Origin of the sequence: Thermalbibacter longus, from assembly GCF_023806485.1 — a bacterium.
In the GTDB taxonomy this organism is placed as follows: domain Bacteria; phylum Chloroflexota; class Chloroflexia; order Thermomicrobiales; family Thermomicrobiaceae; genus Thermalbibacter; species Thermalbibacter longus.
Map to the genome: position 1 here is coordinate 574,474 of NZ_JAMSLR010000001.1, position 57,671 is coordinate 632,144.

Consider the following 57,671-nt stretch of genomic DNA (forward strand, 5'->3'; position numbering starts at 1 on the left):
AGAGGGAAGGAGGGAACGAATGCTCTTAGTGAGGAGGCGCGGTGAGCAAGAGTGGCGCGCGCCAGGGCTGGGATCGTATTCGGATGAACCAGAGCTCCACCGGGTAATCAAGCAGTCACCTGAACTGCTCCCCTGGCCGGAGAGCGGGCCTGTGGCTCTCGTTTACGAGTTTACTACCCCGTTCGATTCCTCCGCCGATTTTGTCAGAGTCGATATGTACGGCAATATCATGATCGTGGAGTGCAAGCTCGCAAACGACCCGGATGCTCGCGCAAAGGTGGTGGGGCAGATCCTGGGCTACGCCGCGTGGCTCCAAGGGATGTCGTACGAGCGATTCGATAGCCGGTTCAGAAGAGGTATCGGTCGTACGCTCGTCGAGCACTTCGCCACGTCCGCTCCGCAAGGCTGGGATGCGGAGACCTTCCGCCAACAGGTGACCGAGAACCTGGCGGCTGGGCGGTTCCGGCTCGTCATCGCCCTCGACGCGTTTCCGAAGCAGCTCGCTCAGACCTTGAGCTTCCTATTACGATACACGACGAACGATTTCGACCTTCACGTCCTCGAGCTGCCTTATTACTCGAACGACGAGATCGAGGTCATCGTCCCCGAAACGTACGCGCAGCAAGACAGCGAGGTCAAGGCACACACCGCCGACCCCGCGCTCGATCTCTTGGAGGTGTTGCAGTCTTCTTGCTCCCCGGTGGGCTACGACGCTGCCAGGCGCTTGATCGAGTGGCTGAAGGAACGATACCAAGGTGTGGTAGAACGGGGTACAGGGAAGGACTTCACCGCTAAAGTCAAGATTCCCTTTGGAAACACCAAATTGAGCGTCCTTCACTTTTACCGGTGGCCTGAAATGACTGGCCCCTGGCACGTCGCAATCACGTTCGAGTATTTGCGGCCCCGCGCGGCAGAGGAGAAGCTGAAGCGCCTTGCAGACAGGCTTCGGGCGATCCCGGCGTTCGCAGAGCATCGCGACGTCGAATTTCTTGAACAGTTTCACTTCAAGAAGCGCCCAGGGGTCAAGATCGAAGAGTTCTTGGTTCCTGAGACCTATTACCAGGTCGTGATCGGCGCGCTCGATGAGCTGCTTGCCGATCTGACCGGGCAATCGGCAGCCGAGGCGGCGCGCTCGTACGGGGATCAGTCCGATCAGACGTAAGGCGCTACCGCCAGCGCCGGTGGCGGTGGTGGTCGCGCCCGTCCGAGGATGGCTCCTGCCCAAGGCACTGTTGGAAGTTGAGCAAGAAGGACTCACGTGGAGACGAGCAAGGTCGGCAAGCGGGGAACGGTAGTGATCCCGGCCGCCCTGCGCTGGCGCATCGGGATCGAGGAGGGCTCGCTGGTGGTGGCTGAGACCACCGACGAGGGCATCCTGATCCGCCCGGCAGTGGTGGTGCCGCTGGAGGTCTACACGCCGGAGCGCAAGGCGCGCTGCCTCCTCGAGAACGCGACCGACGCCGAGGACTACGCGCGGGCCGCCAGGGTGGTGCGGGACGAGCTCGGGCTCGATCCCGACGCCCTGCGCGTCGAGCCGCCCGCGCGCCGCTGACGTGGATCGGCTGTTCCTGGACGCGACCGTGCGCATCTCCGATCGGCGCGCGGATCCCGCCGAGTACCCCGAGGTCGCGGCGTCAGGGCTGCCGGAGGAGGACATGCTGATCCTGCGCGTTGCGGTCGCGGCTGGTTGTACTCACCTGACTACTGGCGACCGCCAGCACTTCGGTCACCGCTTCGGGACGACCGTCGTCGGCGTCATCGCGCTCCGCCCCGCGGGGCATCTCGCGCGGAGAGCGCGCGGGCAGGCCGGATGACGCCGAGACCCCCGGCGCGACGCTGGCCGGGGCCTGAATAGGCCGCCCGAGCATACGGGCGGGGGAAAAGCGCTCAGCACGCGACTGTGGTGGCCCGCGCGCTGCCGGCGTGGGCGCCGGCCGTCGCGACCCGCGGCACCGGTAGGCGGCGACGGCCCCTCTGCGCCGGTCGTCGAGCACAGTCTTGACGAGTGGAGCGACGCCGGTAGTAATAAGGAGAAGACACAGTCTCCGGGCCGAGCGGAACCCGCGCAGCGAAGGCGCCGACCTGGCCAGGAGAGGGACGCTCACGCTAGGCGCGGCCAGGGCGGTCAGCGCCAGCTCTCCCGCGCCTGGGTGGACGACGAGGGGACGGTCGTCCAGCGGCGGCCCCGGCGGGCCGCCAGGCGCCAGGAGGAAACGACGTCTCGTGCCCGCCAGGCGCTGTCGTTTTCCGGCGGGCCCGCTCGCGCGGAGACGGGTGCGGGAGCGAGGCGGCTGAGCGCGTCCTCGCTGGCGATCCCTCTCCCCGAGCGGGAGACGGGCGGGGAGTGAGGGCAGGAGGGAGAGGGAGAGATGGGTGACGGTACTGGCGGGGTGACGGCGGCCGCGGCGCAGGCGCTCCCCCGCCTGATCGAGGAGTGGCTGCCAGTACAGGAGCTGGGCATCGAGGCTCGGCGGGAGAACAGTACGGGCCAGCATCCGCCACCGAACCGGCTGCACGTCTGGTGGGCGCGGCGGCCGCTCGTCGTCAGCCGGGCGGCGGTGCTGGCCAGCCTGCTGCCGGCCTGGCGGCCGGATCTGCCCGCGCCGCTGCGCGAGCGCTTCCCCACCCGCGAGGCCTACCACGCCTGGTTCCGCTGGCTCCTCGGGATCCACGGCGACCCCGTCGCTGCCCGAGCGAGGATTGCTGAAGCCGACGCTCGGGGCCAACGGTTGGGGCGAGAAGCATACGGCTACGGCCGAGCCTTCACATTTTCCCCTGACCAGGACGCGCTGATGCTGCTTGGTCAAATCTTTCGCCACGCGTTCGGTACCGGAGAACTCACCGTGCTCGACCCCACCGCGGGCGGTGGCTCGATCCCGCTCGAGGCCATCCGGCTCGGCCTGACCGTGCACGCCAACGAGTTGAACCCCGTCGCCGCGGTCGTCCTGGCCGCGACGCTCGACTACCCGGCCCGGTTCGGCGAGGCCCTCGCCGACGACATCCGGCAGTGGGGCGATCGCCTGCTAGCGCTCGTGCGTAGCCAACTGCGCCCGTTCTTCCCCGATCCGGAGGGCGGAGTGCTCGACGGCTACCTCTGGGCGCGGACGGTGGCCTGCCCGCAGACCGGCAAGCCGATCCCGCTCTCCCCCAACTGGTGGCTCCAGCGCGACGACCGCGGCCGCGCCGCCGCCCGCCTCCTCGCGCACCCCGACTGGCCCGCCTGCCGCTTCGAGATCGTCTACGGCACCGCGGCCGACCGCGCCGCCGAGCAGGGGACGATCCGTCGCGGCGTCGCCGTCTCCCCCTGGACGGGCGAGGTGGTCGACGACGAGTACGTCAAGCGCGAGGCCCAGGGCGGCCGCATGGGCCAGCAGCTCTACGCCGTCGTCGTCAAGACGCCCCAGGGGGTCGACTTCCGCTTGCCCACCGAGGCAGACCTCGCCGCCGCGGCCGCCGCCGAGGCCGAGCTGGCCCGCCGGCTCCCCGCGTGGCTGGCGCGCGATATCGTCCCCGACGAGGAGATCCCGGAGGTGAGCAACGACCCCCGGCCGCGCCTCTACGGCATGACCCGCTGGCGCGACCTCTTCGCCCCCCGCCAGCTCCTGGCGCTGGGCGCGACGGTCGAGGCCCTGCGCGCCCTGGAGCCGGAGCTGCGCGACGCGCTCCCGCCCGACCGCGCCCGGGCCGTGCTCACCTACCTGGCGCTCGCGGTCGACAAGCTGGCCGACTACAACTCGCGGATGGCGCGTTGGCACTCGCGACGTGGAGTAATCACGAACACCTTCGACCGCCACGACTTCAGCATGAAGTGGAGCTTCGCCGAGATGGCGGTGGTGGCGGCCGGCAAGGGGCTCGACTGGGCGGTCGACCAGGTCGTCGACGCCTACCGCGGCATCGCCCGGCTGGCCCAGCCGGCCCGGCTCCCGCTCTGGCAGCGGGCGGGCGCCTCGCCCGTCGAGCGCCTCCGCGTCACCCAGGGGGACGCCCGGCGGCTGGCCCACCTCGCCGACGGCAGCGTCCACCTAGTCTGCATCGACCCGCCCTACTACGACAACGTCCAGTACGGCGAGCTCTCCGACTTCTTCTACGTCTGGCTCAAGCGCACCGCTGGCCGCTGCTACCCGGAGTGGTTCGCCGCGCCGCTGGCCGACAAGGACAACGAGGCGGTAGCCAACCCGGCCCGCTTCGCCGGGCTCGGCCGCCGGTCGCGTGACCTGGCGCGCCAGGACTACGAGCGCAAGCTGGAGGCGATCTTCCAGGAATGCCACCGGGTGCTGCGGGCGGACGGCGTCCTCACCGTGATGTTTACCCACAAGCAGGTTGACGCCTGGGACGCCCTGGCCATGGCGCTCGTGCGCGCCGGCTTCCAGATCACCGCCTCCTGGCCGGTGCACACGGAGAGCGAGCACAGCCTGCACCAGGCGAAGAAGAACGCGGCCCAGAGCACCATCCTGCTCGCCTGCCGCAAGCGGCCAGCGGGCGACGGCCCCGTCTGGTGGGACGACCTGCGCGGGGAGCTGGCCCGGCGGGTGCGCGAGCGGGCGACCGAGCTGGCGGCGCTCGGCATCGGCGGGGTCGACCTGTTCCTGGCCGCCTACGGCCCGGCGCTCGCGGTCATCTCGGCCCGCTGGCCAGTGCTCCTGAGCGAGACCGACCCCCAGACCGGCCAGCCCCGGGAGCTCCGGCCGGAGACCGCGCTCGACCTGGCCCGGCGCGAGGTGCTGTCGCTGCGCCGCGAGCGCCTGCTCCACGGCCAGCGCGCCCGCTTCGACCACGAGACCGACTGGTACCTGCTGGCCTGGGACACCTTCAAGGCGGTCGAGTTCCCGGCCGACGAGGCACGCAAGCTGGCGCTGGCGGTGGGGCTCGACCTGGACGAGGACGTGATCCGCCGGGCCCGGCTGGTGCAGCGCAAGGGCAGCACGGTGGCGCTGCTCACCCCGGCCGAGCGCCGGCGCCGCGGGGTCGTCGACCCGGCGGCCAGCGCCTTCCCGCGCCTGGTCGACGCCGTCCACACGGCCATGCTGGTGTACGAGGAGGACGGGCCGGGGGCCTGCGGCGCCTTCCTGCGCCGGGCCGGGCTGCTCCAGCACGCGGACTTCCGCCAGTGCCTGCAGGCCCTGCTGGAGGCGGTACCCCGGGCCCGCCGGCCCGACGGCCGCTTCCTCCGCCCCGAGGCAGAGGGGCTGGAGCGGCTGCGCCAGGCGTTCTTCCCGGAGATCGAGCCGCCGGCCGAGCCGGAGCCGGTGGTCGCCCCGCGGCAGCTCGCCTTCCCGGGCGCGGAGGACGAGGCGGACGAGGACGAGACGGGCGAAGAGCAGGAGTAGTGAGCGGGTGGCCGGGCTGCGCGACTACCCCTTCCAGATCTCCTACGGCCCCGGTGACGACCGGCTGCACGCGTTCTACCTGCCGGCGCTGGAGCGGAGCGTCCGCTACGACCGCTCGGCGGGCTTCTTCTCCAGCTCGGCGCTGGCGGTGGCGGCGGCCGGCATCGCCCGGCTGATCCGCAACGGCGGGCGGATGCGGTTGCTGGTCGGCGCGCAGCTCGCGCCGGAGGACGTGCAGGCGGTGGTGGCGGGCCAGGAGCTGGCGGCGGTCGTGCGCCGCCGGCTGCTCGAGGGGCTGGCCACGCCCGAGGACGAGCTGATGCGTGACCGGCTGGCGGCGCTGGCCTGGATGGTCGCCGAGGGGACGCTCGAGATCCGGGTGGTGCTGCCGTGCGACCGCGCGGGCCACCCGCTGCCGGCCGACGAGGCGGCCGAGTACTTCCACGCCAAGGAGGGGGTCTTCACCGACGCCGCCGGCGACCGGGTGGCCTTCAGCGGCAGCGTCAACGAGTCGGCCCGCGGCTGGCAGCACAACTACGAGCAGTTCGCGGTCTACTTCTCGTGGGACAGCACCCGGCCGTACCTGGAGCAGGTCGTCCGGCGGTTCGAGCGGCTGTGGTACGGCGAGGAGCCGGGCTGGGTGGCGCTGCTGCTGCCCGAGGCGGTGCGCCAGCGGCTGGTGAGCTTGCGGCCGGAGCGGCCGCCGGAGCGCGACCCGCTGGAGCGCGCGGTGGCCGTGGCCGAAGGCCGGGGCGTCTACGTCGCCGAGCGGGCCGCGTCGCGCGCGGCGGCGGTGGCGCAGTACCTGCGCGACGCGCCCTACCTGGTAGGTTCCGAGGGGCTGGGATTGGCGACGGCGGCCGTGGTGCCCTGGCCCCACCAGGCGCGCGTGGCCCGGACGCTGGTCGAGCGGTTCCCCGAGCGGTTCCTCCTAGCCGACGAGGTGGGGCTGGGCAAGACGGTCGAGGCCGGGCTGGCGCTGCGGCAACTGGTGCTGAGCGGGCGGGCGCGGCGCGCGCTGCTGCTGGTGCCGCACAGCGTGCTGCGGCAGTGGCAGGAAGAGCTGTCCGAGAAGTTCTGCCTCGACGTGCCGCGCTACGAGGACGGCCGGCTCTGGTCGGCGCGCGGCGAGGCGCGGGAGCCTCGGGGGCCGAACCCGTTCGCCAGCGAGCCGCTGCTGCTCGTCTCCAGCCAGCTCGCCAAGCGGCGCGACCGGGCCAGCCAGGTGCTGGAGGCGGGCCCCTGGGATCTGGTGGTCGTCGACGAGGCGCACCACGCGCGCCGCCACGGGCCGGAGGGCGGGCCCGCGCGCCCCAACCGGCTGCTGGCGCTCCTGCGCGAGGTGAGCCGGCGCACCCGCGGGCTCTGGCTGCTCAGCGCCACTCCGATGCAGCTCCACCCGGTGGAGCTGTGGGATCTGCTGGCGCTGCTGGGGCTGGGCGGGAACTGGGGCGCCGGGCCGGAGCCGTTCCTGCGCTTCTTCGCTGAGCTGCGGCGCGGCCCGGCCGAGCTGGACTGGTCGGCGGTGCTGCCGCTCGTGCGGGAAGAGGTGGCGCGGAGCGGCCTCGACCCCTCGTTCTGCCGGCAGGCGGAGCGGGAGCTCGGGGCCGTCGGCTGGGAGCAGGTGCGGGCCGCGCTGGCCGGCCGCTCGTCGCTCTCACCCCAGCACCTGGCCGAGCGGCAGCGCGCCTGGCTGGTCGCGGGGCTGCGACGGCACACGCCGCTGGCCCGGCTGATGTTCCGCCATACCCGGCCGCTCCTGCGGCGCTACGCCGAGCGCGGGCTGCTGGACGCCCGGGTGCCGGAGCGCGAGCCCCGGCCGGTCTGGATCGAGATGACGCCGGCCGAGCGCGCGCTCTACGAGCGGATCGAGGAGTACATCGCCGAGTTCTACGCCCGCTACGAGGCGGAGCGCCGTGGCCTGGGCTTCGTGATGGCGGTGTACCGCCGGCGGCTGACCTCGAGCTTCCACGCCGTGCGCTGCAGCCTGGAACGCCGCCTGGAGTACCTGCGGCGCGCCCGCCCCGACCTGGGACTGACCGACGAAGACCTAGAACAGGTCGAGCTGGAGCAGGACGTCAGCGAGGAGCTGCCCGAGGCGCTGCGGCAGGCGTACGTCGAGGAGGCGCGCTATCTCGAGGACTTCGTCTGGGAGCTGGGGCTGCTCGGCGAGGACTCGAAGCTGGCGGCGCTGCTGCGCTGCCTGGACGAGCTGTTCCGCCGCCACGAGACGGTGGCGGTCTTCACCCAGTACACCGACACGCTGGACGCGCTGCGCGAGCGGCTGCGCCAAGTCTACGGCGGCCAGGTGGCCTGCTACTCCGGGCGGGGCGGTGAGGCCTGGCTCGACGGTGCCTGGCGGCCGGTGACCAAGGAGGCGGTCAAGAACGCCTTCCGCGCCGGGCAGGTGAAGATCCTGGTCTGCACCGACGCGGCCAGCGAGGGGCTGAACCTGCAGACCTGCGGCGCGCTGGTCAACTACGACCTGCCCTGGAACCCGATGCGCGTCGAGCAGCGGATCGGCCGCTTCGACCGGATCGGCCAGCGCTACCCGGTCGTGCAGGTGCTCAACCTGTTCTACGCCGGGACGATCGAGGCCGAGGTCTACCGCCGCCTGAGCGACCGCATCGACTGGTTCCGCGCGGTGGTCGGGGAGCTGCAGCCGATCCTCAGCCAGGTGGCGCAGGCGATCGAGCGGGTGGCGCTCCAGCCGCGGCGACAGCGCGAGCGGGAGCTGGAAGCGCAGGTGGCGGAGATCCAGCAGCGGCTGGCCAAGCAAGAGCAAGCGCTGCTCGAGCTCGACGCCGAGCTGTACGACGCCGAGTTCCAGCAGCACCTGGCCTCGCCGGTGAGCCTGGCCGACCTGGAGCGGGTCGTGCCCTCGCTGCCCGGCCTGGCCGAGCGCTTCCGCCCGCACCCGGAGATCCCCGGCGCCTGGCTCGTGCGCTGGCGCGGCGGCCTGCACGCTGTCACCTTCGACCGAGAGGTCTTCGACGCCCACAGCGAGACGGTGCGGCTGCTGACCTACGGCGAGCCGCTGCTGGCCGAGCTCTTGGACGCGGTCGAGCCGCTGGCGGGCGACGGCCCGGGGGCGGTAGTCCGGCTCGCGCGCGAGGGCGAGCCGCCGCTGCGCGGCTACTACCGGCTGGCGGGCGACCGCGCGGAGTGGCTGGGCTCGGTGGCCGCGCTCGAGCAGGCGCTGGAGGCCGAGGGGCCGGGGTGGAGCCTCGAGGCGGCCGAGGCAGCCCGGCGCGACTTCGAGCGGCGGTGCGCCGCGCTGCTGGAAGGCTGGCAGGCCTACGAGGAGCGCTCCCGCGAGCTCCACGGCTCGCAGCTCGCGGCGCGTGGCCGGCGGGTGCTGGTCGAGACGGCGCTGGTGGAGATCGCGCTGGGCCGGCGCCCCGAGCTGTTCCGCGACGAGTACCCGTTCAGCTTCGGGGCTGGAGCGGTAGCGGGCCTGCGGCGGCACGGCTTTCCCTTCACGGCGCTGATCCGGCTGGTCGGGCTGGATGGGGTGGAGGCGCGCGAGGACGACCCGCGGTGGGAGGAGCTGTCGCGCCTCTCGGTCGAGCAGCTCAAGGCGCGCTGGCGCCGGCTGCGCGAGGAGGCTCGCGAGCTCGTCCACGAGCTGGCTCCGGCGCCCCCCGCTCCTCCCGCACCTCCTGCCGACGAGCCCGGCGCTCGGTAGCGGGACGGTTGAGCGCGCCCGTGCCGGTGAGACGACGGTCAGAGGGCGAGGGACACCAGGACACGCTCGCAGGCGTCGCCGCGCCCTGGTAGCAGCGCCGGGACGCCGGCGACGCGATGTCGCCGGCGGCTCAGCGGAAGTCGCGCGAGGGTACGGCCGTGGCGGGGACGTCGACCGTGCTCGGCCGGCCCAGCGTCCGCACCTCTTCCGCCACCACGCTCACCAGCGCCCCCTCCCGCTGCACCCAGCCGTCGACCAGCAGCACCGGCGCCCGCAGCACCGCCCGGAACTGGGCCCGCACGGTCGGCCGCACGATCACGTTGACCAGCCCGCTCTCGTCCTCCAGCGTCAGGAAGAGCACCCCCTTGGCCGTCGGCGGCGCCTGCCGGCACACCACCAGCCCGGCCACCCGCACCCGCGTCCGGTGCGGCTGCCGCCCCAGCTCCCCGGCCGGCGTCACCTTCAGGAGCTGGCGCTGCCGGGCGTAGAGCGTCATGAGCTGGCGATCCAGGCACAGCCCCAGGAGCGCGTAGTCGATGAGCGCCTGCTCCCCCGCCTCCAGCGGCGGCAGCGCGACCGGCTCCTCGTCTCCCAGCGCCAGCTCGACCTGCTCGGCCAGCGCGTCCCGCTTCTCGCCCGCCGTGGCCAGCGGCAGCAGCCGCCACAGGAGCTGGCGCCGCTCGACCCCCGGCGCCAGCGCCGCGAACGCCCCCACCAGCACCAGCGCCCGCACCGCCTCCGGCCCCAGCCGCGCCCGGCGCACCACCTCCTCCGGCGTCCGGAACGGCCCCGCCGCCCGCGCCGCCACGATCCGGGCGGCGGCCGCCTCCCCCACCCCCTTGACCGCCCGCAGCCCTAGCCGGATCGGCCCGCGCACCGCGTCCCCCTCGAGCGTGTAGCCGGCCGCGCTCCGCGTCACGTCCGGCGGCAGGAAGCGCACCCCGTGCCGCACCGCGTCCCAGAGCACCACCTCCGGCGGGTAGAAGCCCATCGGCTGGTAGTCGAGCAGGGCGCAGTAGAAGGCCGCCGGGTAGTGAGCCCGCAGCCAGAGCGTCTCGTAGGCCGTCTGGGCCAGGGCCGCGGCGTGGCTCTTGCAGAAGCCGAACTCGGCGAAGGCCGCCATCTGGGCGAAGATCCGCTCCGCCGTCGCCCGCGGCACCCCCTGGCGCGCGGCCCCGGCCAGGAAGGCGCCCCGCAGCGCCTCCATCGCCGCCCGCGAGCGGCGACTCCCCATCGCCCGCCGGAAGGCGTCGGCCTCGCCGGCCGTCATCCCGGCGATCGCCATCGCCACCTCCAGCACCTGCTCCTGGTAGAGGATCACCCCTAGCGTCTCGGCCAGGATCGGCTCCAGCTTCGGGTGGAGGTAGCGCACCGGCTCGCGCCCCTGCCGCCGCCGGAGGTAGGGGTGCACCATCCCGCCCTGGATCGGCCCCGGCCGGATGATCGCCACCTGGGCGATCAGGTCGTCGAAGCAGGCTGGCGCGCTCCTGGGCAGGCTCTGCTGCTGGGCCCGGCTCTCCACCTGGTAGGCGCCGATGGTGTCGGCCGCCTGGAGCTGGCGGTAGACCGCCGGGTCGTCGCGCGGCAGCGCCTCGAGTTCCAGCCGCACCCCGCTGTGCCGCTCGACCAGCTCCACCGCCCGGTGCACCAGCGAGAGCGCCCGGATGCACAGGAGGTCGGTCTTGATCAGCCCGGCGTCCTCCACGTCGCGCTTGTCCCAGCCGACCACCACCCGCCCCGGCATGCGCGCCGGCTGCAGCGGCACCAGCTCCACCAGCGGTCGGCCGGTGATCAGCATGCCCCCCACGTGGATCGAGAGATGCCGCGGGATGCCCTCGAGCTGCGGGGCCAGCCGCACCAGCCAGCTTAGGCGGCGCCGCCCCTCGGCGTCGAGCCTGTCCGCCAGCCGCCGGGCCGCCAGGCCCAGCTCCTCCCCCAGCCGCCCCTGGGAGGCGGCCAGCTCGGCGACCAGCTCCGCGGGCAGGCCGAGCACCCGGCCGAGGTCGCGCACCGCGCTGCGCGCCTGGAAGGTCACGTAGTTGCACACCATCGCCGCGTGCTCGGCTCCGTAGGTCTGGTAGACGTAGGCGATGGCCCGCTCGCGGTCTTCGAGCCCGAAGTCGATGTCGATGTCCGGCATCGCCGGGCGCTCCTCGTTGAGGAAGCGCTCGAAGAGCAGCCGGTGCCGCAGCGGGTCGACCTGGGTGATCCCCAGGCAGTAGGCGACCAGCGAGTCGGCCGCCGAGCCGCGCCCCCGGCCCCGGAAGCGGGTGGCGAGGTCGGCGCAGATCAGGAAGAAGGGGGCCACCCCCAGCCGGGCGATCACCCCCAGCTCGTGCTCGAGCTGGCGCACCACCGGCTCGGTCAGCTCCCCGTAGCGGCGCCGGGCCCCCGCCTCGGCCAGCCGGCGCAGCGTCTGGTCGGCCGTCTCCCCGGGTGGCACCAGGTGGGGCAGCGGCGGGAAGCGGACGGCCCGGAAGTCGAGCGTCACCTGGCAGCGCTCGGCCAGCCGCAGCGTATTGACGACCGCCTGCGGGTAGCGCGCAAAGCGCCGGGCCATCGCCGCCGGCGGGCGGAGGGCGTAGGCACTCGAGCGCTTGCGCGCCGGATGCGGGGTGTCGAGCGTGCACTGCTCGCGGATGCAGACCAGCACGTCCTGCAGCCGCCAGCTCTCCGCGTCCAGGTAGTGGACGTTGTTGGTCGCCACCAGCGGCAGGCCCACCGCGTCGGCCAGCGCGGCCAGCTCGGCGCAGCGGCGCTGGTCGCCCGGCAGCCCGTGGTCTTGGAGCTCGACGGCGCAGCGCGCGGGGCCGAAGACCTGGCGCAGCCGCCGGGCCAGCGCGAGCGCCTCCGCCCGCCGCCCGGCCGCGAGCGCCCGCGCCAGCGGCCCCTGGCGGCAGCCGGTGAGCACGAGCAGCCCCTCGTGCTCCTCGAGCAGCCAGTCCCAGGGGAGCGGGGCGGCCCGGCGCATGGCCGTGTCCCCCGTCAGGGCCTCGGCCTCAGGGCGCACGACCGGCCGGCGCGGGGCCTCCCAGCCCAACTGCGCCGCCGAGAGCAGCCGGGCGAGCGTGGCGTAGCCGGCGTCGGTCTCGGCCAGCAGCGTCAGGTGGCTCCCGTCGTCCAGCGTGACCTCGGCCCCGATGACGGGGTGCAGCCCGGCCTCGGCGCAGGCGCGGGCGAACCGCACCACCCCGTGCAGCCCCTGGTGGTCGGTCAGCGCCAGGTGCTCGTACCCCAGCGCGGCCGCCCGCTGGGCGAGCGCCGCCGGCTGGCAGGGGGCATCGAGCAGCGAGAAGCAGGAGTGGACGTGCAGCTCGGCATAGGGGGCCGCCATCGTCTAACCTCCGCGCTCAGTCCAGCCGGCCCAGCAGCACCCACTGCCCCGGTGGCCGCTCCCAGCCCAGGAGCAGCCGCTGACCGTCGGCCAGCGCCACCCAGACCACCCGGCGGTGCCGCTCGCGCGGCCACCAGAGGTCGACCCGCTCGACCAGCCCCCCGGCCACCACCCGGTGCCAGCGCCCGTCGAGTTCTAGCGCGCGCACCCGGCCCCGCCGCCACAGTCGGACCGGCCGGCGCGGTGCCGCGCTGTCGAAACGCCAGCGCTCCTCCGGGAGCGGGGCCGCCGGGACGACCTCGAGCAGCCGCGGCACCTGGCCCGGGTAGCGGCGGCGCAGCTCCCCCCACACCCGCTCCCGGATCGCCCGCTCCTCTTCGGTCTCCTCCCCCAGCCCCGGCAGGTGCGCCTGGGCTACGGCCGGCGGCGCCAGCCCGGCCAGCCGCAGCCAGACCTCGCTGATCCCCTCGACCGCCGCGCGCGGCCCCAGCCCGGCACGGAGCGTCGCCTCGGCCAGGACCTCGAGGTGCGGCAGGAGCTCGGCCACCTCGGCCACCGGGGCGGGCAGGTGGCGGGACTGCGTGCCATGCCGGCCCCCGGCGCTCGCCAGTCCCAGCGCCACGGTGCGGGCCGCCTGCCCGCGCCGGCGCAGCTCCGCCAGGCCGTCCGCGGCCAGCCGGGCGAGCGTGCCCCGGAGCTGCCCCCGCTCGGTGAGCGGCGGCTCCGGCGCCGCCCGTACTAGCACCGCCGGCTCATCCGCCGCCCCCACGAGCGGGCGAGGGTCCTCCCCGCAGGCCAGCCGGTGCGCCGCCACTGCCTCTCGGCCGAAGCGCCGCCCGACCTGCTCGCGCGGCAGGTCGGCGAACTGCCCCATCGCTTGCAGGCCCAGCAGCCGCAGCGTCGCCAGCACCGCCCGCGGCAGCGGCAGCCACGCCAGCGGCAGCGGGCGGAGAAAGGCGCGCGCCTCGGCGTCGTCGACCACGGTGACCTCGCCGGGCGCGCTGAGCCGGGCCGCCACCGCGGCAATCCACTTGTTCGGCCCGATCCCCAGCCGGCCCTGCCCGCCGGCTGCCGCCACCGCTGCCAGCACCGCCCGGCCGTAGGCCGCCTCGGAGCCGACGGTGCGCTGCACCCCGCTAGCGTCGAACCAGGCGGCGCCTGGCTCGTCCGGCTCCACCACCGGGCTAGCGGAGGCGAGCAGCTCAGCGACCGGCACCGGCAACGGGTCGCTCAACCGGAGATAGCCCACGCGCACGGACTTCCTCCTCCACTCGCGCCCAGAGCGCAGGCTCCGCCTCCAGGCGGGCGAGCGCTGCGCTCCGCGAGCGCCCCAGCACCGTCCCCGCTCCCAGGAAGCCCAGCGGGTGCCGCACGACCACCCCCAGCCAGCAGGCCAGGTCGAACAGCTCGGCCGCCCGCCGCAGCCCGGCCCGCTCGTCCAGCTCCAGCGCCACCGGCACGGCGACCGGTTCCGCCTGCCCGCGCGCCTGCACCAGCGGCCGCACCCGCAGCCCGGCCCGCGCGCTGCCCAGCCACAGCTCCTCATCCGGCACCAGCCGGAGCCGGAGCGCCGCGCCCCCGAGCCCGGCGTCCGGCTCCGAGGGCAGCAGGTCGCGCACCACCAGGAGCGCGGTGGGCGCCCGCCGCGCGAGCGGCCGCAGCCGCCGCACCCCGCGGGCCAGCAGCCGCCCCGCCCAGCCCGGCCGCAGGTCGAGGACGATGAGGTCGAGCGCCCGCGTCCGCAGCAGGAGCTGGGCCATCGCCAGCGCCTCGGGGAGCGAGCGGGGCAGCGCCCACAGCAGGTCGGCCAGGTCGACCCCGAGGGCGCGCCAGCGGTCGGGGTCGAGGCTCTGGGCGCCGTCGAGGTAGGCGGCCCAGCCCCGTCCCCGCTGGGCCTGGGCGACCGCGTGGGCCGCGAGCGTCCGCTTGCCGGCGTAGGGGGGCCCGGCCAGCTCGCTGAGGCGCCCGCGGGGGAGGCCGCCGATCCCGCTGGCGAGGTCGAGGGCGAGCGAGCCGGTGGGCAGCGCGCGGGCCGCGCGCTGGGGCTGGGCCTGCTCCCAGCGCAGGAGGACGTGGGCGCCGAAGCGCGCGGCGAGCTCGCGGCGCAGAGCGTCGAGTGCGGCCTGGCGCTCGGCTAGGGTGCGCGGACGCATCGGCACACCTCCTCCCGTTCCTGTCCCCAGCATAGGAGAACATATGTTCGAAATCAAGAGTTGTCTCATAGGCACAAGGAAAACGGTGCAGTCCCTCGGCTGCCCACTGGTCACCCTGAGACGGCTCCCTGCTGCCGGGTACTACCGGCCTCGTCACTGTGGGCGTGTGCGGGCAATGGTGGCCTGAGGCTGGGGCAGCGGAAGGTATCCGCCCGACGTCGGATCGCGTGGAACTCCAGGGAGCCCTCCCCACGAAGCCGCGTCCAGTGCTGCCCCTCGACTGCCTTGGTACCGCACGCCCGCATCCTCAAAAGACTCACCCGGCAGGAATGCAATCGCACGCATGCCATACTGTGGCGACGGAGGTGCTCTCTAGCGCGGAGGCCGAAGCGGAGCTCGCCGCGCTGCCGGAGTCTGAGCAGCTCGCGCTGCTGGCCGCCGTTGAGAAGCTGCGGGTGCTGGGAGATCAGTTGCCGTATCCGCACTCGAGCGCGGTGCGAGGCAGCCAGAGCGGGCTTCGCGAGCTGTGCCCGAGGGGTGGACGCAGCCCTCGGCGCGCCTTCTACCGCCGGGTCGGAGACCGCCTCGTGATTGGCGCCATCGGCCCGGAGGCGAAGCGTGATCCCCGTGGGTTCGCTCGATCCGCCCGCCTGGCCGCCGAACGGATCGCTCGGGTCGAGCAAGGAGGGACGCCGTGAGCGAGAACGAGACGCCGGTCCTGATCCCGGCTGAGCAGGTGCCCGAGCGGGCGCTGGCGCGGAGCCCGGAGCTGCGGGCCCGGTGGGAAGCGACGGCGCTGGCGCGGGCAGTGGCGCTCTGGCTGGTGCAGCGCCGGGCCGAGCTCGGACTCTCCCAGGCGGCGCTGGCTCGCCGGCTCGGGGTGAGCCAGCCGACGGTGGCCCGCTGGGAGTCGGGCGAGCACGTGCCGGAGCTCACCACGCTACTCCGGCTGGCGGATCAGCTCGGGCTCCGGCTCCACCTCGACATCGAGGCCCCAGGCGAGCGCGTCGCCGAGCCGAGCACGGTCGAAAAGGTGACCACCGAGCACGGCAGTCGCCTGCGGGTGGCGCTCAGCACCGCCTGAGGGAGCAGTGGTCACTCCGTGGCCGACAGCGTGCAACGAGGTGCGCAGCTCGCCCGTGTCTGCCTCGCTCACCCCGACCGGTGCCTGGCAGCCGGTCGGGATAGGAGGCGGCAGGTCGGGGAGCCCGCGGCGCAGCCCAGCGACCCCCGCTGGGCACCCAGCCCGCTGACCCGCACCGTACGGTGTCTACTCGCCGCGCGAGCGCGGCATCCATGACGAACGGACGGTACGATCGTCTCCTTGACTGTGACGCTCCGTCTCCCTACGATGGCCTGAAAGTTCGCTCACCCGTCCCCGTAAGGCATGACGAGTCCGAAGCGCTGGGGTCGCCGGGGCTACGCCTGCCAAAAGCGGCGCAACCCGGGTAGGCAGGCGCCCCCGCCGCGCTTTGGCCCGTCGCCGTGGCAGCGGGCTGTTTTCGCTTGCAGATGGAGGTGAGCCATGAGCCGGTTCGTTCACCGCAGATCGGTACTGGCGAGCGAGCACGCCAATAGCACGCGGCGGCGTGCCGGGCCGCCCAGGGGGACTGCGCTCTGGCTGCTAGTGGTCCTGACGCTCCTGCTGGTCGCGTGCGGGCGTGGGAGCCCGGAGCCGGCACCGAGCCCCTCTCCCGACACGGGGACGCCGACGCGGGTGGCTGAGGCGCGACCGAGCCCGGTGAGCGCGGGGACGCCCGCGCCCACGCCGGCGCTGACGCCGACGCCGATGCCGGCCGGGCCGCCGGACGAGGCGGTGCTGGCGCTGAACGAGCTGCTCGACGAGGAGGGGCGGCTGCCGCTGGAGACGGCGCTGGAGATCTTCGCGGCGCACGTGGGCCCGCTGCCTGGAGTCACGCCCCGGCCGTTGCCGGGGGACAATGCGGGGCGGGTGGCAGAAGCGGCCATCGTCGTCGTGGCGGCGCAGCGCGAGAGCCTGCCACCGGAGGTCGCAGCGGCGGTCGAGGACGCGCTGTTCGGACGCGTCGACGAGTGGGTCGAAATTCCCCCGAGCGGGCAGGGGACTGCTCAGCCCGGTGCACGCGCTACGCTCGTAGATCGATTCGTGCCAGGGGCTCGCGCTGCTGGGCCTCTCGACGAACTGCGGCAGGTCATCGAGGAGGTGAGGGGACGGATCGAAGCGCGCGCTGGTGTGCGCTTGACCGTACCGGTGCGGCTCGGGGTAGTCCGGCGGATGAGTACCAGGGACATCCAGGCGTACGCGACTCCGGTCGAGAGCGGCGGAAGGATGACAGCTTGCCGGATCGTGTTTCGGGCCGACGTGGCCGACGAGCCGACTACGCGAGAGTATGTCGCGGCCCACGAGCTGTGGCACTGCTTCCAGTTCCAGCACACGCTGCGTAGCCATGGCGCATGGGTGGAGGAGGGGCAAGCGGAGTGGGTGGCGTCGGTCATCGCCAGCGATCCCTCGCCCGCTGCGTCGTTCTGGGATACGTGGCTCGCGACGCCACCGGAGTCGCTCTGGCGGCGCAGCTACGACGCGATCGGCCTGTACGCCGCCGCCGAGGCGGCCGGGCATGATCCGTTCCCTGTCATGCTCCGCATGTTCGATCTCGGGAACCGGGATGCCGTGTCCGCGCTGTTCGGGGGGATGGCGTTCGAGGAGGCCTTGCGGCTGGTCGCGCAGACGCTGGTGCGGGCGCCGGCCTACGGGCTGGAGTGGGAATCGACGGGTCTAGGTATTACGTACACCCGTGCGACGGAGCTGGTCGGCGTAAGCCCGCCGGGACAGCGGATCGAGGTCGATGCTGGCCCCTTTGGATCGCTCCCCCTCGAACTGACGATCGGCGAGTCCGGTGAGCATGAAGCAGTCAGGATCCGAGTGTACGACGCGGTGACCGCGGGTGCCGTGGAGTTCGAAGACGGGACGGTCTTCGACCTTCGTGGCGCCGAATCGCTCTTGTTCTGCCTCCCTGGGAGCGTCTGTACCTGCGAGGACGGGTCGCCGCCTGGCGGCCAGGAGCTCCCTCCGCTGCCGGCCTCGCGCGCGGTGCTGACCGTGGCGAGCCCGGTTGGGGGCACGATCGGGTTCGAGGTAGAGTATGCCGCTATCAAGGATCTGTGCAATCGCCTGGTCGGGGTCTGGATGGCGTCGGCGCGGGACATCCTCGCGGCGAATACCGCGCCGTATGGTGGCCTGCCCGCGGACTATCCGTGTGAGGGCACGGTCACGCTAACCTTCGCTGAGGATGGGACGTTCAGACACAGTAGCGAATTGCATTGCACATTCGGTGAAAGTTCGGGGAGCGGTGTCGTGTACTCCGAGGGCCGGTACGAAGTCCGTGGAGACTCGGTCGCTTTCCTGGATGTGCAGACGACTGGGTCACTTACGGTCGACGGTATCGATCTCGGGGCAATGGTCCAATATCTGACGCCGCGTGGCGAAGCACGTTACCAGATCGAGGGCGACCGGCTGACTATTGGCTTTACGATGCCTGACGGGGCGGCGGTCGAGAACCACTTTACCCGCTCGCGGTGACCGAGCGGATGTCGAGCCCATCGGGTTTCACAGGATCGTCGGTCTGGTGATACGTGAGGGGCAAGCCTTGAGCGGGGGCGGCAGCAGGGAAGCAGGCGCGATCCCGCCTGAGGCATTGTGGATGCCGTCTCGGTCCTCAGGCCACGAGGCGGAGTGCGGCGGAAGTAGCGGGTCGCTGCGAGGCCGTAGAGTACGGGGCTGGCGTGACTGTGGCTGTTCCGGTCGAGAAATGCGGTGCACAGGGTGTGTAAGGAAACTGGGGAGATGGGCGTCCTGAAGACGCCGCGTGCACCGGCTTTCCAATGGCCTGATGGGCAGAGCCGCACTCCGTCGTCGACCTCCCCACTGAGGCACCGCACGCCGGGGAGGCTTGCCACGCGTTCTGTGCCGGGCGTGGCGTGGGCGGACGCGACCGGCCGCGTGCACCGCTGGCTCGACAGAGGACTCCTGACTCTCGGCTCACGAGTGTTTGCTTCCGCATCGGTTCAATGACCGGGAGGCGACTGCGGCGCCGGCGTCGTGTCAGGTGGACTGTCAGCCGGCAGTCTCTATCAGAGGGGGAACCGGGCGAGACGTCGTCGTACCCGGAGACCGAGCGCGCTACATCCGCAGACGCCGAAGGAGTGGTCTACGCGGCGGAGCGCTCGCGATAGCGCGATCTGCTCTGCCGCAAATCTTTGAGGATCCGCGGGTTGTGGTAAACGGTCACCACGCACCCATCCTCGACCACCACGACTATGCCCTGCAGGCGCTCTACCATGGCCCCGAGCCGGGCCGCTTCTCGCCGCGCCTCACGGCGGCCGAAAAAGTAGTAGAGCGCGTCTCGGGCGTAGCACCGCCGGCCGTACGTGATCACCAGACTGACGTCCTGTTCCGGTATCCCGCGCTGTCGAGCGCGAACGCGCGCGTGCGCGGTCAGTACAGGGAGTCGATCGGTGAGTATGGCTCGCCTCCTTGTCTGACAGAGTCGCTAAACGCGCGCCCGGCGCCAGATACGGAGACTCGCCTCGCCCGGTACTCGGCATCCTACCTGATTCCAGGCTTCCTGTCAAGGATCTTCGGTTCCGGGCTGCCGTTCGCCTGTTCCCGCCTGGCTATGCGGCCTCAGCCGCGGTGAGGCCGCTCTGGTTAGTATGCCGAGGTAGCGAGCCTCGTGGACAGCAGCGCGCCCGCGACGCTGCGACTCGCGGTAGCCGGCTGCGGTCTCAGCTTGACGACCGGTGTCCGCGTGCCGTATACTCTGACCCGGCCAAACGCGTGGGGGCATAGCTCAGTTGGGAGAGCGCTACAATCGCACTGTAGAGGTCGGGGGTTCGAGTCCCCCTGCCTCCACCCTGCGTTAGCCTTCTCGTCATCATCTACCCGGCTACGCGCGCACCTCGCGCGGGCAGCCGGAGGGTAGCGGATACGCCGGTTCGAGCCCGGGAGCTCACTGCATCGTGCGGGCGCGCTGGCCCCAGAAGAGGGAGGGAACCGATGAAGACCCGCAACTTCCAGCTCATCGGTCGCCGGGGAGACTATCCGCAGAGCCTCCTCTTCCGGGATCAGGAAGGCCGGTATTACCTTCGACCGGGCTGTGGCGCCCGGCTGGTGCGTATCACGGCACGCGACGCCCGGGCGATCATGCGGCAGTACGACTATCGCGCGATCCTCGATGCCGGCTGGTACAGTTTCGATGAGGTAGCGGCCATCGACTGCTTCGTGCCGGTTCCACAGGACGCGATGGCCCTGACGCCGGAGGCTTGACCACGCTACAATGTGAATCAACAGGCGACCTCCACCGGCGCCGGTGGTGAAAGATGCCACTGGCGCCGGTGTTTCGGGACTCGTAGAATCCGACGTGGCCGGCCATCTCTGGCCGGCCACGCTTGTATCCGCTCGAGAAAGTGGCGTGGTTCAAGACGCCGGTTGCGGACGGATCTGCGGCGGCGGCGAGGGGCTGCTCGGCTGCTGCGGTGCCGGCGCCTCGCGGCTCCCCTGCCGCTGCTCGACCGAGATCACGGCTGCCGGGCGAGTGAGCGGTGGGCCGACCAGTTCGGGACGCGGCCGCGGCTCATCGAACAGTGCCTCGATCTCGCTCCCGTCGATCGTCTCGCGCTCGACCAGCAGCATGGCGATCTTCTCCAGCTTGTCCAGATGCTGGAGCAGGATATCCTTGGCACGCTGGTAGGCCTCTTCGATGAGCTGGCGCACCTCCTGGTCGATCTCGTAGGCGATCTGGTCGCTGTAATTGCGCTGCTCGCTGATCTCCCGGCCCAGGAAAACCAGCTCTTCCTTCTTGCCGAAGGCCAGTGGCCCGAGCCGCTTGCTCATCCCGTACTCGGTAACCATCCGCCGCGCCAGGTTGGTCGCGCGCTCGATGTCGTTCGCCGCGCCGGTCGAGACCTCCTGGAACACCAGTTCCTCAGCCACGTGGCCTCCCATGAAGACGGCGAGCTGGGCCTCGAACTGCTTCTTCGTCCAGAAGAACCGGTCCTCCTCCGGCAGCACCCGGGTGTACCCACCCATCATCCCTCGAGCGACGATCGACACCTTGTGCACCGGGTCAGCATGCGGCAACATCCGGGCAACCAGCGCGTGCCCGGCCTCGTGGTAGGCCGTCATCAGCTTCTCGCGCTCGCTGATGACCCGGCTCTTCCGCTCGGGACCCGCGACTACGCGGTCGATCGCTTCATAGAGCTCGCGCCGCCCGATCGTCTTCTTGTTGCGCCGGGCGGCCAGGATGGCGGCCTCGTTCACCAGGTTCTCCAGATCGGCACCCGAGAACCCAGGCGTCTGGCGTGCCAGTTCGTCCAGGCTGACGTCGCTCTCCAGCGGCTTGCCCCGGGTATGCACCTTCAGGATCTGCAGCCGGCCATTCAGATCAGGCCGATCGAGCACGACCTGGCGGTCGAAGCGGCCGGGGCGAAGCAGAGCGGGGTCGAGCACGTCGGGCCGGTTGGTCGCGGCGATCACGATCACGTTTGTGGTGCTGTCGAAACCGTCCATCTCGACCAGGATCTGGTTGAGCGTCTGCTCGCGCTCGTCGTGGCTGCCGCCCAGCCCGGCCCCGCGCTGGCGGCCTACCGCGTCGATCTCGTCGATAAAGACGATGCACGGGGCGTTGCGCTTCGCCTGGTCGAACAGGTCGCGCACCCGGCTGGCGCCGACGCCGACGAACATCTCGACGAACTCAGAGCCGCTGATGCTGAAGAAGGGCACGCCGGCCTCGCCGGCCACTGCGCGCGAGAGGAGCGTCTTGCCGGTTCCGGGCGGGCCGACGAGCAGCACGCCCCGCGGGATTCGCGCGCCGAGCGAGGCNCACTGCGCGCGAGAGGAGCGTCTTGCCGGTTCCGGGCGGGCCGACGAGCAGCACGCCCCGCGGGATTCGCGCGCCGAGCGAGGCGAACTTCTCGGGGTACTTGAGGAACTCGACGATCTCAGCCAGCTCCTCCTTCGCCTCTTCGACTCCGGCCACATCATCGAAGGTCACTGTCGGACGGTTGCTGGTAAAGACGCGCGCCCGGCTCTTCCCGAAGGACATAGCCTGGTTGTTCGTCCCCTGAGCCTGTCGCATCATGAAGACGAAGACGCCGATCAGGAAGAGCGTGGGCAGGATGAACGTGAGCGCGCTCAACCAGCTACCCCACTGGCTGGCCGGATTGACCCGGAGCTCGAAGTCTCCTGCCTGAACGCCGAATTCCTTGAGTACGTCATAGATGTTCGTGTTCGGCGGGAGCGTCGTCGTGCGAATCTCTTCCGATCCAACGTAGTGCACCTGCACCTCGTTGGAGTTCTCGGTCATGACGAGCTGCTCGACCTTACCCGCCTTGATGTCGGCGGCGACATCGGCCATGTTGATGCGCCGGCCGCTGCTTCCGCTGTTGACGAAAGTAAACCAAACGGCAACGACTGCGATGATCAAAATCATCCACACAAAGCCGTTGCGCAACCACTTGTTGTCGGACATAGAGCGACCTCCGCGTGCCACGTTCGCTCGTCCCCGCAATCCAGCCCGCAGAACGCGGCGATCACTGGGGCGCTTCGATTATAACAGACACATCCCGCTCACTATTGTCGGGTGCCGATCGGAGGCCAGCGACGCAAGAAGCCGCGCCACACCGGCCAATTCAGGCGTCCGCTAGAAGGCGCCTGAACCCTCAGGTCGCACGAAAACGTCTCTTCGCACGCGGGCGAGGGTTACAGAGAGCTACTGTCCGCGATAGACCGCGACAAACGGCAGGTTTCGGAACTTTCCTGCGACGTCCAGCCCATAGCCGACGACGAACTCGTCCGGGATGTCGAAGCCGACCCAATCGATCGGCACCTCGAGCGCGCCTGCCTTCTGCTTGCGCAGCAAGGCCACCACCTTGAAGCTCGCCGGATTGCGGCGCCGCAGAACGTCGCTCAGATACTTCAGCGTCAGGCCGCTGTCGACGATGTCTTCTACCAGCAGAATATGCTCACCTTCGATGGGGCGGTCGAGATCCTTGATGATCCGCACGACTCCGGAAGTGACGGTAGCCTGGCCGTAGCTGGAGACGGCCATGAAGTCGATGCTGAGCGGGATCGGCATGTGGCGGACCAGATCGGCCATGAAAACGAAGGCGCCCGTGAGCACGCCGATCAGGAGTGGCCGCTTTCCCTGGTAGTAGCCAGTGATCTCTTGCCCTAGCTCGCCAACACGCCGTTGCAGTGTCTCCTCATCGATGAGCACCCGCTCGAGGCCGAGCTTCTCGGCCAGCACGCGATCGTCCTGCACCGTGAACCCTCTCTCCCTCGTTGTGAGTCCCACTGGCTCCCGCACCAGCTCAACCTCGATCAGTCCTTGCGGGTGCGAGAACGACCTCCCCATCAGCCCGCCGATCCACCAGACGACGCGACCGTCGGCCAGCAACGGCAACCAGTCGCGCAGGTAGGCCGGCACCTTCCGGTTCACTAGCCAGTCCTGCAGGCGAACCGGCGGCCGATCCGGGCTCAGCAGCAGCCGGTCCCCAGGTCGCCGTGTTCGCAGGACCCAGCCCTCGACCGCGGTCCGATAACGGAGGCGCCAGCGGTTGCCCAGAGCGATCTCCGCACTCCCGACCAGATCGATGGACGTGCCCGGCTCGAGGAGAGGCACACCGGACTCCCGGCGGAGCGCCTCCTCTAGCCTCCCCGCCGGCCCGATCGTGGCGGCATTGTACTCGATGATCGCCTCCCAGCCGCGGCCGAGTTCGATTCTCGTTCCGACCCGACCTCGCTCCGCGCCTGTCCGCAGGGCCTCCAGCCGTTCGAAGGTGGGAACGAGCTGCTCGTCGCTGGCGCGCAGCACCGCCGCGATCAGCACTCGCCGCTGGATCGCGAGCGGCAGGCTCGCCAGACCTGCCCGGTCGACACGCGCCACGGTCCCCTCATGCCTGACCAGGATGGCCGCCTGCTGGGCCGCCTCCGCTTCCAGGCAGGCTGCATCGTCCTGCAGCACTTCGGCGACCCGCGCGATGACCTCGGTCGCGCCGGGAGAGATCTGCTCCAAGAGGGGCATAACTTGGTGCCGTAGCCGGTTGCGCCGGTACTCCAGTTGCCAGTTGGTTGGGTCTTCGACCGGCGTGAGTCCGAGCGCTGCCAGGCACGCCGTCACGGCTTCGCGCCGAAGCCCGAGCAGTGGGCGCAGGATGGTGAGCTCGATTACATCATGGCCGGTAGGATCCAACCGAACCCGTCGCCGGGTGATCGGTCGCATGCCCGCCAGTCCCTCGAGGCTGGCGCCGCGGAGCAGCCGGAGCAATACCGTCTCTGCCTGGTCATCGCGGGTGTGGGCGACCGCGACCCAGGACGTGCCGTGCCTCCGGGCCAGCCGGCCGAGCGCGGCGTAGCGTGCCGCGCGCGCGGCTGCCTCCGTCCCCTCGCTGGGATACTCGGGCCAGGCCGCCACGTCCACCTGCTCTACTTCGACCGAGACGCCGATGTCTGACCCGAGCGCCAGCGCGCGCTCTGCGTCGCGGGCGGAGTCCGGTCTCAACTGGTGATCGACGTGTAGAGCGACGACGTGAGGGCCGCGTCCCTGCCGTTCCAGCGTGGCCAGCCCCCAGAGCAGCGCCAGCGAGTCGGGTCCTGCGGAAAAGCCGGCCACGACCGTGTCTCCCGACGCCAGGCCCGCGTCTCGCAGCCGGTTCGCGATCTCTTCGAGAAGCGTGCTGGCAGCGGCCGGGGGATCAGTCATGAGGGCTGCTCCTGGCAGTGGTGATGCCGTGAGGCGCGCTTAGTCCTAAATGATAGATGGCCGGCAATGCCGGCCACTGGGATCGCTCGTCTTTCAGGTGCCGGTGGGCGGATTCGAACCACCAACCAAGGGCTTATGAGTCCCCTGCTCTGCCATTGAGCTACACCGGCCCAACCTCCAGCGGGATAGTGTAGCAATCACGGGCGTGGGACGTCAACTGCCGAGGATGACGCTGGCTTCGCCCCGGGGAGGGGTTTGACCGGTGAGCGCGTCCGTGGTAGTATACATCAAGTGCTTGATTGATATGTGGATCCTCTTGAACGGAGGTCAGGCGTGACGCGGGCCCAACAGCTCCTCCTCGCGACGCTGGCGGTGAGCTGGTATAACGTGGCGGTCATCTGGCTCATGCAAATTCTGATCTACCCGTCCTGGGCGTTCATCCCCAGTGCCGACTTCGGCCAGGCGCAGGGCGACCACTTCGTGCGTCTCTTCATCGTGGTCTTCCCGCAGGCCACCCTCGCGACACTGAGCGCGCTCGCGCTGCTGCGCTGGCGCCCGCCGGGAATTCGCAGAGCCGCGCTCCGGCTCGGGCTCGGTATCCAGCTCTCTCTCTGGCTCTTGACCGCGCTGCTCTGGGGCCGCTGGCAGGGACAGATCGCGCTGGGCGATGCCCCGCCCGGGAGTCTCGGGCCGGCCAACGTCGAGCTGTATCATCTCCTGGTGGCCACCCACTGGCTCCGGGTCGGGCTGATAACGGCCTATGGCATCCTGGTCTTCTGGATGGCCTATCGGAGCTTCAGCCGGCCTCGAACCGTAGAAGTCGACGCGCATGGAGGGGCCCTCGTTCCAGGAGAACCGCGACCGGTGGAAGGCTGAGGGGTGAACCGCCGTTCGATGGAGGGGCAACGATCGCGCGGCGCGAGGGCCGACCGGCGCCGGGAATTGATTCGCATCGCTTACCACCAGCTCGCGGAGCGCGGGTTCGAGGGCCTGCGCGTGCGCGACGTTGCCAACGCCGCCGGAGTGAACATCGCGACCCTCCACTACTATTTCCCGACGAAAGAAGCCCTGATCTACGCGGTGATCGGATATCTCGCGGAGCAGTTCCAGGTACCGGCAGCGGAGCCGGTTTCTGGCGAGAATGTCTCCGCGCTCGAGGAGCTGCGCTGGGAGTTCGCTGATCTGCGGGAGCGCATCCGCACCGCTCCGGAGCAGATCGCTGTCCTGGCCGAGCTGCACGCGCGGGCCCGGCGAGACCCGAATCTCGCCGCCGCGCTCCGTGGGCTCGACGCCGGCTGGCAGGGCTACCTGGCGAGCATCATCGAGCGGGGGATCCGGGAAGGGATCTTTCGCAGCGACGTGGAGCCCTTCCAGGCAGCCGAAGCGATTGTCGCCCAGATGAAAGGCATCGGCTACCAGCTCCTCTCCGATCCCGACCCTGTCCGCGCTGATCGGTTAGTGGCCGAGCTGGCCGAGCAGGTCGAGCGCTGGCTTCGCCACTGACGGCCGGACGGTTGCACTCGCCATCATCCTGTGGTGGACTGAATTACGGTAGCTATCACGCGTAGTGGTTCGAGCCCCGGGGTCTCGTTGACTCACACCGGTAACGGCGTCGGTAAGCCTGGTTGAGCGACTGGGTTCAGGGTGAACTGGCACCTCCGGCGACGCCCGAGGCACCGCCTCGCGTGCACTCTGAACTGCACGTCTACGATCTGGCTCGGCGCACCGAGCGCATCCTCTCGACGAACCTCCCAACTTACCCGGTCGTCTTCCGGTGGCCGTACCTGATCTGGTCCGAGCTACAGGCTCCTGGCCAGCGCGGGCAGCTCGTCATGGTGGACGCCCAAACCGGCGCACCCGTGCCGCTGCCGGCGCCGCTCGCCGCGCACCAGCGACACGTCGTCTGGCTGGCGACCAGTCCGGATCTGCTCGCATGGAGCGACGGCCGAACGCTGCGGGTCTGGCGGCCGGGACATCCTGAAGCTCAGGCGATCTTCCAAAAGCGGAGCAGAACCGATGACGATGCCATCCAGTTCCTGACGATCGCCGGGCCGCTGGTCTCCTGGCAGCCGCCGGCGCGCCCTCCGATCGTGGCCGACACGCGGAGCGGCAGCGTGACCGAGATGCCTGGCCACAGTGAGGGCTTCGGCGACCTGCTCCTCGTCCTCATCCCGAGCCGCCAGGGGCCGCCGGAGATGGATCCGGTTTTCGACCACCTCTTCGCGCCGCCCGACCTAGTGCGCCTCGTACCGGTCGCCGCCCTGCCTCCGCTGCCGGGCTGCGAAGGCGGCCCGTAGACCGGCTGTATCCCAGCCTCACCGGCTGCTCAGTGGCTTCCCCGCCTTTGGTGGCGCAGTAGAGCTCGCCGGATCCCGCGCATCGCAGCCGTGGAGGTGGTCGCGCGTCGCCGTCCTCGGCTGGCCTGGAGTGCCAGAACGCGCTCGCGGGACCGACCAATCCCTCGCTATACTGTCCGCAGCGTCAGTACGGGGAGATTGGAGGTCTGCTGGATGACCGCCCGACCGCCGACCTTCGTCCGCGAGCGCCCGCGCGGCCTGCTGCGGCTCTTCCTGGCCATGCCGCCGAAACTCTACCATGGCCCATTCGCGCGCCTGCTCGCCTGGCGCTGCGTGATGCTCCTGACCACTACCGGCCGGAAGACTGGGCTGCCCCGGACCACGGCCGTCAGCTTCATGCCGTTCGCGGATCGCTGGATCATCTTTAGCGGCTTCGGAATCCACTCGAACTGGTACCGGAATATCCTCGCCCACTCGGAGGTGACCGTCCGGATCGGCAACCGGCGCTGGCGCGCGACCGCCCACGTAGTGGAGGACCCGGCGCGCCGGCGCGAGCTGATGCTTCGCATGCGCGACTACTCGCGGCGCTGCGGGCCGCCGATCGCCCTGCGGCCGCTGCTGCGCGCGCTGCGTCTCTTCGACTACGACGCCGAGATTGCCCTGGCGGTCGCCCACGCAGAGGAGCTGCCCGTCGTCGAGATCGTTCCCCACACGCGGCTCTGAGCGCTGCGCCGTGGCACAAATCCTGACCTAGCCACTGGGGTATCATTGAAGGCCGGTTCCATCGTAACGGCCCTGAACCGTTGACAGCTGGTGCACCCACGTTGAACACGATCCGACAAACGACTTCGACTGGAGGATGACGATGTCCAACCCACTCAAGCAGCTCGGCGCGTACGGCCAGAGCTTCTGGCTCGATTTTCTGAGCCGCCCGATGATCACCTCGAGCGAGCTCGCACGGCTAATCGAGGATGACGGCCTTCGCGGCGTTACCTCGAACCCGACGATCTTCGACAAAGCGATCGGCAGCACTGACGAGTACGACGAGGAGATCGTCGAGCTGGCCGCGCGCGGGCTCTCGAGCGAAGCGATCTTCGAGGCGCTCGCAGTCCACGACGTTCAGAAGGCCTGCGATCTGCTCCGGCTGGTCTACGAGGCCGCCGATGGGCAGGATGGGTTCGTCTCGCTCGAGCTGCCACCCGATCTGGCCTACGACACCGAGGGGTCGATCCGCGAAGCGCGGCGGCTCTTCGCGTTGATCGATCGCCCCAACGCGATGATCAAAGTGCCCGGCACGCCCCAGGGGATCCCGGCCATCGAGCAGCTCATCGCCGATGGCGTCAACGTCAACATCACACTGCTCTTCTCGATCCAGAACTACGAGCAGGTGATGGAGGCCTATCTGCGCGGTGTGGAGCGGCGGGCCGAGCTCGGGCTGGCCGTCAACCGGATCGCCTCGGTGGCCAGCTTCTTCGTCAGCCGGGTCGATACGGAAGTCGACCGCCGGCTGGACGAGCTGATCGCGCAGACCGAGAGCCCTGAGCGGCGGGCACGGCTCGAGGCGCTCAAGGGCAAGGTCGCGATCGCCAACGCGAAGATCGCGTACCAGCGCTTCAAGCGCGTGTTCCTCGAGGGCGAGCGATTCAAGCGGCTACAGGAGCGTCACGGCGCCCGCATCCAGCGACCGCTCTGGGCTAGCACTAGCACCAAGAACCCGGCCTACAGCGACGTCATGTACGTCGAGCACCTGATCGGCCCCTACACGGTGCAGACGATGGCTCCGGTGACGGTCGAGGCGTACCGCGACCATGGCCAGCCGCGGCCGAACACGGTCGAGGAGGGCGTGGAGGAGGCCGAGCAGACGTTGGCTGCTCTCGCCGAGGTCGGCATCAACTACGACGAGGTGACCGAGCTCCTGCAGCGGCAGGGAGTAGACCTGTTCGCCGAGTCGTACCGGAGCCTTATGCGCCGGATCGACGAGAAGCGTCGGCAGCTCGCCGTCGCGATCGAAGGGAGGGCGAGCCAGCTCGGCCCTTTTGATCGTGACGTCCGGGCCACCGCCGAGCGGCTAGTCCGGCAGAGGGTCATCGAGCGGCTGTGGGCGCGCGACCCGAGCATCTGGAGCCAGGATCCAACCGTGCAGCGAGCAATCGCCGAGCGGCTGGGCTGGCTGGCGGTTCACGAGACAATGCTCGAGCGGGTAGGCGAGCTGGAGGCGCTGACCGAAGAGGTGCGCCAGGCCGGCTTCCGGCAGGCGGTGCTGCTCGGAATGGGTGGGAGCAGCCTGGCACCCGAGGTCTTCCAGCGGGTGTTCGGCAACGAGGCCCGATCACCTGAGCTAATCGTGCTGGACACCACCAATCCGGATACCATCGCTCGCCTCGAGCGGGAGCTTGATCTCGACCGCACGCTCTTCATCGTGAGCTCGAAGTCCGGCACCACCATCGAGACGACGAGCCTGTATCGCTACTGGTACAGCAGGCTGGCCGAGCGCAAGGGCGAGGCTGCCGCCCGGCACTTCATCGCCATTACCGATCCGGGCACACCGCTCGCGCGGGAGGCTCAGGAGCAGGGCTTCCGGCGTCTCTTCCTGAACCCGCCCGATATCGGCGGGCGCTACTCGGCGCTCTCCTATTTCGGCCTCGTGCCAGCTGCGGTGATCGGCCTGCCGGTGCGGGCACTGCTCGAGCCGGCACAGCAGATGGTCGAGCGCCTGCGGGCCGAGCGGATCGACAACCCAGGGCTCTGGTTCGGCGCAGCGCTCGCCCAGCTCGCCGAGGCCGGCCGCGACAAGGTCACCTTCATCACCGAGCCGGGGCTGGCCAGCCTGGGCGACTGGCTCGAGCAGCTTCTGGCCGAGAGTACGGGCAAGCAGGAGACGGGCCTGATACCGATCGTCGGCGAGCCGCACCTGGCTCCGGACGGGTACGGGGCTGACCGCGTCTTCGTCGGCATCGACCTGGCGCTACAGCCGCACCCGCAGACTGAGGCGCTGCTGGACGCGCTGGCCGCGGTCGGCCATCCGGTGCTGCGCTCGCGGCTCTGGAATACCTGGGAGCTGGGCGCCGAGTTCCTCCGCTGGGAGGTGGCGACAGCGGTCGCCGGGGCACTCCTCGGCATCAACCCGTTCGACGAGCCGAACGTGCAGGAGAGCAAGGATCGAACCGGCCGGCTGCTCGACGGGTTTGTCAAGACCCGCGAGCTGACGACGCCGCCGCCGACCGCGGCCAGCGAGCTCGTGCTGGCGAGTGGAGTCACGGCCACCAGCGTGCCCGAGGCGATCGAGCGCTTCCTGGGTGAGGTGCGGCACGGTGGTTACCTGGCGCTGCTAGCGTTCGCCGATCCGACGCAGGAAGTGGATCGACGGCTCCAAGAAGCGCGCCGGCTGCTGCTCGAGCGCCTGGGGGTCGCGACGACGCTCGGTTACGGGCCGCGCTACCTCCACTCTATCGGCCAGCTCTACAAGGGCGGGCCAGCGGGCGGGGCGTTCTTGCTGATCGTGGTGGAGCCGCGGGCAGATCTCCCGATTCCCGAAGTACCGTATACCTTCCGTACGCTCTTCCTGGCGCAGGCGTTCGGGGACTACCAGGCGCTGGCCGACCGTGGCAAGCCGGTCCTGCTCCTACGGATCAGCGGTGACCCCGTCCACGGGCTGGACTGGCTGCTCCAGCACCTGGTCACCGCAGCGGCGCGCTGAGCGGTCGTGACGCGAGCAGTGGGGAGTAGAGAGCAGATGGAGCTGGCAATCGTCGGCTTGGGTCGCATGGGCGGCAACATGGTAAAGCGGCTGCTGCGTGACGGCCATCGCGTGGTGGCCTATAACCGCAGCCCGGGACCGGTGCGCGAGGCCGAGGCGGCCGGCGCGATCGGCGCCTACAGCCTGGAAGAAGTCGTGGAACGGCTGAGCCCGCCACGGGTGGTTTGGTTAATGGTGCCGGCCGGGGAGCCGACCGAGCAGATGGTCGAGCGGTTCGCGGCGCTGCTGGGTTCCGGCGATATCCTGATCGATGGTGGCAACTCCTACTGGAAGGACTCGGTGCGGCGCGCCGAGTGGTTGCGCGAGCGCGGCATTCAGTTCCTCGACGTCGGGACCAGCGGTGGCATCTGGGGGTTGGAGCTCGGCTACTGCCTGATGATCGGCGGCGAGGAGGCGGCGTTCCGGATCGTGGAGCCAGCCTTCCGCACGCTGGCCCCCGAGAACGGCTATCGACACGTGGGGCCGAGCGGCGCCGGCCACTTCGCCAAGATGGTCCACAACGGTATCGAATACGGCCTGATGCAGGCCTACGCTGAGGGCTTCGAGATATTGCAGGCATCACCCTACAAGTATGACCTCTCTGGGCTGGCCAACCTCTGGAACCATGGCAGCGTCATTCGCTCCTGGCTGCTGGAGCTCGCCGAGCGGGCATTCCGTCGAGACCCCCGGCTGGAGTCGATTCGAGGCTATGTCGAAGATTCCGGTGAGGGCCGCTGGACGGTGCTGACCGCCATCGAGGAGGATGTTCCGGCCCCGGTAATCACGCTCTCGCTGCAGATGCGGTTCCGCTCGCGCCAGGCGGACTCGTTCGCCGCCAAGGTAGCGGCTGCGCTGCGCCGCGAGTTCGGTGGGCATGCCGTGGTGACAGCCGAGACGACGCATGACGAGGACACCTAGCCGGAGGTGCGCATGACGCGCTCGACGACGCTTCTCAATCCCCTCCGCGAGGGACTGCGCCTCGAACGAATCCCTGACCCCTGTGTCATGGTTATCTTCGGCGCCTCGGGCGATCTGACCCGGCGCAAGCTGATGCCAGCGCTGTACAACCTGGCCTATGATGGGCTGTTGCCGCCCGGTTTCTCGATCGTCGGGTACGCTCGCCGGCCCATGAGCGACGACGAGTTCCGGGCTTCCATGCGCAAGGCGGTCGAGCGCTTCTCCCGGCGCCAGCCGATCGACGAGGGTGTTTGGGAGGCGTTCGCGAGCGGCATCTTTTACTTCGAAGCCGATTTTGCCGATGAACACGCCTATCCGAAGCTGGGCGAGCTGCTGGAGCGCATCGACCGCGCGCGTGGGACCGGAGGCAACCGGATCTTTTACCTTGCGACGCCACCCGATGCGTACGAGCTTATCGCGGAGCGCCTCGGTGAGGCGGGCCTGGCCCAGCCAGCGGATCGCGATTCCTGGGTCCGTTTGATCGTGGAGAAACCGTTTGGCCGGGACCTCCAGAGTGCCATCGAGCTGAACGAGCACCTGCTCCGCTTTTTCCGCGAGGACCAGATCTACCGCATCGACCATTACCTCGGGAAAGAGACGGTGCAGAACATCCTGGCGCTCCGCTTCGCCAATACGATCTTCGAACCGATATGGAACCGCACCTACATCGACCACGTGCAGATCACCGTGGCAGAGAGCATCGGGATCGAGGATCGCGGTGGCTACTACGACCGGGCAGGCGCGCTGCGCGACATGGTGCAGAACCACATGCTGCAGCTTCTGAGCGTGATTGCGATGGAGCCGCCGATCGCCTTCGAAGCCGATCCGGTGCGTGATGAGAAGGTCAAGGCGCTGCGCGCGATCCGGCCGATCCGGCCGGATGAGGTCGACGAATACACGGTGCGCGGTCAGTACGGGCCAGGCTTCATCGGCGGCCAGCCGGTTCCCGGCTACCGCCAGGAGCCGAGGGTCGATCCGAACTCGCAGACCGAGACCTACGTGGCGCTCAAGCTGTTCATCGACAACTGGCGCTGGGCCGATGTTCCCTTCTACCTGCGCACCGGGAAGCGGCTCCCCCGCCGGGTCACCGAGATCGCGCTCCAGTTCAAGCAGGTGCCGCACCGGCTCTTCACTGGCCCCGCTGCGGCTGGGCTGGAGCCGAACGCACTAGTGATCCGGATCCAGCCGGATGAGGGAGTCTCGCTCAACATCGCGGCCAAGGCGCCCGGGCCGCGGGTGCGTCTGCGGACGGTGAGCATGGGGTTTCTCTACGGTACCTCGTTCCTGGTCCAGGCGCCGGATGCCTACGAGCGCTTGCTGCTGGACTGCATGCTCGGCGACTCGACGCTGTTCACCCGGCGCGACGAGACCGAGGCCGCCTGGTTGCCGATCACTCAGATCCTGCAGGGCTGGGCCGAGGAGCTACCGCCGCTCTTTCCGAATTACGATGCCGGCTCCTGGGGTCCGCCTGAGGCCGAGGAGTTCATCGCGCGCGATGGCCGGCGCTGGCGACGGCCCTAGCGGCGTGCTCACGGGCGATGGAGCCGCCACGAGGCACCCTCCGGCCAGCGAAGCAAGGGCGGTTGCCAGGAAGGACTCAATGGCATGGCTGAGCTGCAAACGAGCCGTCTAATCCCTCGCGGTGCGGGGATGACCATCGACGTCGACGCGATCGAGCGCGAGCTGGCCGATCTCTGGCGCAGTTCGGGCCGGTTCGACGCGCGCGGCGTCGAGGTTGCGCTCAGCCGTACCAGCGTCCTGACCCTCTTCGTCTATGCATCCGACGCGGCGAGGGCCGAGCAGGCGAGGGAGCTGATCGATCAACTCTCGAGCGAGCACCCGTCGCGGGTGGTGTTGCTGACCGGCCAGGATCCTGGCATTCCAGGACAGGACCAGTCGGCGACTGAAGTGAGTATCCAGTGCAAGCTCGGGGTCGCCGAGCGATACGCCCCATGTTACGAGCAGATCGCGATCACCCTGCCGGCCGACGGGCTGGACTTGTTGCCGAGCCTCTTGATCCCGCTGACCTTGCCGGACTTGCCTTCGTTCCTCTGGTGGTGCGGCCCGGCCCCGCTCCAGGACCGCCGCTTCGCCAGGATAGCCCGAGCCGTTGACCGTGTCATCCTGGACTCGCTCGACTTCGCCCGCCCGGTGCGCGACCTCGTGCATACCCGGCGACTGCACGACCAGCTCAAACCGGTCGACACCATCGTCTCCGATCTCAACTGGGCGCGCATCGCGCCGTGGCAGGAGATGACGGCGCGCGTTTTCGATCTGCCGCACTGCCGCTGGGCGCTAGACGCTATCACCGATGTCTGGGTGGTCTCGGGGCGCTACGAGCATCTGCCGCCCAACCCGTCACAGGCCCTTCTCTTTCTCGGGTGGATGGGCAGCCGGCTCGGCTGGGAGTTCGACGATGCCGTTTCCCGGCCGGATGGCTGCTGTATCTCGATGAGCGACGCGAACGGGCAGCGAATTGAGTGGAATCTCTGTTTCGAGCCGTACGCCGCGCGCCTCCACGGCCACATGCTCTCGGTCCAGTTCCAGGCACGCCGGGATAGCGAGCAGGCAACCTTCACCATTGCTCGCGGTGGTCTCGATCGAGCGACAGTGAAGCTGAGTGCTCACAACCGGCAGCAACAGCTCCTCGATTATGCTTTCCACCATGCGCTGTTCGACCTACGACGGCTTCTGGTGCGCGAGTTCCAGGCCCTGGCGGCCGATCCCCTCTACGAGGCTGCCCTGGCCGAGGCCGAGGGCCTGGCGCGCTCGGTCGAGCCATGGTTGATCTGACGGGCTATGCGATAGCCGGTTACCGACGGTCCGGTTCACTTAGCCGGGAGGCACCATGCGCGAACAGCGATTCCAGATCGTCGTCCTGCCAGATGCTGAGGCAGTGGCCGACTCGGCCACCCGTCGAACGGTGGAGGTCGCGCGCAAAGCGATCGCCGAGCGGGGCAGGTGCGTGATCGCGCTCTCCGGCGGCTCGACGCCCCGAGCGCTCTACCAGCGGCTCGCTGAGCCACCCACGCGCGACGAGATCGAGTGGAGCCGGATTCATCTCTTCTGGGGGGACGAGCGTGCTGTACCCCCTGACCACCCGGAGAGCAATTATCGGATGGCTAGGGAAGCGATGCTCGATCGCTTGCCGATCCCACCTGGCAACGTGCATCGTGTCCTCGCCGAACTCGGACCAGAAGAAGCTGCGGAACGGTACGAGGCTGATTTGCGACAGGTCTTCGGCGTTCGCGCTGGCGAGGTTCCGGAGTTCGACTTGATCCTCCTCGGGATCGGTGCTGATGGGCATACGGCCTCGCTCTTCCCGCACACCGCCGCACTAGCCGTGCGCGACCGGCTTGTGGTGGCGAATGCTGTGCCGCAGCTCGGCACGACCCGGATTACGCTCACCGCGCCAGTGCTCCAGGCAGCCCGGTGGGTACTGGTGCTGGCGACCGGACCGGACAAGGCTGAGGCGGTGGCTCGCGCGATCGAGGGCACCGAGGACGTCGACGAGACCCCAGCTCAGCTCCTGAGGCATGCCCGTGGCCAGGTCACCTGGCTGCTCGATGGGGCTGCCGCCGGGCGGCTGGCGAGCGCTCGATAGCCTCGGTAGGTGTGCCGCCGTGGAGGTGGACCCATGCCGGTTGTGAGGCACGAGCGTCTGGTTGCGTTCGCTGCCGCGGTCTACGAGGCCGCGGGCGCGTCGCCGGAGCACGCGGCGATCGTGGCGCGCCACCAGGTCGGCGCGAACCTGGCTGGCCACGACTCGCACGGGGTGCGCCTCCTGCCCAACTACGTCGCCGCGATCGAGCGTGGACACCTCGACCCAGCAGCCCGACCGGCCGTGATCAGCGAGACGGGCGCGACCCTCTTCGTCTCGGGCAACTGGGGCTTCGGCCAGGTAGTCTCCGAGTGGACGATGGAGCGTTGCATCGCGATGGCGCGCGAGACCCGAGTCGCGGCGGCCGTAGTGCGGGAGCAGGGACATGTCGGCCGGCTGGCCGACTACCCGATGATGGCGGCAAGGGACGGTCTGATCGGTATCATGCTCTGCGACTCCGGGCAGGCCCCCAAGCAAGTTGCCCCCTTTGGTGGTCGCGAGGCACGGCTCGGGACGAACCCGATTTCGATCGCTTTTCCGAGCGACCTGGAAGCCCCACTCGTGATCGACATGGCGACGAGCGCCGTCGCGCTGGGCAAACTCGACCTGGCCCGGGCTCGCCGCCACCGGATCCCTCTGGGCTGGATCCTCGACCGCGATGGGCGGCCGACGACTGACCCCGATGACTTCTACGCCGGTGGCGTCATGCTGCCGCTCGGGGGAGGGGAAGGTCACAAGGGGTACGGGCTGTCGGTCGCTGTCGAGATCCTCGCCGCCCTTCTGCCGGGGCTGGGCTTCGGTGTCGACCCGCTTGGCCGGCACAATGACGGGGCCTTCATGCTGGTCGTCGACCCGAGCGCGTTCCGGCCGCTCGACGACTTCAAGGCCGAGGTCGCCGCCTTTGCCCGCTATCTGAAGGCGACACCTCCGGCCGAGGGCTTCATCGAGGTGCTTTATCCAGGCGAACCTGAGTACCGGACGCAGCAACAGCGGCGCCAGAACGGCATTCCGATCGACGACGCGATCTGGAGCGAGCTCCAGGCCACCGGTTCGCGTTACGGCGTGCCGTTACCCGACGCGACGAGATGAGCCACCGCGCTTGGCTGTCGTCAGGGATTTCCTGACCGGATGGGGTCGCGCGCTGTTCTATGATCTCGATCGGAGTGGATAGCCCGGCGGGCCGTTCCGGCCTGCAAGCGAGAGCATGTGTAGGCGTGGAGACCTGGCTGCCCATCCTCAATACGACCTTGATCGCCATCAGCGGGCTGGCCGCAGCGACCGGCTACCTGTGCATTCGCCAGCGCAAAGTCGAGGCCCACAAGTGGGCCATGTTGACGGCGACGACCTTCGCCGCGCTCTTCCTCGTCGTGTATGTCGCGCGTTACCTGCTGCTCGGTAGCAAGCTCTATACCGGCGAGGGTGCAGTCCGCGTCGTCTACTTCGCTATCCTGATCTCGCATACGATCCTGGCGACGATCCTGGGGCCGATGGTGCTGGTGACGATTTACCGGGCGTTGACCCGGCAGTTTCGGCGCCACCGGCGGATCGCCCGTCTCACACTGCCCGTCTGGCTCTACGTGGCGGTCACTGGCTGGATCATCTACCTCATGCTCTACACGCTATGAAGGAACCGTGGGGATGCGGCGCAAGACCGTCCTGATCTGCCTCGACGGCCTCGACCCGGATTACCTCGAGACGGCGCGCACCCCGACGCTCGATGCGATCGCCCGTGCCGGCTTCTTCACTATAGGCCGGGCTGTCCTGCCTTCGGTGACCAATGTCAACAACGTCTCGATCCTCACCGGTTCCTTCCCGGAGACGCACGGTATCGCCAGCAACTATTGGTACGACCCGGTCACGGGCCAGGGGCAGTTCATCGAGACAGCAGAGTACCTGCGCGCTCCGACGGCGCTCGAGCGCGCTGCTCAGGCTGGACTGCGGACGGCGCTGCTGGTGACGAAGGAGAAGCTCCTGCGTCTGCTCGGCCGCGGGGCGACGGTCGCCTTCTCAGCCGAGCGCCTGCCAGCCGAGGCGATCGAGGCGGTCGGCGAGCCGGCTGGCATCTACTCGTCGGAGATCGACTACTGGCAGCTCCGCGCCCTGCACTGGGTGCTCCGGGCGTACGATCCCGACCTGACCTATTGCAGCACGACCGACTACGTGATGCACAGGCACGGCCCTGGATCGGCCGAGGCGATCCGCCACATCGAGACGCTCGACGCGCTGTTGGGCGACCTGCTGGCGGCGTTTCCGGAGCACCAGGTTTTGATCACCGCCGACCACGGCATGCGGGACAAGACAGTCGGGCTCGATCTGGTGGCGTTGCTGGGCGGGTATGGCATCCGCGCGGCTTTCGTCTCGCCGATCAAGGATCGCTACGTCGTCCATCACAGTAACATGGGCGGCGCCGGGTACCTCTACCTTGCTGCCGGACAGGTGGCTGATGCCATCGAGCTCCTGCGGGAGACCGCAGGGATCGAGGCCGTGTACAGTCGGGAAGAGGCGGTCGACCGCTTCCGGCTACCGGCAGACCGGATCGGAGACCTGTTCGTTCTGGCGACCACGGAGACAGTCCTCGTGGAGCCCGGTTCGACCGGCTCGACCAGGGCCTCCGTTCGCCTCCGCACGCACGGTGGATTGCACGAGACGCGCGTACCGATCTGGGGCTACCGCGCTGAGGCATCGAGGGAGCAGTTCGCCTGGAACCTGGATATTGTGCGGCTCCTCGACTTGCCTGGGTCACGGGAGTCGCGAGCAGCAACGCCGTCTTGACTGGACGTAACCTTCTGTCGGCCGGCTAAGAACGAGAGGCCAACCGTTGAACGAGATCGCGGGTACACGAGGCGTCCGATCGGTTCCCCAGCCGGATTTCGCGGCTCCGCGGGTAGCGGGGCAGGCGGAGGCGATCGTTGTCCGCGATCTCGTCAAGCGCTACGGTGAACGCGTCGCCGTGGACGGCCTGACCTTCACGATCGGCCGAGGGGAGATTTTCGCGCTCCTCGGTCCGAACGGAGCGGGCAAGACCACGACCATCGAAATCCTTGAGGGATACCGTACGGCCGACGAGGGCGAGGTACGCGTGTTGGGGCTCGATCCGCGTCGGGACGCCGCCGAGCTCCGGCGACGTATCGGGGTGATGCTCCAGAGCGGCGGCATCTACCCGACTGTGACGCCGATCGAATTCCTGGATCTATTGAGTCACTTCTACGACGAGGCCGAGGATCCTCGGGAGCTGATCCGGTTGGTGGGCCTGGAAGAGGTTGCGCGGGTGCGGTACCGGCAGCTCTCCGGCGGCCAGCAACGACGCCTAGCACTGGCGGCGGCGCTGGTTGGGAAGCCGGAATTGCTCTTTCTGGACGAGCCGACCACCGGCATGGATCCGCAGGCCCGCCGGCTGACCTGGTCTTTGGTATCCTCGCTGCGCGAGCGCGGAATCACGGTGCTCCTGACCACCCACTTCATGGAGGAGGCAGAGCGGCTGGCTGACCGAGTCGCCATCATCGACCACGGCCGGCTCGTCGCCCTCGCCACGCCGCAGGAGCTGACACATTCCGAAACCGACGAGGTGCAGTTCACCGGTCCGGCCGGTCTCGACGTTACCGCCCTGCGGTCGTTGCCCTCAGCGTTGGATGCGCGCGAGGCCCAGCCGGGACGGTACGTGATTCATACGAAGCGGCCGGCGGATCTCCTGTCCGAGCTGACGACCTGGGCGCGCGATGCCGGTGTGCTGCTGGTGGAGATCCGAGTCGGCCACGAGTCGCTGGAAGAGGTCTTCCTGCGGTTGACTGGCCATGAGCTACGAGAGTGAGGCGCGCTCATTGGCTGGCTGGCTTGGTTGTAACTCGGGTGGCCGGAAGCGGGGATAGGAGAGCGCACGAGTGGAGGCACTACTGGCGCAGGCCCGGATGGAGCTGCTGCTGACTATACGCCGCGCCGAGGGCGTGCTGATCACCCTGGTGGTGCCGGCGGTACTGCTCGTCTTCTTCGCCTCGCTCGGGATCGCGCCGCCGGAGTACGCTCGGCCAGTCGACTTCCTGCTGCCGGGCATGCTGGCACTGGCGGTGATGTCCACCGGGCTGGTGAGCCTGGGAATCCGTACCGCTTACGAGCGCAGCTACGGCGTGCTCAAGCGTTTGGGCAGCACGCCGCTGGGCCGAGGAAGGCTGCTGGGCGCGAAGGTGATCTCAGTCGTGGCCGTCGTAGCCGCGGAGATCGCTCTCTTACTCGCGATCGCCGCCATTGGCTACGACTGGCGACCGGGCGGGTCCCTCCTCTGGGCTCTCCTCGCGCTCGTCCTCGGCACGGCTACATTCTCCAGCATCGGGCTGCTTCTGGCGGGAACCCTGCGGGCGGAGACCACGCTCGCCGCTGCCAACGGTCTCTATCTTCTGCTGCTCCTGCTAGGCGGCATCGTCTGGCCGGTCGAGCGTCTGCCCGGCCCGCTAGGCCTCGTGGGCCTGTTGCTACCGTCCAACGCGTTGGCCGAGGCCTTGCGGCTCAGCCTCGGACCGCAGCCGGTGGCTCCGCTGCCCCAGCTCTTCGCCCTTCTCCTCTGGTGTGCGGGCGTCTTGGTGCTAGCCTCGCGGACCTTCCGGTGGGAGTGAGCGGTCCCGGGGTGGGACTCGCGATGCCGCCTCAGGTGGTGAGCAGGCCGATTCCGAGCGAGACGACGCCAACGGCCAGCGAGACCGCGCCGGCGTACACCAGGACGATGAGCCGGTTCGGCGCGTTGACGCCGCGACCGGCCGACGACAGGAAAAAGCCGGCGGACATGAGGATGGCCGCGACCCAGATTCCGTTGCGGGCGAAGATGGCGAGCCAGCCGCTCAGCTCGGCAGCGTCAGCGAGGATCTGACACACGAGCGCCAGGGTCACGAGCACGCCAGCGTGGGCATGTCCGGCCCGGGCGAACGCCTGTTGGAAAGCTGTCATCGGATGGCGGCCGCGCAGGACTCGCAACAAGAGCAGCCCACCGGACTCGATAGTGACGATCGTCAACAGGATCAGCCCGGCAGTTGCGCGTGTTTCCGCTGACAATGACAGTGGTGTGTCCACGGAGACCTCCTTCGCGTGCGCTGCACCTGCGACGGCACCATCCGATCTAGACAGTGACAAGATACCAGGGCGCGACGAACTTGTCAATGACAAGATCGATCTGTTATGCTGGGGACATGAGAAAGCGAGCAACAGCGCCTATTCGGGCCCATCCCTACCATCACGGCAACCTCCGGCGCGCGCTCCTCGACGCCGCGCTCGAGTCGATCGCCGCGGCTGGGCCAGCCGCCCTCAGCCTGCGCGAGCTGGCGCGTCGGGTCGGCGTATCGCACGCCGCGCCAGCCCACCACTTCGGCGATAAGGCGGGGCTGTTGACGGCGCTGGCGACCGAGGGCTACCGGCTGCTGGCCGCGACGCTCCGCGAAGCCTGGGAACGAACCGGGAACTTTCTCGACGTCGGCGTCGCCTACGTCCGCTTCTCGATCGAGCACCGTCCGTACGTGGCCGTCATGTTCCGCCCCGAGCTGTATCGCGCCGGTGACCCCGCGCTGGTGGAAGCGAGGCAGGCGGCGAGCGAGCTGCTCTACGGGCCACTGAGGCAGCTCGCTCGTGATGATCCGGCTCTCGACCCGCTACGAGCTGGCTTGGCTGCCTGGTCGCTCGCTCATGGGTTCGCCGAGCTGTGGACCACCGGTGCCCTGCCGCCCGAGCTGGGAGACGATCTGGAGCAAGCGGCGCGCGACGTGCTTGCCTACCTCTTCCGGCCCGTGCCGCCCAGCGGCTGAGCATGAGCACCCGCGCGTATTCCCGCTGCGCCGTACCGGGAGACGCCGACCGATCTCGTCAGTTCTCGATCGGCGCGAAGAGCTCGGTGATGGGGAGCGCGCGGATCGTGTCCAGATCCATTGCCGGGAGTGGACCCGGCGCTAGGGCGAGCCAGCGTTCCCCGTGTTCGAAGGCGATTCGCTTCGCTGGGTCGACGCGGAGACGACCCGATCCGAAGGTCGCCCCGGTCAGGGCTTGCAGCGTGTCGGCCAGGTGGGCGAGTTCCGGGGCGAGGCTGATGGTGACGATGAGCGCGTCATCCTTGGGGCGAATGCCCCACAGCTCGTGCAGATGTTGGATGAGCCGGGCGCCGGCGACGACCCATGGACAACACTCGCCGTGGAAGTTCGCGGCCTCCCGCTCGAACTCTGCCAGTCGCTCCGGGCCGGTGAGGTCGATCAGATAGCGATCTCGCGAGCTACGAGCCGAGAAGATGCAGTCCCAGCTCACCGAGTAGCGTTTGATATCCAGCACCGGTGTCCCGTCGATCAACTCCAACGGGTCGACGACGAGGCGATTCCGCTCGATGGCGAGGAGCCAGCAGGCGCTCAGCGAGAGCAGGTTGGGCCGCGCCACCGAGCGCAGGCCGAAGACTCCGCGCCGGCGCCGGGTTGGCTCGTACTCGGGGCGGACAAGTTGTAGCCGGTGGCGGTCCCCCTCGTGTAGCCAGCCTATCACCCAGATGTGCGAGTTTTCCTCGATTCGCAGTAGTCCGTCTTCGAATTCCGGGAAGATCTCGATTTCGGCCCGGATGCCTTGCGGCGGCATCAGCCGCCGGTCGGCGATACGCGAGCGCACGACGCCGATGGGATAGACGTCGAAGCGATCTTCCTGCAACACGGCAATCCTCTCCTGCCGTGCAATTTGCCAGCTCATCGGCAGGCCCGGCGCCCATAGCGGGCACGTAGGCGAATGGCAGGCACGGCGTGGCCGCTCCCGCCGCAGGCCCGGGAGTCCTCGGGCCGGCGACTCCTCGGGCATCCGTTCACCTTATGTGGTTAAGTGTACTCATGGACATCAGGAGCCATCGGGCGCTGGTGCAGCGCTCGAGTCGGCGAGCCGCCGGAGTGCCTCAGCGAGATCGAACTGGGCGTGATGGACACGATAAATCTCGCGCCCATCCAGTTCGATCACCACATACACGGTGCCTACTCGGACCTCGACGCCAGGGCGGTCGGGATGGGTCAAGATCGCGATCGCCGATGTCTCGTACGCGGTGCGGAATCCCCGGCTGCGGAGGGCTTCGACGATATCTTCATGCGTGCCGTCCATGGGCATTCCCCTCGTTTGGAGTCTCGCTGTACGGGTCTCCATCGATCTTCCGGGCCGTCGATAGGCAAAGGGAGCTGCTCGCGAGCCGTGCCTCGCAGTAGGTTGCAGCGTGCCGAGAGTCCGGCACATCGTGTAGGTCCAGGCTACAATGGTACGAGGGGCAAGCTGATCACGTGTGGCTCCGTTCTAGCGGTTGCATGAATTGGCTTGAGTGACAGGACGCCGAAGACTATTGGAGCCTCCATGACCGAGCAGGCAACGAGCGAGACAGCACCAGAGATCACCACCGAGTTTACCGAGATCGAGATGCGATGCGTGCCTTGTAATGCCTCGTGGAGCGCGCCGGTGGCGCGCCGGGTGAACGTGGCGACCCATCCCGATGCCCGGCTGGGGATCTTGTTGAAGACGATGCACCGCACCGCCTGTCCCCTCTGCAAGACCCCGAAGGAAATCGATACAATCTTCGACTACTACGACCCGGAGCGGAAGCTGGTTGTCCAGGTGCGCCCGTCCTGGGAAATTCACGCCGGGGGAGGGGAAGACTGGTACTGGGCGCGCTACGAGGATCTGGTCTTGAAGTACGCAAACTACGATGTGCGGGTCGATGTCGTCTTCGGCTTCGACGAGATGATCGAAAAGTACTTGGGAGGCCAGGAAGCGGTGAAGGTGGCGCAACGGGAGTGGCGGGCACGGCGCGAGCAGGCGGGTTCCGGTCAACCTCCCGAGGGGCCAGGGACGGACGATGTGCGGAACGCCTGAGTGCCGGTTGGTGACCGCAGACTCCTTGTGAATCGAGGAGGGGCGATGGTCGAGTCGCGACTTCCGGTACCACTCTCCCGGTCAGAGGTAGCAACCGATACCTGGCCGCCCCGGCTTCGTCGGTGGGAGTGGGCCCGCTACCCTGCAGCGCGGGCACTGGCCGGAATGAGTGCCGAGCTTGCGCCGGACCTGATTCGACTGGCCCGCCGCGCTCTGCGGAGCCGTTCACGAGCGTTGCGACGGCAAGAGGCGAGCGACACGCTGGCGAGTACGGAGCTGACCATTACCGAGGTACGGATCAAGGTGCTCGGTTCGGCACAAGAGCTCATGATGCATAAGACCAGCATCTGGACCACACCGCTCCGTGATGACACGTCCCACGCCCCAGCCGTACGCCGAATCGGACTGGGGTTGGTCGGGTTGGCGGGCGCCCTGGTTCTCCTCAGGCTGGCAAGCGGCCGCCGGCTGGCGCAGTTGCCTCTGCCGCGCCGCTTGCCACAGTGACATCGCTCGCACCGCGAACTGCGCTGCGACCTTACTCCTCCTCGACAGGTTCCGCGCCTTCCTCGACCGCGGCTGGGCGATCGCCGATCTCCTCTGCCAGCTCCGCCTCCGGCGCTGCTACCTCCTCGGCCTCGATCATGCCCGCCTCGACGACGGCAATGACATCATCAGGCGCCGTGACGAGCTCGACCCCTTCAGGGAGCGGAAGCTCACCGGCGTGGATCGCGAGCCGTTCAGGGCTGAACAGGCTCAGGTCGATTTCGATCTGGTGCGGGATCCGTTCTGGCAGCGCCCTGATCTCCACTTCTGGCTTCGCGTAGGTGACGACACCATCGACGCCCGCCGGGAGCGTGCCTACGCCGACGACCGGAACGAGCGCCACGATCGGCCGTCGCAGATCAGGCGCGTAGAACTCGACGTTCAGGAGCTGGCGAGTGACCGGGTGCCGCTCCGTCTCCCGGATGAAGACAGTGAATGTCCGGCCGTCGACGAGGAGATCGACCAGCGTCGTGGAGCCAGCGCGCTGGTACACCCGGTCGAATTCCTGCGCGTCGACGCTGATCGGAACGGGGCTATCAACGACCGGGCCATAGACGACTCCGGGAGCCAGTCCCTGGCGCCGTAGCCTCTTGACTTGCTTGCCAACGATTGTACGAGGCATTCCCTTCAGCTCCGGGTGTTCTGCCATCTTGTCCTCCCGTCGCGTTTCCCCGAGTGCGAGCGGTGGTGCGACCCCTGTACCTGCGCGATGCGCGTGTCGTGAGGCGGATACATCGCGCTCGCTATGCCATCCTGGTAGCCTAGCACGTTGCCCGCGCTTCAGGCAAACTGTGATGTCGGCGCGTGACATGAGGACGGCGAGGCGCCTGGCCCGGTGCTTGCGAGTGTGTTATGGTCAAAGTGTAGAACCGGCAAGGATCGCTCCTTGCCGCGTTGAATTGCAAGAAACGGTGACGGCAGGAGCAGGGGTCGGGTGAGGATGACGACGTAAACGACGAGTGCACTCGATGCTCATCCCGCCTGGTAGGACCAATTTGCCCCCTCGATTAGCCGCTTCGTACCAGACCCCTCTGCCGGAAACTCATATGCTTAGCGGCAATGGGGAGAGCCGTAGCGATGACGATAAGGGCAGACCAGGCAATGATCACTGGTCATCAAGCGGAAGCCACCGACCCGGCGACTCTGGCACATCTTGTTCTCCAACTGTGCACCTCGCTCCAATTACTGACGGTTGTGGCCCATCGTGGTGGGCCTGAGCTGCCGCCGCGCCAGCGGGTAACCTTGCAGTTGCTCGTTGCCAGTGGCCCGGCCCGGGTCTCCGATCTGGCCCAGCAAATCGGCGTCTCGAATCCCACGATGACCGGCATCCTGGACCGGCTCGAGGCGCGCGGGCTGATCGTCCGTGAGCGCGATCTACGCGACCGGCGGGTAACGATCGTTCGCGCGACGGCATCGGGGGCGGCGCTGATTACGCGTGAGGCTGCCCCGTTCCCGAACCTGCGCCGGGCGCTCGATCGCCTCGACGAGCCGGAGCGGGTCGAAGTGGCCCGGAGCTTACAGTTGCTTATCGGCGCCATCTCGACCGAGCTCCCTGGCCGGGCGCCGTCGGTGAAAGAAGCGGACGATCGGGCGCGCTAGCTCGCGTCGCGAGATCCGCCCAGCGTACCCAGCAGGATCACCGGCCCGGCTGTGGCACTCAGGAGGCCACTGATCAGGAACGGCAGTGGAGAAGCTATGCCGGCCCAACTCGCGAGGAGACCGCTGAGGGTGGCTCCGACGATGACGCCTATTGAGTAGAGCGCGTAGAAGAGCCCGAAGGCTGATCCTCGCTCTGGAGGCGCGCTCGATTCTACGACGAGTGCGCTAGCCGAGGGGAAGAGCAGGCCGAAGCCGAGCCCAAAGCTGGTCATCCCGAGCACGAGTGCGGGGCGCGCGAGCCCGAGTGCCAATGTGAGCAGGCCGAGACCGACGAGCAGCAGTCCGAGTCCCAGCGGCCTGCTGCGCCCTCGGCGGTCGCTGTAGCGGGTGAGCGGACTTGCCATTACCAGGGCGGCCACCAAGGCATAGATGCTGAAGGCCAATCCTCGTTGGGCTGCTGTTCCTCCACCCACCTCGATCGCCAGCGGCAGGTGTGTGACCAGGAAGCCCAGGCTGACCGTGAAGGTCAGAATTGTGGCATAGGCCAGTGCCAGTCGCGGCCGGCGCGCCAGCGTGAGGTAGCGGTCCACGCTGTGGGATCGTTCAGCCTTGGAAGGCGCAGCCGGCTCAGCGTGCACACGTCGCAACGCCAACCAGGTAACCGGCACTGCCAGGGCCATCAACGCGGCATCGGCCAGGAAGACTGGCTCGTAGCCGAGACGGTCCTGGAGCACTCCTGCCAGCGGGGGAGCCACCATTGCAGCGATCGCGATCAGGGCGCCATTGATCCCCATCGCGCGAGCGCGCTCATCCGGGGCGGTTAGGTCCCCGATGAGCGCAAATGCTCCGGGCGCCAGGGTAGCGACGGCGAGCCCGTGCAATAGCCGAACGATGATGAGCTGGTAGGCGTCGCGTACCATCGTGTAGGCGGCCAGGACGAGCGCGGTGCCGAGTAGCGCGAGTACGAGGGGTCTTGCCCGCCCGAACCGGTCGAGCAACATGCCCGCGCCGATGTTGCCGGCGAGGTTCGCGATCGAGTAGCTGGCGACAATGAAGCCAGTGAGCGCAGGCGCGGCCCCTAGCCATTCGGCGTAGGGTGCGGCCAGCGGATACTGTACGAAGAGATCGAAGAAAGCGACGAAGACGACGAGACGCGCTGCCCAGAGGGCCCGCGCTGCTGCGACTGGCGAGCGAGCGGCAATACTCGCTTGTGGCTCGCGCATACCGGCCGAGTCCCGATGGAACGCCTCCAGGTAGAGGCCGCAGGACGTTCCCTGCTGGTCCAGCTCGCCGAGTGGGAGCTGGCATCGTTAGCGTACGACAGGAAATCCCTCTTGTCCTCGCCAAACAAGCGTGCGGCGCGAAGTAGATTCGAAGAGTGCCGGCTATTGCAGTCGTGCTATCATAGACCAAACACTTAGTCGATCCATGGATGACGGCGGAATTGTGCGTGCAGAGCTAACGAACGAGGCAACGCGGGATATGCTAATGACCGGAACCGGCATTGAATATTGTGTGTTGCGTGACCAAACGGCCAGTTGACGTACGAGCAGACTTCCGCTATGATCATCATATAGGTGGGGAGACGTAGGGCAGGAGGGTAACCGTGGCTGTCATGCAGAGTCCAGCGCGTGAACGAGTCAACGCAGTCGCTGAGCGATTGTTCGCTGAGCGCGGCTACAAGGCGGTGACGCTGCGCGACATCGCCCAGGAGCTGGGCATTCGCCAGGCATCGCTCTACTACCACTTCCCTGGTGGGAAGGAGGAGCTGTACGTCACGGTGACCGAGCGTGGACTCAATGCCCACGCTGAGGGCTTGAAGCAGGCGATCCGCGATGCTGGTCCGCAGCTCGAGGCCCAGCTCCGAGCCGTCATGCAGTGGCTCGTGTCACACCCGCCGGTCGATCTCGCGCGTATGCTCCTGGCCGACTTCCCAGCGGTGTCGGAGGAGCATGCCAAGCGGCTGACCCAGCTTGCGGTCGAATCCCTGGTGCAGCCGATCGAGTCGATGATCGCGGCGGCACGCGAGCGCGGTGAGGCGCGCGTTGCGAACGAGCGGCTGGCGGCCGCGCTGGTGCTTTCTACCGCTGAAGGTATCATCGCGACATCGCGATTGACCAACCGTCAGCCCGACGAGCTGGTGGGCGAGGCGCTGGAGATCCTTTTGAGCGGGCTCCGGCGGTAGGGGTCTGGACCGGAGCGGGACGCTCGCTTCACCTGGCCGAGCTGCACCAAGCCCCGAACGTTGGCCCGCACTCCGGTACCAGGTGCGGTCTGCGGTAGAAAGCGGAACCTCCAGCGAGTCCAGCACCAGGCTCCGGTGATTGGCTTCGTTTAGGCCAGCCTGGTTATTAGACACGGCCTGCCTGCCCCGGCCTATCGGGACGGGCGGCCGTGTCTCGTCCCAGGAGGCGGGGATAAGCTATACTCCGTGGCAACGAGTGTGGTCACAACCGGAGCCTACTTATGATTAGGTTGAATACCCTCGCGGCGAGAGCCTCCATTGTTGGCCAGCGGTGCTTCGTGGCGCTCCGACTCCTCGGGTGGACACCCGTCGTCTCGCCCCGCGTCACGCCTTCATGCCCAGGCGCTTCCGCGCGATATGCCACAGTTATGCGAAACCACGCCCGAACCTTCTCGTTCGCCAGCGCGTTTCTCCCCGCTGCCGTTCGAGACGACATCGCCGTCCTCTACGCCTTCTTCGCACGCTCGATGATCTCGTCGACGAGACACCGGTGGCCCTCCACGCCGAGGTTCGACGCGAGCTCCTCGCCTGGCGCCGCTGGTTCCTGTGCTTGCAGCCCGGCGCGGCACCTAGAGAGCCCCTGGGAAGTGACCTCGCCACGCTTATCGCATCGTATCGGATCGACCGGGCTCACTTCTTGGACTTCCTGGAGGGCCTGTTCACCGACCTGGAGCATCGACCGGTGCCTGACACCATCGCGCTCTTGCGATACTGCTACTGCGTTGCCTCAACCGTCGGGCTCGCGATGGCACCCATTCTCGGGGCAACCTCCCGGCCTGCTCTCCGGGCTGCCCGCGACCTCGGCATCGCGATGCAGTTGACGAACATCGTTCGCGATGTCGGCGAAGATCTGCGGCGGGGCCGGCTCTACCTGCCGCTCGAGGATCTGCGCCGGTTCGATTGCTCTCCCGATCATCTCCTCAACTTGCTGCATGCCGGCCGCGGGCCTGACGACCGTTTCCGCGCGCTCATGCGCTTCGAAATCATCCGCGCCGACGCCTACTACGATCGCGCCCTCCAAGGCATCGGCTTGCTGCCGGTCGAGACGCAGATCGGCATTCGGACTGCCGCGCACGCCTACCGTCGCATTCTCAGGCAGGTCGAGCGGAACGATTACGATACCTTGCGGCTCCGGGCGGCAACAACGGTTGATCAAAAGATCATCGACCTGTGCCGCGCGTTCTGGACGTCGCTCGCGCTCGCCGCGTCCGATCATGGGGAGGAACGATGACGGCGCTCCCTGCGACGCACCTCTTCGCCGGACCAGAACACCAGGCATTCGCGCTGCCTGGTACCACTCCATTTGTGCTAGCGATACACGGGTTTATGGGCACGCCGGCAGAACTTCGTCCTCTGGCTCACTCGCTCGCAGACCTGGGGGCAGCCGTGACCGCGCCACTGCTTCCCGGGTTCGGCAATGAGGTGCAGCGGCTTTCCACCGTCACGGCCAAGGAGTGGCTCGATTGCGCGCTGCAGAGCTGGCAGCAGGTGCGCGCTCGCTCGAACGGCGCTGCAGTCCTGCTCGGTTTCTCAATGGGCGCAGCGATCGCCGTCCAGATCGCAGCGCTCGCGCCGCCGGAGCGGCTCGTGCTGATCGCGCCCTTTACACGACTCCTGCCTGGCGATTGGCGCGTTCCGTTCTTGCCTCTCGCCCGGCGCGTGGTCAAGGAGCTTCGGCCATTCGCCAACGCCGATTTTGGGAACCCGTCGACACGAAAGGTGTTCGAGGCCATGAATCCGGCTCTCGACCTCGACGATCCCACCGTCCAAGCGGCTCTCCGTGAGGTGCGCCTGCCTCTTTCCGCTCTGGATGAGCTGCGCAAGACCGGCCAGGGCGCCCTGCGGGCGGCCCGACACGTGCGATGCCCGGTGCTCGTGATTCAAGGGTTCGACGATCGGACGGTGCCGCCGTGGACGACACGGAGACTCGTCGAACGCTTCGCCGGTCGCGTCACGCTGATCGAGGTGCCTGGCGACCACCAGCTCGTCCGACTCGATCACCCCAGTGCTGAGCTGGCCTTCCGGCTCATCGGCCAGTACGTAACGGGAGGACTGGCATGATCCGGCACGCTTGGACGCTGCTCGCCTGGCTCCAGTGCGTAGCCCTGCTCGCGGTCGTCCGGCGACTCGCGTGGAGCGCTCTCAACCGACGGGCACTCGCCGACTGCCTGCATGCAGACATCGCCCAGAGGGTCACCGTCATCGTACCCGTGCTGAACGAGCAAGCGCGGCTCGCCCCGTGCCTGGAGGGACTCATCCAGAGCGGTGACGAAGTGGCCGAAATCGTGGTCGTGGATGGCGGCTCCGATGACCGCACCGCTCAGCTCGTGCTGGCATATGCGGCCCGCGACGGGCGGGTACGCCTGATCTCCGCTGCGCCGATACCGCACGGGTGGAATGGGAAATCCTGGGGGCTGGAGGCCGGCTGGCAAGCCCGTTCGCGCTCCGCGTCCTGGGTACTGACCGTCGACGCCGATGTCCGTCCGTCGCCGAACATGGTCCGCACTCTGCTGGCGACCGCGCGGCGTGACAACTTGCAGGCGGTTAGTCTCGCGCCCATGCAGGCGCTCGGGGGGGGATCGGCTGAGGTGGCTACTCCACCCAGCGATGCTCGCCTCGCTGGTCTACCGCTTCGGCATCCCGGGGACGACGGTGCACCGCCCTGCCGACGTGCTCGCCAACGGCCAGGTGATGCTACTCCATGAGCATCTTCTCGACGAGATCGGTGGCTTCGCAGCGGTCGCGACCGCGAACGCCGAGGACGTCGCCCTCGCGCGGCGAATCGTCGCCGACGGTCGGCCCTTCGGATTCTTCGAGGCCAGGGAAGCCGCTTCGGTCAAGATGTATCGCAGCGGCGTCGAAGTTTGGCGTGGCTGGCCGCGTTCTCTGGCGCTAGCGGATGGGCAGTCTCGGCTGCGCACGAATCTGCAGCTCTCGCTGATGTTGCTCGCGCAGGGACTGCCACTTCCGATCTGCCTGCTCAAGCTGTTCGGGCGGGCTCTGCCTCGCCCTCTGTTCGAAGTGAACCTGGCGCTGCTGGCCGTGCGGCTCGGCGTGCTGGCCGGCATGCGCAGGGCCTATCTGAATCGCCGGTGGTGGTACTGGCTCTCACCGCTCGCCGATCTGCCGGTGCTCATCGAGATCTGGCGACGCGCCGCAAGACGCCGCCATAGCTGGCGTGGCAGGACGATCCTGGTAGGAGGCATGCAATGAACCGGGTTGCGTGGTGGGCATTGGCTGCTCATCTCGCCACGATGGCGTTCGGCCTGGCCGGGCTGACGATCGCTATGCGGCGTCCAGATCTCTGGTCGCACAGCCAGGTGGCGGCCGACGTCTACGCGTTCGGCACACGCTACGCTGGTGCGGTGCAGATCATTCTGGCCGCGGTCGCCGTGCTCGCGTTCGGTATCGCGAAGCTGGGGCTGAGGCGAACGGCGATCTTCTTCGGCTGCGCGACCACGCTGTCCTTGGCGTCGGAGCTCATCGGCACCGGTACCGGATGGCCGTTCGGCAACTACAGCTATACCTCTGGTCTTGGCTACAAGATTCTCGATCGAGTTCCCTTTACGATCCCGCTCTCCTGGTTCTACATGGGTCTGGCGAGCTACCTGATCGGAATCGAGCTTTTTCGGGCTCTGAAGGGACGCCTCGGGGTGGCAGTCCGGCTGCTGGCGGGCGTCTGGCTACTCGTGGTCTGGGATCTCGTGCTCGACCCGGCGATGGCGCATGAGACGTTGTCGGCGCGCTTTTGGGTCTGGCACGAGACTGGCCCGTACCACGGGATGCCGCTCCAGAACTTCGCCGGTTGGGCCTTCACCGCGCTCGCCTTCATGGGACTCAGCCGGCTGCTGTGGCGAAGCGATCCGGCACTGACTGGGAGGCCGCTGTTCCCGGTCGTCGTCTATCAGGCAAACCTCGCGTTCGCCGTCGTCCTCTGCGCGAGCGTCGGGTTGTGGTCTGCGATCGCGCTCGGCCTCGCTGCTGGCGGCTTGCCCGCGTTGGTACCGCTCATCGGAGCGCGAGAACGGCGAACCAGCCGAGCACACAGGAATCCTCGCTCGCGCCGAGCCGTGGATCTCGCCTTGCGCCTCGGCGCCGGTGTCGTCTTGCGCGGGTGGCAGATCAGCGTTTCGAACGTGGATCGGCTGCTGCCCAGTGGCCCTGCCGTGCTGGCGGTGCGCCACGAACATCACCTCTATGACGCTTGTGCCCTGATTGTGGCCTCATCTCGCCCACTTCGCTTTGTCGTCGCGCTCGACTGGGTGGGAACGCGCTGGCAGCGGTTCGTGATGGAGCGACTCTGCGATTGGGCCCGCTGGCCGGTCATCCTCCGGCCGCAACGCTTTCAGCTTCCGGATCCCCCGGCGGTCTACATTAAGGAAGAAGTCCAGCGATATCTCGTCGGTGGACTGCGCGAGGCGTTGAACCGGCTCGCCGAAGGGGAGATCGTGGTCGTCTTCCCCGAGGGATTCCCGGTTGTCGATCCCCACACGCCGGGCGCGCGTGATCGACTCGGTCATGCCTTCCACCCCGGGGTCGTTTGGGTGGCCTGCCAGGCCGCAAGGAGATGCGGCGTCCCCATTCCGGTGGTGCCGGTGGGGCTACGCTACGACCCCTTTGGTAACAAGAAAGTCGAAGTGCAGTTCGGCCCGCCGATCTTCGTCAACGAGACGGCTGACCAGAAAGCCGCCCTGGCTGCCATCGAGGCGGAGGTGCGCGCGCTCTCGGCGCCTGCGCCAGAGCCGGCCTACACGTACGGCACCTACTCAGGGGAGGGCGGTCGATGAGGGATGTCATCGTGATCGGAGCTGGCCTCGGTGGACTGGCCTGCGCCGTACGCCTGCAGGCCGCCGGCCTGCGCGTCTGCATCGTCGAGGGGTGTGAGACGCCTGGAGGTCGGGCGGGGGTCTTCGAGCGGGATGGGTATCGGTTCGATACTGGCCCCACGCTGATCACGGCACCCAGTCTCTTGCGCGAGCTGTGGGCGTGTGCGGGTCGTTCGCTCGACGATGACCTCACGCTGGTACGGCTCGAGCCGTATTACCGGATCGTGTTCGCGGATGGCCGGTGGTTCGACTACTGGGGCGACAGCGAGCGCGACGAAGCCGAGATCGCGCGCTTCTCGGAACGCGATGTCCGCGGATACCGGGCCTTTCTGGCTGCTACCGAAGCGATTTACAAGCGAGCGTTCCTGGATCTGGCAGGACAGCCCTTCGACCGGTTCGGAGACTTCCTGCGCATTTTGCCCCAACTCCTAAGGCTGCGGGCGCACGAGAGCGTCTACCGGTTCGTCTCGCGCTACTTTACTCACCCGCAGCTCCGGATGGTCTTCTCCTTTCACCCGCTCTTCATCGGCGGAAATCCGCTGCGAGCCAGCGCTATCTACGGCATGATCCCGTACCTCGAGCGGCAGGGAGGAGTCTTCTTCGCCGTAGGTGGGATGGGTCGGGTGGTTGGTGCGCTGGCTGACCTGTTCCTCGACCTCGGCGGTGAGATCCGCTATGGAGCGCCGGTCGAGCGGCTACTGCTCTCGGCCCGACGCGTCGACGGCGTGCGTCTCGCGGGAGGCGAGGAACTCCGTGCTCGTGCGGTAGTCTCCAACGCCGACGTAGCGACGACCTACCTGCGCCTGCTCCCTGGCGAAGCGCAGGCAGGCCTGTGGCGACAGTGGTTGCGCCGGGCAAGATACTCGATGAGCTGTTATCTCCTGTACCTTGGCCTGCACAAGCGGCATCCACTGCTGCGACACCACACGATCTTCATGCCCTCTGACTACGAAGCCCATATCCGCGAGCTCTTCAACGGTGACGGCATCTTGTCCGAGCTCGCGTTCTACCTGCACGCGCCTGCGCGCACCGATCCGAGCTTTGCCCCGCCGGGGGCTGAGAGCCTCTACGTGTTGACGCCGGTTCCCCACCTGGGTAAGGCAGGCGGCTGGTCGCAAGAGAGGACCGCGCACCTCCGAGCACGCGTGCTGTCTACCTTGAGCTATCTGCATGGTCTCCAGGGAATCGACCGCGAGGCTGTCGTCTTCGAGGAGCGGACACCGCTCGACTTTGCCGAGCGTTTGGGCGCTCATCTCGGGGCGGCGTTCTCACTGGAGCCCGTGCTCGGGCAGTCAGCCTACTTTCGACCGCACAATCGCGGGGCAGTGCCGGGGCTTTACCTGGTCGGCGCTGGGACGCATCCGGGCGCCGGCATTCCTGGAGTGCTGCTCTCGGCACGGATTACCAGCCGGCTGGTGCTCGAGGACCTAGCTATGAGTCGTAAGGCCGTCGTCGCGCCCGTCGAACGACTGCTCGTCGAGCCGACCGGTGGGAGGGGACGACGGTGAACCACGTAGTCGGAAGGCGTGCTGCCATGGAGAAGGCATCAGGTCGGCGTCGCATCGTGCTCGCGGAGGTGATGGGGTTCTGCTGGGGCGTGCGCCGCGCGCTCGACATCGTGCGACAGGCGTCTCGCGAGGGCGGGTCGATCGCGGCGCTCGGCGACATCATCCATAATCCCCACGTCGTCCAGGAGTTGCGGAACGACGGTATCGAACCGGTTGAATCGATCGCCGATGCTCATGCGGCCAAGTTTCACCGCGTGGCGATCACCGCGCACGGTGCCGGGCCCAGCAAGCGGGCGCAGGCTGAGTCGCTGGGCCTGGAGGTGATCGATACGACCTGTCCCCTGGTGATGAAGGTACAGCGTCTCGCGACGCGGCTGGTGCGCGAGGGATACTTCCTGGTGATCTTCGGTGATTGTAACCATCCCGAGGTGCGTGGAGTCCTCGAGTGGGCTGACACGAGCCGTGCCGTCGTCGCTAAGCGCTCGTCCGATTTGCCCTGGACAGCGCCGCGTGGAAATGGTCAGGGCCCGTGCCCGCCGCGCAAGGTGGCGTTGATCTCGCAGACGACCAAGCAGACGGAGCCGTTTCTCTCCTTCGCTCAGGAACTTGCCAGCCTGATCCTGCCGCACGGCGGAGAACTGCGGGTGGTGAACACGATCTGTCAACCGACCTGGGAGCGACAGGAGGCGCTTCGCGAGCTTGCGCGGCAGGTCGATCTGGTTTTAGTGATCGGCGGGCGCAAGAGCTCGAACACCGCGCGCCTCGTCGAGGTCGGGCGCGCATGTAACGTGCCCAGCTACCAGATCGAAGGCCCCGCCGAGTTGCGTTCGGACTGGTTCGAGGGCGTGCAGACGGTCGGGCTCAGTGCCGGTGCCTCTACCCCAGATGTCGTCATTTTGGAGACGATCCAGGCGCTGGTCGAGCGCGGCTTCGACCCCCCGGCGCGACTGTGGCGCTTAGACGACCCGGATGTCGACGATTTCGCCGAGTAAGCGTGCTGCCGGGTCGCCGTCGATCGCTGAACCGGTGGTAGACTGGTTCCGAGACGGCAACCGGGTGTGCCTGCGATGGCGAGACGACCTGCGGTGGATCTGGGAGCGCCGGATTCCAGAGGGGAAGCGGGATGCGCGCGAGGCATCGTGAGCATGGAGCTGGGACTGATCCGGCTCTGAGGGAACTGGAGCAAGAGCTACGCTGGCGGCTCGAGGGGGAGGTGCGCTTCGACCTCTACAGCCGGATGCTCTACAGCACCGACGCCTCGAACTATCAGATCGAGCCACTCGGCGTCGTGATCCCGAAGACGTACGACGATGTCCGCTGGACGATCGAGCTCGCGGCGAAGCACCAGACGCCGATCCTGCCACGAGGCGGTGGGAGCAGTCTCGCCGGACAGGCCGTGGGCCGAGCCCTCGTCATCGACACGTCCAAGTATCTCAACCAGCTCCTGGAAGTGGATCCGGTGGCTCGGGTCGCCCGAGTCCAGCCGGGGATCGTGGTCAACCAGCTCAACGCCAAGCTGCGCAAGTACGGCCTGATGTTCGGCCCGGATCCCGCCAGCGCCGACCGTGCCACGATCGGAGGGGCGATCGGCAACAATGCCTCGGGTTCCCACTCCATCCTGTATGGCATGACCTCTGATCATGTCATCGCCGCACATACGATTCTCTCAGACGGGACAGAGATCATCTTTCAGGAGTTCAAGCCGGACGAGCTGGCAGCCCGTGCCCAGCTCTCGACACGCGAGGGCCAGCTCTACCGCGACTTGCTGGCTCTGCGGGATCGCTATGCCGACGCGATCGAGCGCGAGTACCCGCGCCACTGGCGGCGGGCCAGCGGCTACGGCCTCAAGGAGCTGCTGCGCGAGGACGTGAATTTCGCGCGGCTACTGGCCAGCTCCGAGGGCACGCTCGCGTTCGGCCTCGAGTACACGCTGAACCTGGTGCCACGCCCGACCCGCACCGCGCTCGTCCTGCTCCAGTTCGACGACCTGGTACTGTCGATGGAGGCGGTGCCGCTCATCCTCGAGTGTGAACCGTCCGCCGTCGAGCTGATGGACGGACTGCTCATCTCGCTGACCCGGAAGCAGCCGGGCTTCGCTTCCCAGATCGCCTTCATCCAGGGGGAGCCGCAGGCCATCCTGACGGTCGAGTTCTACGGCGAGAGTGAAGCTGAGCTCGCCGCGAAGGTCGAGCGACTGCAGCAACATCTGACCCGGCACGGGGTCGTGCAAGATCCCATCCCGGTCTTCGACCCCGCGCGCCAAGCCGACGTCTGGTCGGTGCGCAAAGCTGGGCAAGGCTTGCTCATGAGCATGCGCGGCGACGCGAAGCCGATCGCCTGCATCGAAGATGTGTCCGTGCCGGTCGAGCATCTGGCCGAGTACGTGCGCGAGATCTTGCGGCTGGTCGCCGAGAACGGCACCACCGCGGCATTCTACGCCCACGCTAGCGCCGGCTGCCTCCACGTGCGGCCGCTGGTCAACCTCAAGTCAGTCGATGGTGTCCGCACGATGCGGGCGCTGACCGAGGGGGCGCTGGAGCTCGCCATTCGCTTCGGCGGCGTGATGAGCGGCGAGCACGGCGACGGTCTGGCCCGGGGTGAGCTGAACGAGCGCCTCTTCGGGCCGACGCTGTATCGCTGCATGAAGGAGCTGAAGGCGATCTTCGATCCGGCCGGCTTGATGAACCCGGGCAAGATCGTCGATTGCCCGCCGATGGATCAGAACCTGCGCTACGGCCCGGACTACCGCACGGTGGACATCAAGACGTACCTGAGCTTCGAGCGCGATGGTGGCTTCGCGCGCGCGATCGAGATGTGCAACGGCGCTGGCGTCTGCCGCAAGCTCGGCGCCGGAACGATGTGCCCGTCCTACATTGCCACGCGCGACGAGAAGGACACGACCCGGGCGCGCGCTAATGCCTTGCGGGCGGCGCTGGCTGGCCGGGTGCTGAGCCCGCAGCATTTCACCGATCCCCGCACGTATGAGGTGCTCGACCTGTGTCTCGCCTGCAAGGCGTGCAAGACTGAGTGCCCGTCCAGCGTCGACATGGCGAAGATCAAGACCGAGTTCCTGGCGCACTACTACCGTGCCCACGGCACGCCGCTGCGCGCTCGGGCATTCGGCAATATTCATCTGATCAACAGGCTCGGCTCGCGGGTCGCTCCGTTTGCCAACCTAGCGGCTCGCAGCCCACTGGGTCGCCTGGGCAAGCGGGCGCTCGGCGTGCATCCCGAGCGCGAGCTCCCGCGCTTCGCCCGCGTGCCGTTCGACCGCTGGTTCCGCGAGCGGCCCGCGCCGGCTGGAGACGCAGTTCGTGGCCCGGTGGTGTACTTCCACGACACCTTCACCACGTACAACTACCCGGAGATCGGCCGCGCGGCGGTGCGGGTGCTCGAAGCCGCCGGATACAGCGTAACCATTGTCGAGCGGCGGGCCTGCTGCGGACGCCCGATGCTCTCCAAAGGCCTGGTCGAGGGCGCTCGCCGGCTAGCGCGCGCCAACGTCGAATCGCTGGCGCCGTACGCTCGGGCCGGCATCCCGATCGTCGGCACCGAGCCGAGCTGCATCCTGACCCTGCGCGACGAGTATCAAGACCTTCTGCCTGGCCACCCCGACGTCGAGGTCGTGGCCCGGAACAGTTTCATGATCGACGAGTTCCTGGCCCAGCAGCTCGAGCGAGGTGAGCTGTCGCTGCCCTGGCGCGAGGAGCCGGGGCCGAAGGTGTTGTTCCACGGGCACTGCCACCAGAAGGCACTCATCGGCGTCAAGCCGTCGCTCGCGGTATTGAGGGCGGCCGGCTGTACGGTCGAGGAGAGCGGCGCCGGCTGCTGCGGCATGGCCGGCTCCTTCGGGTACGAGGCGGAACACTACGAGATCTCGCGCAAGATCGGGGCGGAGCGACTCTTCCCGAAGGTAGAGGAGCAGCCGCCTGACGTGCTCATCGCGGTGGCCGGCGTGTCATGCCGCGAGCAGATCGGTCACTTTACCGGCCGCCGTCCGCTGCACTTGGTCGAAGTGCTGGCCGCGCGTCTCGCCCTCGCGGCACACCCAGCGGGAGTGGCAGTGAGGGCCGCGGCCGACTGAGATCGGCGGTGAACCATGCCGGTAGGATCGTCCCCGCAGTCAAGGCTGGCGTTGCCAGCGCAGCTTATCCAGGCGTTCCTGCGCCAGGCCGGCCTGCCGGAGCGCTCGGACGCGCGACTTGCGCGGCCGGATACTCTCATGGATCTACGGGCCGCGCTCGGTGCCCGGCGCGAGCTGGGGGA

46 protein-coding genes, 2 tRNA genes and 2 pseudogenes (1 of these 50 running past the window's edge) are annotated in these 57,671 nt (G+C 68.5%); 38 read left to right on the forward strand and 12 right to left on the reverse strand.

Features of this window, described 5'->3' with window-relative positions; translation table 11 throughout:
- The first annotated feature begins 151 nt into the window (after positions 1-151).
- From NET02_RS02525 to NET02_RS02545, 5 genes are all read left to right on the forward strand, one after another.
- Positions 152-1,162: a hypothetical protein gene (locus NET02_RS02525; protein ID WP_284055796.1), complete on the forward strand. Its 1,011-nt coding sequence runs from the start codon at positions 152-154 to the stop codon at positions 1,160-1,162.
- A 96-nt stretch (positions 1,163-1,258) separates the two neighbouring features.
- Complete coding sequence (locus NET02_RS02530) at positions 1,259-1,552, forward strand: AbrB/MazE/SpoVT family DNA-binding domain-containing protein (RefSeq protein WP_284055797.1); 294 nt, start codon at positions 1,259-1,261, stop codon at positions 1,550-1,552.
- A 1-nt stretch (position 1,553) separates the two neighbouring features.
- Complete coding sequence (locus NET02_RS02535) at positions 1,554-1,814, forward strand: hypothetical protein (protein ID WP_284055798.1); 261 nt, start codon at positions 1,554-1,556, stop codon at positions 1,812-1,814.
- A 555-nt stretch (positions 1,815-2,369) separates the two neighbouring features.
- Entirely contained in the window at positions 2,370-5,327 is a 2,958-nt protein-coding gene (locus tag NET02_RS02540) for a DUF1156 domain-containing protein (RefSeq protein WP_284055799.1), read from the forward strand.
- Positions 5,328-5,334: 7 nt separating this feature from the next.
- Positions 5,335-9,015 carry a helicase-related protein gene (locus NET02_RS02545; RefSeq protein ID WP_284055800.1) on the forward strand — a complete coding sequence of 1,227 codons (3,681 nt, stop codon included), beginning with the start codon at positions 5,335-5,337 and terminating at the stop codon, positions 9,013-9,015.
- Positions 9,016-9,145: 130 nt separating this feature from the next.
- Here NET02_RS02545 and NET02_RS02550 read toward each other — a convergent pair whose 3' ends face one another.
- From NET02_RS02550 to NET02_RS02560, 3 genes are read right to left on the reverse strand one after another with little or no spacing between them, the layout of a single operon-like run.
- Complete coding sequence (locus NET02_RS02550) at positions 9,146-12,349, reverse strand: DNA polymerase III subunit alpha (RefSeq protein WP_284055801.1); 3,204 nt, start codon at positions 12,347-12,349, stop codon at positions 9,146-9,148.
- Positions 12,350-12,365: 16 nt separating this feature from the next.
- Positions 12,366-13,604 carry a DinB/UmuC family translesion DNA polymerase gene (locus NET02_RS02555; protein ID WP_284055802.1) on the reverse strand — a complete coding sequence of 413 codons (1,239 nt, stop codon included), beginning with the start codon at positions 13,602-13,604 and terminating at the stop codon, positions 12,366-12,368.
- Complete coding sequence (locus NET02_RS02560) at positions 13,552-14,502, reverse strand: recombinase A (protein WP_284055803.1); 951 nt, start codon at positions 14,500-14,502, stop codon at positions 13,552-13,554. Before NET02_RS02560 ends, NET02_RS02555 begins: the two co-directional genes overlap by 53 nt.
- A gap of 365 nt (positions 14,503-14,867) precedes the next feature.
- On the opposite strand from NET02_RS02560, the gene NET02_RS02565 reads away from it, so the two are divergent.
- From NET02_RS02565 to NET02_RS02575, 3 genes are all read left to right on the forward strand, one after another.
- A complete protein-coding gene (locus tag NET02_RS02565; RefSeq protein ID WP_284055804.1) occupies positions 14,868-15,200 on the forward strand; it encodes a type II toxin-antitoxin system RelE/ParE family toxin in 333 nt (110 codons plus the stop codon).
- Positions 15,197-15,586 (forward strand): helix-turn-helix transcriptional regulator, encoded by a 390-nt coding sequence (locus NET02_RS02570; protein ID WP_284055805.1) that lies wholly within the window; start codon positions 15,197-15,199, stop codon positions 15,584-15,586. The genes NET02_RS02565 and NET02_RS02570 overlap by 4 nt, the downstream gene beginning before the upstream one ends.
- Positions 15,587-16,027: 441 nt before the next feature.
- On the forward strand, positions 16,028-18,061 hold the full coding sequence (locus tag NET02_RS02575; RefSeq protein ID WP_284055806.1) for a hypothetical protein: 2,034 nt from the start codon (positions 16,028-16,030) through the stop codon (positions 18,059-18,061).
- Between the two features lie 628 nt (positions 18,062-18,689).
- On the opposite strand, the gene NET02_RS02580 is transcribed toward NET02_RS02575, so the two are convergent.
- Complete coding sequence (locus NET02_RS02580) at positions 18,690-18,917, reverse strand: hypothetical protein (RefSeq protein ID WP_347710986.1); 228 nt, start codon at positions 18,915-18,917, stop codon at positions 18,690-18,692.
- Between the two features lie 403 nt (positions 18,918-19,320).
- Here NET02_RS02580 and NET02_RS02585 point away from each other — a divergent pair.
- Positions 19,321-19,393: transfer RNA gene (locus tag NET02_RS02585), tRNA-Ala, on the forward strand.
- A 144-nt stretch (positions 19,394-19,537) separates the two neighbouring features.
- Entirely contained in the window at positions 19,538-19,807 is a 270-nt protein-coding gene (locus NET02_RS02590; protein WP_284055807.1) for a hypothetical protein, read from the forward strand.
- Positions 19,808-19,957: 150 nt separating this feature from the next.
- Here the strand turns inward: NET02_RS02590 and ftsH are convergent.
- From ftsH to NET02_RS02605, 3 genes and pseudogenes are all read right to left on the reverse strand, one after another.
- Positions 19,958-22,010, reverse strand: a pseudogene (ftsH, locus tag NET02_RS02595) (ATP-dependent zinc metalloprotease FtsH).
- Between the two features lie 240 nt (positions 22,011-22,250).
- Positions 22,251-24,242: a hypoxanthine phosphoribosyltransferase gene (hpt, locus tag NET02_RS02600; protein WP_284055809.1), complete on the reverse strand. Its 1,992-nt coding sequence runs from the start codon at positions 24,240-24,242 to the stop codon at positions 22,251-22,253.
- A 98-nt stretch (positions 24,243-24,340) separates the two neighbouring features.
- Positions 24,341-24,412: transfer RNA gene (locus tag NET02_RS02605), tRNA-Met, on the reverse strand.
- Between the two features lie 163 nt (positions 24,413-24,575).
- Between NET02_RS02605 and NET02_RS02610 the strand changes: the two genes are divergently transcribed.
- The 14 genes from NET02_RS02610 (at position 24,576) to NET02_RS02675 (ending at position 39,437) form a co-directional block, all read left to right on the forward strand.
- Complete coding sequence (locus NET02_RS02610) at positions 24,576-25,118, forward strand: hypothetical protein (protein ID WP_284055810.1); 543 nt, start codon at positions 24,576-24,578, stop codon at positions 25,116-25,118.
- Between the two features lie 18 nt (positions 25,119-25,136).
- Positions 25,137-25,745: a TetR/AcrR family transcriptional regulator gene (locus NET02_RS02615; protein WP_284055811.1), complete on the forward strand. Its 609-nt coding sequence runs from the start codon at positions 25,137-25,139 to the stop codon at positions 25,743-25,745.
- A gap of 182 nt (positions 25,746-25,927) precedes the next feature.
- Positions 25,928-26,539 (forward strand): hypothetical protein, encoded by a 612-nt coding sequence (locus NET02_RS02620; protein WP_284055812.1) that lies wholly within the window; start codon positions 25,928-25,930, stop codon positions 26,537-26,539.
- A 213-nt stretch (positions 26,540-26,752) separates the two neighbouring features.
- Positions 26,753-27,262 carry a nitroreductase family deazaflavin-dependent oxidoreductase gene (locus NET02_RS02625; RefSeq protein WP_284055813.1) on the forward strand — a complete coding sequence of 170 codons (510 nt, stop codon included), beginning with the start codon at positions 26,753-26,755 and terminating at the stop codon, positions 27,260-27,262.
- 142 nt (positions 27,263-27,404) lie between these two features.
- A complete protein-coding gene (locus NET02_RS02630; protein WP_284055814.1) occupies positions 27,405-30,236 on the forward strand; it encodes a bifunctional transaldolase/phosoglucose isomerase in 2,832 nt (943 codons plus the stop codon).
- Positions 30,237-30,272: 36 nt separating this feature from the next.
- A complete protein-coding gene (gene gnd / locus NET02_RS02635; protein ID WP_284055815.1) occupies positions 30,273-31,193 on the forward strand; it encodes a phosphogluconate dehydrogenase (NAD(+)-dependent, decarboxylating) in 921 nt (306 codons plus the stop codon).
- Between the two features lie 12 nt (positions 31,194-31,205).
- Positions 31,206-32,753 carry a glucose-6-phosphate dehydrogenase gene (zwf, locus tag NET02_RS02640; RefSeq protein ID WP_284055816.1) on the forward strand — a complete coding sequence of 516 codons (1,548 nt, stop codon included), beginning with the start codon at positions 31,206-31,208 and terminating at the stop codon, positions 32,751-32,753.
- Between the two features lie 84 nt (positions 32,754-32,837).
- Complete coding sequence (locus NET02_RS02645) at positions 32,838-34,025, forward strand: glucose-6-phosphate dehydrogenase assembly protein OpcA (RefSeq protein WP_284055817.1); 1,188 nt, start codon at positions 32,838-32,840, stop codon at positions 34,023-34,025.
- 55 nt (positions 34,026-34,080) lie between these two features.
- Complete coding sequence (gene pgl / locus NET02_RS02650) at positions 34,081-34,836, forward strand: 6-phosphogluconolactonase (protein ID WP_284055818.1); 756 nt, start codon at positions 34,081-34,083, stop codon at positions 34,834-34,836.
- Between the two features lie 33 nt (positions 34,837-34,869).
- On the forward strand, positions 34,870-35,922 hold the full coding sequence (locus NET02_RS02655) for an Ldh family oxidoreductase (RefSeq protein ID WP_284055819.1): 1,053 nt from the start codon (positions 34,870-34,872) through the stop codon (positions 35,920-35,922).
- 125 nt (positions 35,923-36,047) lie between these two features.
- Complete coding sequence (locus NET02_RS02660) at positions 36,048-36,458, forward strand: DUF420 domain-containing protein (protein WP_284055820.1); 411 nt, start codon at positions 36,048-36,050, stop codon at positions 36,456-36,458.
- Between the two features lie 13 nt (positions 36,459-36,471).
- Entirely contained in the window at positions 36,472-37,605 is a 1,134-nt protein-coding gene (locus NET02_RS02665; RefSeq protein ID WP_284055821.1) for an alkaline phosphatase family protein, read from the forward strand.
- 133 nt (positions 37,606-37,738) lie between these two features.
- Entirely contained in the window at positions 37,739-38,641 is a 903-nt protein-coding gene (locus tag NET02_RS02670; protein WP_347710991.1) for an ABC transporter ATP-binding protein, read from the forward strand.
- 70 nt (positions 38,642-38,711) lie between these two features.
- The gene (locus tag NET02_RS02675) at positions 38,712-39,437 is read left to right on the forward strand and encodes an ABC transporter permease (RefSeq protein WP_284055823.1); all 726 of its coding nucleotides are present in this window, start codon (positions 38,712-38,714) and stop codon (positions 39,435-39,437) included.
- 31 nt (positions 39,438-39,468) lie between these two features.
- On the opposite strand, the gene NET02_RS02680 is transcribed toward NET02_RS02675, so the two are convergent.
- A complete protein-coding gene (locus NET02_RS02680; RefSeq protein WP_284055824.1) occupies positions 39,469-39,888 on the reverse strand; it encodes a hypothetical protein in 420 nt (139 codons plus the stop codon).
- A 116-nt stretch (positions 39,889-40,004) separates the two neighbouring features.
- On the opposite strand from NET02_RS02680, the gene NET02_RS02685 reads away from it, so the two are divergent.
- Positions 40,005-40,613 (forward strand): TetR/AcrR family transcriptional regulator, encoded by a 609-nt coding sequence (locus NET02_RS02685; protein ID WP_284055825.1) that lies wholly within the window; start codon positions 40,005-40,007, stop codon positions 40,611-40,613.
- A gap of 58 nt (positions 40,614-40,671) precedes the next feature.
- Here the strand turns inward: NET02_RS02685 and tsaA are convergent, their stop codons facing one another.
- Both tsaA and NET02_RS02695 read right to left on the reverse strand, forming a co-directional pair.
- Positions 40,672-41,493: a tRNA (N6-threonylcarbamoyladenosine(37)-N6)-methyltransferase TrmO gene (gene tsaA / locus NET02_RS02690; RefSeq protein ID WP_284055826.1), complete on the reverse strand. Its 822-nt coding sequence runs from the start codon at positions 41,491-41,493 to the stop codon at positions 40,672-40,674.
- A 177-nt stretch (positions 41,494-41,670) separates the two neighbouring features.
- Positions 41,671-41,925, reverse strand: coding sequence for a hypothetical protein (locus NET02_RS02695; protein ID WP_284055827.1), 255 nt, complete (start codon positions 41,923-41,925; stop codon positions 41,671-41,673).
- A 243-nt stretch (positions 41,926-42,168) separates the two neighbouring features.
- On the opposite strand from NET02_RS02695, the gene NET02_RS02700 reads away from it, so the two are divergent.
- Together NET02_RS02700 and NET02_RS02705 are read left to right on the forward strand one after the other, a co-directional pair.
- On the forward strand, positions 42,169-42,684 hold the full coding sequence (locus NET02_RS02700) for a CpXC domain-containing protein (RefSeq protein ID WP_284055828.1): 516 nt from the start codon (positions 42,169-42,171) through the stop codon (positions 42,682-42,684).
- A 45-nt stretch (positions 42,685-42,729) separates the two neighbouring features.
- On the forward strand, positions 42,730-43,188 hold the full coding sequence (locus NET02_RS02705; RefSeq protein ID WP_284055829.1) for a hypothetical protein: 459 nt from the start codon (positions 42,730-42,732) through the stop codon (positions 43,186-43,188).
- 31 nt (positions 43,189-43,219) lie between these two features.
- On the opposite strand, the gene NET02_RS02710 is transcribed toward NET02_RS02705, so the two are convergent.
- Positions 43,220-43,876 (reverse strand): 50S ribosomal protein L25, encoded by a 657-nt coding sequence (locus NET02_RS02710; RefSeq protein ID WP_284055830.1) that lies wholly within the window; start codon positions 43,874-43,876, stop codon positions 43,220-43,222.
- Positions 43,877-44,304: 428 nt separating this feature from the next.
- Between NET02_RS02710 and NET02_RS02715 the strand changes: the two genes are divergently transcribed.
- Positions 44,305-44,826: a MarR family winged helix-turn-helix transcriptional regulator gene (locus NET02_RS02715; RefSeq protein WP_284055831.1), complete on the forward strand. Its 522-nt coding sequence runs from the start codon at positions 44,305-44,307 to the stop codon at positions 44,824-44,826.
- On the opposite strand, the gene NET02_RS02720 is transcribed toward NET02_RS02715, so the two are convergent.
- A complete protein-coding gene (locus NET02_RS02720; RefSeq protein ID WP_284055832.1) occupies positions 44,823-46,049 on the reverse strand; it encodes an MFS transporter in 1,227 nt (408 codons plus the stop codon). The genes NET02_RS02715 and NET02_RS02720 overlap by 4 nt on opposite strands.
- A gap of 392 nt (positions 46,050-46,441) precedes the next feature.
- Here NET02_RS02720 and NET02_RS02725 point away from each other — a divergent pair, with 392 nt between their 5' ends.
- The 10 genes and pseudogenes from NET02_RS02725 to NET02_RS02765 all read left to right on the forward strand — a co-directional run.
- Positions 46,442-47,011: a TetR/AcrR family transcriptional regulator gene (locus NET02_RS02725; RefSeq protein WP_284055914.1), complete on the forward strand. Its 570-nt coding sequence runs from the start codon at positions 46,442-46,444 to the stop codon at positions 47,009-47,011.
- 394 nt (positions 47,012-47,405) lie between these two features.
- Positions 47,406-48,302 (forward strand): phytoene/squalene synthase family protein, encoded by an 897-nt coding sequence (locus tag NET02_RS02730; protein WP_284055915.1) that lies wholly within the window; start codon positions 47,406-47,408, stop codon positions 48,300-48,302.
- Positions 48,299-49,132, forward strand: coding sequence for an alpha/beta hydrolase (locus NET02_RS02735; protein ID WP_284055833.1), 834 nt, complete (start codon positions 48,299-48,301; stop codon positions 49,130-49,132). The genes NET02_RS02730 and NET02_RS02735 overlap by 4 nt, the downstream gene beginning before the upstream one ends.
- Positions 49,129-49,623 (forward strand): annotated as a pseudogene (locus NET02_RS16655) (glycosyltransferase family 2 protein); the annotation flags it as partial. The gene NET02_RS02735 and the pseudogene NET02_RS16655, both read left to right, overlap by 4 nt.
- Positions 49,547-50,284, forward strand: coding sequence for a glycosyltransferase (locus tag NET02_RS02740; RefSeq protein ID WP_488624068.1), 738 nt, complete (start codon positions 49,547-49,549; stop codon positions 50,282-50,284). The pseudogene NET02_RS16655 and the gene NET02_RS02740, both read left to right, overlap by 77 nt.
- Complete coding sequence (locus NET02_RS02745) at positions 50,281-51,858, forward strand: carotenoid biosynthesis protein (RefSeq protein ID WP_284055835.1); 1,578 nt, start codon at positions 50,281-50,283, stop codon at positions 51,856-51,858. Before NET02_RS02740 ends, NET02_RS02745 begins: the two co-directional genes overlap by 4 nt.
- Positions 51,855-53,405, forward strand: coding sequence for a phytoene desaturase family protein (gene crtI, locus NET02_RS02750; protein WP_284055836.1), 1,551 nt, complete (start codon positions 51,855-51,857; stop codon positions 53,403-53,405). The genes NET02_RS02745 and crtI overlap by 4 nt, the downstream gene beginning before the upstream one ends.
- A 26-nt stretch (positions 53,406-53,431) precedes the next feature.
- The gene (gene ispH / locus NET02_RS02755) at positions 53,432-54,397 is read left to right on the forward strand and encodes a 4-hydroxy-3-methylbut-2-enyl diphosphate reductase (protein ID WP_284055837.1); all 966 of its coding nucleotides are present in this window, start codon (positions 53,432-53,434) and stop codon (positions 54,395-54,397) included.
- A gap of 131 nt (positions 54,398-54,528) precedes the next feature.
- Positions 54,529-57,489 carry an FAD-binding and (Fe-S)-binding domain-containing protein gene (locus tag NET02_RS02760; RefSeq protein ID WP_284055838.1) on the forward strand — a complete coding sequence of 987 codons (2,961 nt, stop codon included), beginning with the start codon at positions 54,529-54,531 and terminating at the stop codon, positions 57,487-57,489.
- Between the two features lie 15 nt (positions 57,490-57,504).
- Positions 57,505-57,671, forward strand: partial view of a hypothetical protein gene (locus NET02_RS02765; protein WP_284055839.1) — the start only. The gene runs 256 nt beyond the window's last position; only the first 167 of its 423 coding nucleotides appear in the window; it begins with the start codon at positions 57,505-57,507; the stop codon falls past the right edge of the window.

Excerpts from the sequence above, each read along its gene's own strand:
- NET02_RS02540 (WP_284055799.1), top strand. The coding sequence starts at position 2,370 with ATGGGTGACGGTACTGGCGGGGTGACGGCGGCCGCGGCGCAGGCGCTC.
- NET02_RS02550 (WP_284055801.1), bottom strand. The coding sequence starts at position 12,349 with ATGGCGGCCCCCTATGCCGAGCTGCACGTCCACTCCTGCTTCTCGCTG.
- NET02_RS02560 (WP_284055803.1), bottom strand. The coding sequence starts at position 14,502 with ATGCGTCCGCGCACCCTAGCCGAGCGCCAGGCCGCACTCGACGCTCTG.
- NET02_RS02575 (WP_284055806.1), top strand. The coding sequence starts at position 16,028 with ATGAGCCGGTTCGTTCACCGCAGATCGGTACTGGCGAGCGAGCACGCC.
- NET02_RS02590 (WP_284055807.1), top strand. The coding sequence starts at position 19,538 with ATGAAGACCCGCAACTTCCAGCTCATCGGTCGCCGGGGAGACTATCCG.
- hpt (WP_284055809.1), bottom strand. The coding sequence starts at position 24,242 with ATGACTGATCCCCCGGCCGCTGCCAGCACGCTTCTCGAAGAGATCGCG.
- NET02_RS02615 (WP_284055811.1), top strand. The coding sequence starts at position 25,137 with ATGGAGGGGCAACGATCGCGCGGCGCGAGGGCCGACCGGCGCCGGGAA.
- NET02_RS02625 (WP_284055813.1), top strand. The coding sequence starts at position 26,753 with ATGACCGCCCGACCGCCGACCTTCGTCCGCGAGCGCCCGCGCGGCCTG.
- NET02_RS02630 (WP_284055814.1), top strand. The coding sequence starts at position 27,405 with ATGTCCAACCCACTCAAGCAGCTCGGCGCGTACGGCCAGAGCTTCTGG.
- gnd (WP_284055815.1), top strand. The coding sequence starts at position 30,273 with ATGGAGCTGGCAATCGTCGGCTTGGGTCGCATGGGCGGCAACATGGTA.
- zwf (WP_284055816.1), top strand. The coding sequence starts at position 31,206 with ATGACGCGCTCGACGACGCTTCTCAATCCCCTCCGCGAGGGACTGCGC.
- NET02_RS02645 (WP_284055817.1), top strand. The coding sequence starts at position 32,838 with ATGGCTGAGCTGCAAACGAGCCGTCTAATCCCTCGCGGTGCGGGGATG.
- pgl (WP_284055818.1), top strand. The coding sequence starts at position 34,081 with ATGCGCGAACAGCGATTCCAGATCGTCGTCCTGCCAGATGCTGAGGCA.
- NET02_RS02655 (WP_284055819.1), top strand. The coding sequence starts at position 34,870 with ATGCCGGTTGTGAGGCACGAGCGTCTGGTTGCGTTCGCTGCCGCGGTC.
- NET02_RS02665 (WP_284055821.1), top strand. The coding sequence starts at position 36,472 with ATGCGGCGCAAGACCGTCCTGATCTGCCTCGACGGCCTCGACCCGGAT.
- NET02_RS02685 (WP_284055825.1), top strand. The coding sequence starts at position 40,005 with ATGAGAAAGCGAGCAACAGCGCCTATTCGGGCCCATCCCTACCATCAC.
- NET02_RS02695 (WP_284055827.1), bottom strand. The coding sequence starts at position 41,925 with ATGGACGGCACGCATGAAGATATCGTCGAAGCCCTCCGCAGCCGGGGA.
- NET02_RS02700 (WP_284055828.1), top strand. The coding sequence starts at position 42,169 with ATGACCGAGCAGGCAACGAGCGAGACAGCACCAGAGATCACCACCGAG.
- NET02_RS02705 (WP_284055829.1), top strand. The coding sequence starts at position 42,730 with ATGGTCGAGTCGCGACTTCCGGTACCACTCTCCCGGTCAGAGGTAGCA.
- NET02_RS02710 (WP_284055830.1), bottom strand. The coding sequence starts at position 43,876 with ATGGCAGAACACCCGGAGCTGAAGGGAATGCCTCGTACAATCGTTGGC.
- NET02_RS02715 (WP_284055831.1), top strand. The coding sequence starts at position 44,305 with ATGACGATAAGGGCAGACCAGGCAATGATCACTGGTCATCAAGCGGAA.
- NET02_RS02720 (WP_284055832.1), bottom strand. The coding sequence starts at position 46,049 with ATGCGCGAGCCACAAGCGAGTATTGCCGCTCGCTCGCCAGTCGCAGCA.
- NET02_RS02725 (WP_284055914.1), top strand. The coding sequence starts at position 46,442 with ATGCAGAGTCCAGCGCGTGAACGAGTCAACGCAGTCGCTGAGCGATTG.
- NET02_RS02730 (WP_284055915.1), top strand. The coding sequence starts at position 47,406 with ATGCCCAGGCGCTTCCGCGCGATATGCCACAGTTATGCGAAACCACGC.
- NET02_RS02735 (WP_284055833.1), top strand. The coding sequence starts at position 48,299 with ATGACGGCGCTCCCTGCGACGCACCTCTTCGCCGGACCAGAACACCAG.
- NET02_RS02740 (WP_488624068.1), top strand. The coding sequence starts at position 49,547 with ATGTCCGTCCGTCGCCGAACATGGTCCGCACTCTGCTGGCGACCGCGC.
- NET02_RS02745 (WP_284055835.1), top strand. The coding sequence starts at position 50,281 with ATGAACCGGGTTGCGTGGTGGGCATTGGCTGCTCATCTCGCCACGATG.
- crtI (WP_284055836.1), top strand. The coding sequence starts at position 51,855 with ATGAGGGATGTCATCGTGATCGGAGCTGGCCTCGGTGGACTGGCCTGC.
- ispH (WP_284055837.1), top strand. The coding sequence starts at position 53,432 with ATGGAGAAGGCATCAGGTCGGCGTCGCATCGTGCTCGCGGAGGTGATG.
- NET02_RS02760 (WP_284055838.1), top strand. The coding sequence starts at position 54,529 with ATGCGCGCGAGGCATCGTGAGCATGGAGCTGGGACTGATCCGGCTCTG.